Origin of the sequence: Scytonema sp. PCC 10023 (assembly GCF_963920835.1) — a bacterium.
In the GTDB taxonomy this organism is placed as follows: Bacteria; Cyanobacteriota; Cyanobacteriia; order Cyanobacteriales; family Nostocaceae; genus Kalymmatonema.
In genome coordinates, this window is record NZ_CAWUDP010000048.1 from 1 (window position 1) to 57,671 (window position 57,671).

At 43.4% G+C, this 57,671-nt stretch carries 52 protein-coding genes and 2 pseudogenes; 23 read left to right on the forward strand and 31 right to left on the reverse strand.

From position 1 onward, the window contains the following. The 3 genes from ACM0OZ_RS26290 to ACM0OZ_RS26300 all read left to right on the forward strand — a co-directional run. Positions 1-439 (forward strand): WD40 repeat domain-containing protein (locus tag ACM0OZ_RS26290; RefSeq protein ID WP_414585769.1); only part of this gene is annotated, 439 nt, incomplete at its 5' end. 510 nt (positions 440-949) lie between these two features. Continuing rightward, positions 950-1,135: a hypothetical protein gene (locus ACM0OZ_RS26295; RefSeq protein WP_414585770.1), complete on the forward strand. Its 186-nt coding sequence runs from the start codon at positions 950-952 to the stop codon at positions 1,133-1,135. An 87-nt stretch (positions 1,136-1,222) separates the two neighbouring features. Beyond that, the gene (locus tag ACM0OZ_RS26300) at positions 1,223-1,597 is read left to right on the forward strand and encodes a hypothetical protein (RefSeq protein ID WP_414585771.1); all 375 of its coding nucleotides are present in this window, start codon (positions 1,223-1,225) and stop codon (positions 1,595-1,597) included. Between the two features lie 214 nt (positions 1,598-1,811). On the opposite strand, the gene ACM0OZ_RS26305 is transcribed toward ACM0OZ_RS26300, so the two are convergent. Together ACM0OZ_RS26305 and ACM0OZ_RS26310 are read right to left on the reverse strand one after the other, a co-directional pair. Beyond that, positions 1,812-3,542, reverse strand: a complete 1,731-nt coding sequence (locus ACM0OZ_RS26305) for a metallophosphoesterase (RefSeq protein WP_414585772.1) — start codon at positions 3,540-3,542, stop codon at positions 1,812-1,814. A gap of 579 nt (positions 3,543-4,121) precedes the next feature. Then, positions 4,122-4,700, reverse strand: a complete 579-nt coding sequence (locus tag ACM0OZ_RS26310) for a Uma2 family endonuclease (RefSeq protein WP_414585773.1) — start codon at positions 4,698-4,700, stop codon at positions 4,122-4,124. A gap of 731 nt (positions 4,701-5,431) precedes the next feature. On the opposite strand from ACM0OZ_RS26310, the gene ACM0OZ_RS26315 reads away from it, so the two are divergent. Next, positions 5,432-6,793 (forward strand): NAD(P)/FAD-dependent oxidoreductase, encoded by a 1,362-nt coding sequence (locus tag ACM0OZ_RS26315; protein WP_414585774.1) that lies wholly within the window; start codon positions 5,432-5,434, stop codon positions 6,791-6,793. 503 nt (positions 6,794-7,296) lie between these two features. On the opposite strand, the gene ACM0OZ_RS26320 is transcribed toward ACM0OZ_RS26315, so the two are convergent. The 4 genes and pseudogenes from ACM0OZ_RS26320 to ACM0OZ_RS26335 all read right to left on the reverse strand — a co-directional run bounded on the left by ACM0OZ_RS26320 (position 7,297) and on the right by ACM0OZ_RS26335 (position 8,657). Then, entirely contained in the window at positions 7,297-7,443 is a 147-nt protein-coding gene (locus ACM0OZ_RS26320) for a helix-turn-helix domain-containing protein (RefSeq protein WP_414585836.1), read from the reverse strand. Between the two features lie 16 nt (positions 7,444-7,459). Further along, positions 7,460-7,939 (reverse strand): hypothetical protein, encoded by a 480-nt coding sequence (locus ACM0OZ_RS26325; protein WP_414585775.1) that lies wholly within the window; start codon positions 7,937-7,939, stop codon positions 7,460-7,462. Positions 7,940-8,036: 97 nt separating this feature from the next. Then, positions 8,037-8,291, reverse strand: a pseudogene (locus ACM0OZ_RS26330) (AraC family transcriptional regulator ligand-binding domain-containing protein); the annotation flags it as partial. A gap of 66 nt (positions 8,292-8,357) precedes the next feature. Then, complete coding sequence (locus ACM0OZ_RS26335; RefSeq protein ID WP_414585776.1) at positions 8,358-8,657, reverse strand: hypothetical protein; 300 nt, start codon at positions 8,655-8,657, stop codon at positions 8,358-8,360. A 158-nt stretch (positions 8,658-8,815) separates the two neighbouring features. On the opposite strand from ACM0OZ_RS26335, the gene ACM0OZ_RS26340 reads away from it, so the two are divergent. Continuing rightward, a complete protein-coding gene (locus ACM0OZ_RS26340) occupies positions 8,816-10,456 on the forward strand; it encodes an NB-ARC domain-containing protein (protein ID WP_414585777.1) in 1,641 nt (546 codons plus the stop codon). 186 nt (positions 10,457-10,642) lie between these two features. Here ACM0OZ_RS26340 and ACM0OZ_RS26345 read toward each other — a convergent pair whose 3' ends face one another. Genes ACM0OZ_RS26345 through ACM0OZ_RS26355 form a run of 3 tightly spaced genes read right to left on the reverse strand, consistent with a single transcriptional unit; the run spans position 10,643 to position 12,316 of the window. Continuing rightward, the gene (locus tag ACM0OZ_RS26345) at positions 10,643-11,050 is read right to left on the reverse strand and encodes a hypothetical protein (RefSeq protein WP_414585778.1); all 408 of its coding nucleotides are present in this window, start codon (positions 11,048-11,050) and stop codon (positions 10,643-10,645) included. A 13-nt stretch (positions 11,051-11,063) separates the two neighbouring features. Further along, complete coding sequence (locus ACM0OZ_RS26350; protein ID WP_414585779.1) at positions 11,064-11,411, reverse strand: hypothetical protein; 348 nt, start codon at positions 11,409-11,411, stop codon at positions 11,064-11,066. Beyond that, positions 11,408-12,316, reverse strand: a complete 909-nt coding sequence (locus ACM0OZ_RS26355) for an ATP-binding protein (protein WP_414585780.1) — start codon at positions 12,314-12,316, stop codon at positions 11,408-11,410. The genes ACM0OZ_RS26350 and ACM0OZ_RS26355 overlap by 4 nt, the downstream gene beginning before the upstream one ends. Before the next feature lie 579 nt (positions 12,317-12,895). Here ACM0OZ_RS26355 and ACM0OZ_RS26360 point away from each other — a divergent pair. The 7 genes from ACM0OZ_RS26360 to ACM0OZ_RS26390 all read left to right on the forward strand — a co-directional run bounded on the left by ACM0OZ_RS26360 (position 12,896) and on the right by ACM0OZ_RS26390 (position 21,399). Next, positions 12,896-13,063 (forward strand): hypothetical protein, encoded by a 168-nt coding sequence (locus ACM0OZ_RS26360; protein ID WP_414585781.1) that lies wholly within the window; start codon positions 12,896-12,898, stop codon positions 13,061-13,063. A 588-nt stretch (positions 13,064-13,651) separates the two neighbouring features. Next, positions 13,652-13,780: a hypothetical protein gene (locus ACM0OZ_RS26365; protein ID WP_414585782.1), complete on the forward strand. Its 129-nt coding sequence runs from the start codon at positions 13,652-13,654 to the stop codon at positions 13,778-13,780. A gap of 33 nt (positions 13,781-13,813) precedes the next feature. Further along, on the forward strand, positions 13,814-14,419 hold the full coding sequence (locus ACM0OZ_RS26370; RefSeq protein ID WP_414585783.1) for a Uma2 family endonuclease: 606 nt from the start codon (positions 13,814-13,816) through the stop codon (positions 14,417-14,419). Between the two features lie 296 nt (positions 14,420-14,715). Beyond that, the gene (locus tag ACM0OZ_RS26375; RefSeq protein ID WP_414585785.1) at positions 14,716-16,002 is read left to right on the forward strand and encodes an FAD-binding oxidoreductase; all 1,287 of its coding nucleotides are present in this window, start codon (positions 14,716-14,718) and stop codon (positions 16,000-16,002) included. Between the two features lie 59 nt (positions 16,003-16,061). Further along, on the forward strand, positions 16,062-17,435 hold the full coding sequence (locus ACM0OZ_RS26380) for a (Fe-S)-binding protein (RefSeq protein ID WP_414585786.1): 1,374 nt from the start codon (positions 16,062-16,064) through the stop codon (positions 17,433-17,435). 1,529 nt (positions 17,436-18,964) lie between these two features. After that, positions 18,965-19,924: a hypothetical protein gene (locus ACM0OZ_RS26385; RefSeq protein ID WP_414585787.1), complete on the forward strand. Its 960-nt coding sequence runs from the start codon at positions 18,965-18,967 to the stop codon at positions 19,922-19,924. 161 nt (positions 19,925-20,085) lie between these two features. Then, positions 20,086-21,399, forward strand: coding sequence for a hypothetical protein (locus tag ACM0OZ_RS26390; RefSeq protein ID WP_414585788.1), 1,314 nt, complete (start codon positions 20,086-20,088; stop codon positions 21,397-21,399). A gap of 19 nt (positions 21,400-21,418) precedes the next feature. On the opposite strand, the gene ACM0OZ_RS26395 is transcribed toward ACM0OZ_RS26390, so the two are convergent. Next, positions 21,419-22,546: a glycosyltransferase gene (locus ACM0OZ_RS26395; protein ID WP_414585789.1), complete on the reverse strand. Its 1,128-nt coding sequence runs from the start codon at positions 22,544-22,546 to the stop codon at positions 21,419-21,421. A 113-nt stretch (positions 22,547-22,659) separates the two neighbouring features. On the opposite strand from ACM0OZ_RS26395, the gene ACM0OZ_RS26400 reads away from it, so the two are divergent. Continuing rightward, positions 22,660-23,961, forward strand: a complete 1,302-nt coding sequence (locus ACM0OZ_RS26400; protein WP_414585790.1) for a cation:proton antiporter — start codon at positions 22,660-22,662, stop codon at positions 23,959-23,961. Positions 23,962-24,106: 145 nt separating this feature from the next. Here the strand turns inward: ACM0OZ_RS26400 and ACM0OZ_RS26405 are convergent, their stop codons facing one another. Next, positions 24,107-25,267 carry an RNA-guided endonuclease InsQ/TnpB family protein gene (locus ACM0OZ_RS26405; protein WP_414585791.1) on the reverse strand — a complete coding sequence of 387 codons (1,161 nt, stop codon included), beginning with the start codon at positions 25,265-25,267 and terminating at the stop codon, positions 24,107-24,109. An 87-nt stretch (positions 25,268-25,354) separates the two neighbouring features. On the opposite strand from ACM0OZ_RS26405, the gene ACM0OZ_RS26410 reads away from it, so the two are divergent. Then, positions 25,355-25,507 carry a hypothetical protein gene (locus tag ACM0OZ_RS26410; RefSeq protein WP_414585792.1) on the forward strand — a complete coding sequence of 51 codons (153 nt, stop codon included), beginning with the start codon at positions 25,355-25,357 and terminating at the stop codon, positions 25,505-25,507. A 343-nt stretch (positions 25,508-25,850) separates the two neighbouring features. Beyond that, a complete protein-coding gene (locus ACM0OZ_RS26415; protein WP_414585793.1) occupies positions 25,851-26,099 on the forward strand; it encodes a hypothetical protein in 249 nt (82 codons plus the stop codon). A gap of 108 nt (positions 26,100-26,207) precedes the next feature. Here the strand turns inward: ACM0OZ_RS26415 and ACM0OZ_RS26420 are convergent, their stop codons facing one another. Then, the gene (locus ACM0OZ_RS26420) at positions 26,208-27,077 is read right to left on the reverse strand and encodes a TauD/TfdA dioxygenase family protein (protein WP_414585794.1); all 870 of its coding nucleotides are present in this window, start codon (positions 27,075-27,077) and stop codon (positions 26,208-26,210) included. Between the two features lie 304 nt (positions 27,078-27,381). On the opposite strand from ACM0OZ_RS26420, the gene ACM0OZ_RS26425 reads away from it, so the two are divergent. Together ACM0OZ_RS26425 and ACM0OZ_RS26430 are read left to right on the forward strand one after the other, a co-directional pair. Beyond that, complete coding sequence (locus ACM0OZ_RS26425) at positions 27,382-28,191, forward strand: alpha/beta fold hydrolase (RefSeq protein ID WP_414585795.1); 810 nt, start codon at positions 27,382-27,384, stop codon at positions 28,189-28,191. A gap of 2 nt (positions 28,192-28,193) precedes the next feature. Further along, positions 28,194-28,340, forward strand: coding sequence for a hypothetical protein (locus tag ACM0OZ_RS26430; protein WP_414585796.1), 147 nt, complete (start codon positions 28,194-28,196; stop codon positions 28,338-28,340). 224 nt (positions 28,341-28,564) lie between these two features. On the opposite strand, the pseudogene iscB reads toward ACM0OZ_RS26430, so the two are convergent. Both iscB and ACM0OZ_RS26440 read right to left on the reverse strand, forming a co-directional pair. After that, a pseudogene (gene iscB / locus ACM0OZ_RS26435) lies at positions 28,565-29,840 on the reverse strand (RNA-guided endonuclease IscB). Between the two features lie 251 nt (positions 29,841-30,091). Then, complete coding sequence (locus ACM0OZ_RS26440; protein ID WP_414585797.1) at positions 30,092-32,701, reverse strand: heavy metal translocating P-type ATPase; 2,610 nt, start codon at positions 32,699-32,701, stop codon at positions 30,092-30,094. A 146-nt stretch (positions 32,702-32,847) separates the two neighbouring features. On the opposite strand from ACM0OZ_RS26440, the gene ACM0OZ_RS26445 reads away from it, so the two are divergent. Then, positions 32,848-33,252 (forward strand): ArsR/SmtB family transcription factor, encoded by a 405-nt coding sequence (locus ACM0OZ_RS26445; RefSeq protein ID WP_414585798.1) that lies wholly within the window; start codon positions 32,848-32,850, stop codon positions 33,250-33,252. Positions 33,253-33,367: 115 nt separating this feature from the next. Here the strand turns inward: ACM0OZ_RS26445 and ACM0OZ_RS26450 are convergent, their stop codons facing one another. The 10 genes from ACM0OZ_RS26450 to ACM0OZ_RS26495 all read right to left on the reverse strand — a co-directional run bounded on the left by ACM0OZ_RS26450 (position 33,368) and on the right by ACM0OZ_RS26495 (position 45,310). Next, complete coding sequence (locus tag ACM0OZ_RS26450; RefSeq protein ID WP_096570580.1) at positions 33,368-33,700, reverse strand: YnfA family protein; 333 nt, start codon at positions 33,698-33,700, stop codon at positions 33,368-33,370. Positions 33,701-33,839: 139 nt separating this feature from the next. Next, positions 33,840-34,205, reverse strand: a complete 366-nt coding sequence (locus ACM0OZ_RS26455; protein ID WP_414585799.1) for a hypothetical protein — start codon at positions 34,203-34,205, stop codon at positions 33,840-33,842. Positions 34,206-34,482: 277 nt separating this feature from the next. Beyond that, a complete protein-coding gene (locus ACM0OZ_RS26460; protein ID WP_414585800.1) occupies positions 34,483-35,574 on the reverse strand; it encodes a saccharopine dehydrogenase family protein in 1,092 nt (363 codons plus the stop codon). A 182-nt stretch (positions 35,575-35,756) separates the two neighbouring features. After that, a complete protein-coding gene (gene crtO, locus ACM0OZ_RS26465; protein ID WP_414585801.1) occupies positions 35,757-37,451 on the reverse strand; it encodes a beta-carotene ketolase CrtO in 1,695 nt (564 codons plus the stop codon). 415 nt (positions 37,452-37,866) lie between these two features. Then, on the reverse strand, positions 37,867-38,100 hold the full coding sequence (locus tag ACM0OZ_RS26470; RefSeq protein WP_414585802.1) for a Nif11-like leader peptide family natural product precursor: 234 nt from the start codon (positions 38,098-38,100) through the stop codon (positions 37,867-37,869). 209 nt (positions 38,101-38,309) lie between these two features. After that, positions 38,310-39,005 (reverse strand): MBL fold metallo-hydrolase, encoded by a 696-nt coding sequence (locus ACM0OZ_RS26475; protein WP_414585803.1) that lies wholly within the window; start codon positions 39,003-39,005, stop codon positions 38,310-38,312. Positions 39,006-39,157: 152 nt separating this feature from the next. After that, complete coding sequence (locus tag ACM0OZ_RS26480) at positions 39,158-40,663, reverse strand: FAD/NAD(P)-binding protein (protein ID WP_414585804.1); 1,506 nt, start codon at positions 40,661-40,663, stop codon at positions 39,158-39,160. A 440-nt stretch (positions 40,664-41,103) separates the two neighbouring features. Beyond that, a complete protein-coding gene (gene crtO, locus ACM0OZ_RS26485; RefSeq protein WP_414585805.1) occupies positions 41,104-42,798 on the reverse strand; it encodes a beta-carotene ketolase CrtO in 1,695 nt (564 codons plus the stop codon). 181 nt (positions 42,799-42,979) lie between these two features. After that, complete coding sequence (locus ACM0OZ_RS26490) at positions 42,980-43,729, reverse strand: DUF2993 domain-containing protein (protein ID WP_414585806.1); 750 nt, start codon at positions 43,727-43,729, stop codon at positions 42,980-42,982. A 228-nt stretch (positions 43,730-43,957) separates the two neighbouring features. Beyond that, positions 43,958-45,310: a cytochrome P450 gene (locus ACM0OZ_RS26495; RefSeq protein ID WP_414585807.1), complete on the reverse strand. Its 1,353-nt coding sequence runs from the start codon at positions 45,308-45,310 to the stop codon at positions 43,958-43,960. A 445-nt stretch (positions 45,311-45,755) separates the two neighbouring features. Between ACM0OZ_RS26495 and ACM0OZ_RS26500 the strand changes: the two genes are divergently transcribed. Together ACM0OZ_RS26500 and ACM0OZ_RS26505 are read left to right on the forward strand one after the other, a co-directional pair. Next, positions 45,756-47,975 (forward strand): phosphoketolase, encoded by a 2,220-nt coding sequence (locus tag ACM0OZ_RS26500; protein ID WP_414585808.1) that lies wholly within the window; start codon positions 45,756-45,758, stop codon positions 47,973-47,975. Between the two features lie 782 nt (positions 47,976-48,757). Further along, a complete protein-coding gene (locus ACM0OZ_RS26505) occupies positions 48,758-48,976 on the forward strand; it encodes a type II toxin-antitoxin system HicB family antitoxin (RefSeq protein ID WP_414585809.1) in 219 nt (72 codons plus the stop codon). 131 nt (positions 48,977-49,107) lie between these two features. Here the strand turns inward: ACM0OZ_RS26505 and ACM0OZ_RS26510 are convergent, their stop codons facing one another. After that, entirely contained in the window at positions 49,108-49,332 is a 225-nt protein-coding gene (locus tag ACM0OZ_RS26510) for a DUF4926 domain-containing protein (protein ID WP_414585810.1), read from the reverse strand. A 171-nt stretch (positions 49,333-49,503) separates the two neighbouring features. Between ACM0OZ_RS26510 and ACM0OZ_RS26515 the strand changes: the two genes are divergently transcribed. From ACM0OZ_RS26515 to ACM0OZ_RS26525, 3 genes are all read left to right on the forward strand, one after another. Next, a complete protein-coding gene (locus tag ACM0OZ_RS26515; protein ID WP_414585811.1) occupies positions 49,504-49,863 on the forward strand; it encodes a hypothetical protein in 360 nt (119 codons plus the stop codon). Between the two features lie 214 nt (positions 49,864-50,077). Next, complete coding sequence (locus ACM0OZ_RS26520) at positions 50,078-50,305, forward strand: DNA-binding protein (RefSeq protein ID WP_414585812.1); 228 nt, start codon at positions 50,078-50,080, stop codon at positions 50,303-50,305. 213 nt (positions 50,306-50,518) lie between these two features. Continuing rightward, positions 50,519-50,770: a hypothetical protein gene (locus ACM0OZ_RS26525; RefSeq protein WP_414585813.1), complete on the forward strand. Its 252-nt coding sequence runs from the start codon at positions 50,519-50,521 to the stop codon at positions 50,768-50,770. A gap of 292 nt (positions 50,771-51,062) precedes the next feature. On the opposite strand, the gene ACM0OZ_RS26530 is transcribed toward ACM0OZ_RS26525, so the two are convergent. The 6 genes from ACM0OZ_RS26530 to ACM0OZ_RS26555 all read right to left on the reverse strand — a co-directional run bounded on the left by ACM0OZ_RS26530 (position 51,063) and on the right by ACM0OZ_RS26555 (position 57,661). Next, complete coding sequence (locus ACM0OZ_RS26530) at positions 51,063-52,376, reverse strand: CO2 hydration protein (protein WP_414585814.1); 1,314 nt, start codon at positions 52,374-52,376, stop codon at positions 51,063-51,065. A gap of 188 nt (positions 52,377-52,564) precedes the next feature. Then, positions 52,565-54,067 (reverse strand): NADH-quinone oxidoreductase subunit M, encoded by a 1,503-nt coding sequence (locus tag ACM0OZ_RS26535; protein ID WP_414585815.1) that lies wholly within the window; start codon positions 54,065-54,067, stop codon positions 52,565-52,567. Between the two features lie 70 nt (positions 54,068-54,137). After that, positions 54,138-54,854, reverse strand: a complete 717-nt coding sequence (locus ACM0OZ_RS26540) for a carbonic anhydrase (protein ID WP_414585816.1) — start codon at positions 54,852-54,854, stop codon at positions 54,138-54,140. A 123-nt stretch (positions 54,855-54,977) separates the two neighbouring features. Further along, complete coding sequence (locus tag ACM0OZ_RS26545) at positions 54,978-56,840, reverse strand: NAD(P)H-quinone oxidoreductase subunit F (protein WP_414585818.1); 1,863 nt, start codon at positions 56,838-56,840, stop codon at positions 54,978-54,980. A 296-nt stretch (positions 56,841-57,136) separates the two neighbouring features. Continuing rightward, a complete protein-coding gene (locus tag ACM0OZ_RS26550) occupies positions 57,137-57,337 on the reverse strand; it encodes a hypothetical protein (protein ID WP_414585819.1) in 201 nt (66 codons plus the stop codon). A gap of 195 nt (positions 57,338-57,532) precedes the next feature. Beyond that, the gene (locus tag ACM0OZ_RS26555; protein WP_414585820.1) at positions 57,533-57,661 is read right to left on the reverse strand and encodes a hypothetical protein; all 129 of its coding nucleotides are present in this window, start codon (positions 57,659-57,661) and stop codon (positions 57,533-57,535) included. Positions 57,662-57,671 lie beyond the last annotated feature (10 nt).

Here is a 57,671-nt window from a genome sequence, read left to right on the forward strand (position 1 = left end):
TTTGGTTTGGCACGTAGCGTTCAGTCCGGATGGCAAGACGATTGCTTCTGCAAGTAGGGACAATACCGTGAAACTGTGGCGTGCTGATGGCACTTTCATCACAACCCTCAACGGGCATTCGTTTCCGGTTTGGCACGTAGCGTTCAGTCCGGATGGCAAGACGATTGCTTCTGCAAGTAGCGACAAAACCGTGAAACTGTGGCGTGCTGATGGCACTTTCATCACCACCCTCAAGGGGCATTCGGATTTGGTTAGGCACGTAGCGTTCAGTCCGGATGGCAAGACGATCGCTTCTGCTAGTTCGGACAAAACGGTGAAACTGTGGAATCTTAATCTGGAGGATTTACTTCATTTGAGTTGCCAATGGGTAGGCGACTATCTGAAAAACCCAGATAACGGCATGATACCGGATGATCCAGATCGCTCTATTTGTAATTAGTTGATTTTACCTAATGCCAGAAAGGATAACACACGGTGCGATGTTTGAAGAAGTTTTCTTAAAAGTTTTGGAGTCGGAACTTTGCCTCGTTCCCAGCCTCAGGCTGGGGATGCAGCCTTAGGAGGCTCTGCCTGCCAATTGAGCGGCAGAGCCGCTTCAAGGGCATTTCCAGGTGGAACCTGGAAACGAGATTTAACGAGATTTTAGAAGGGTTTTGCCTCGTTCCCAGCCTCAGGCTGGGGATGCAGCCTTAGGAGGCTCTGCCTACCAATTGAGTAGTGTAGGGTGGGCAGTGCCTACCAGAATCCGGATATAGTACACAGGATACGATAAGCACTGCCCACCTTACGTGTATTTCAAAAATCAAATATTAGTCCTATATCAAGTCCGGCAAATTACTTATCATAAAACTTATATGTAGTAAGGACTTCAGTCCTTGTTTTCGTGGAAGAGGACTAAAGTCCTCACTACAAACTTAGTAAGGTTATTTAATGAGACAATACATTCACAATGCAAGTCGATGCATTCATAATGCAAGTCGATGCATTAACAATGCAAGTCGATACATTAATAATGCAAGCTGATGCATTCACAATACAAGTCAATACATTAATAATGCAAGCCAATGTATCCACAATGCAAGCCGATACATTAATAATTCAAGTTAATCCATTGTTAATGCTTACTTTTTTTTAGCTTGCCCATTTTAAAAACTTTACCTTACTGTTAATTTTTTTATTGCAATGGGTACATTAAATGTACACTATACCACTGCATAGATTTATGAGTATCCAAGATAAAACACGTCGTTTACGCCCTCAAAACATTAGTCAAGATATTGACTCATTCCACGGTTTGCAAACCGTCAGCACTTACAACACAACTCGTGCTGATGCCTCCACTGCAAAGTTACAGGAAGTTTATCAGGCGATGTTGATTTCTCAACAAACTGAAACCGAAAAACTCGCTTTATACCGTGCTGCTTCTGATGCTGCGCGATTAGCAGAATGGGAATTTCATAACGCTGTATTAGCTATGAAAGAAGTCGTGCGCGGGCAATATGGCTCAGATAGCGATGAAGCTCAAGCGGTGGGACTGAAGAAAAAATCAGATCGCAAGCGTCCTTCCCGCAAAAAGTCAGTTGCTAGTGCAACTTAATCAACTTTGGTTGAATTTGGAAATCGGCGATGCCCCAGCTATATCACACAACAAACAAACAAATTCCTAACTTCTTCATGACGCTCAACAAACTGCTGTAAGTAAGTAGGCGAGAAAAAATCAAACTATGTAAAGAAAAGTAAAGCTTGAAAACTAGCTCGTAGTAAGCGCTTTAGCGCTAAAGCGCTTACTACATACCTTTTATAATAAGTTACTATCTTAGTTGTAGCAACTGAAACTCATCAAACTTCACAACCTTTGAATTCGGCTGACTTGTATCAAAACGATAACTGCTGACTGTACCCGTACCCGTGTCAAAGATGCTGAAAGCCGTAATGTCATTACTAGCAATATAAGGCATAGGTTTACCATCTTTACCTGGCAAAGGAGCTATTGTTGGTACAACTGGTTCTAATCCATTGGGATCACCAAGTGCAGCATAATCCTTTGTGTCCCTAGGCGGAACTGGTCGTTTATCACCACTCAAGAAAGCACCGTAAGTATTGCCAACATTAGATGTTTCAAGAAAGTGCATTCCCGACGGACTGCGAAAGCGGTTCCATAGATGCGAATGCCCATAAAGTACCATCTGTACATTAGCTGCTTCAAGTAAAGGTATCACATCACGGATCAGGTAGTCTGCTTCTTTAGGGTAGTTGTAACGCACTGCCTTAATTTTGCCATTCGCATCACGTTCAATATTCGGCACGGGATCAGTATAAGGAGGGACAATATTGTCGCCCAAAGAATGCGGCGGATAATGGAACATCACCACCTTATACTTTGCTTGTTTGAACTCAGAACTGTTGAGTTCTTGTGCTAACCAGTTATACTGCTTGCTTCCTTTAGCAATTGGCTCAAAAATAACTTGTCCGTAACCCCAATTCTCTGGATTTTGTAAATCTTTGTCTCTTTCGCGGTACTTTCCTCTCGCGTATGCATCCATGTTGGGAGTCCGCCACATATTCGCTGCGTACAAAACCACCAAACGGACATCACCAAAACTTACTGCATAGTAAGTTTCTCCACCTTCTTTACTTTCAGGTAATGTGAAAATTTCTTCGTAAGTATCAGTATTATAAGAATTCTCTTTCAGCGATTTTTCCCCATACAACTTTAAAGCCACAGCACGCGGGATGGCATCATTAAATTCATCGCCTAAACTCCCAGTCTTGCCAAAGCGTCCCATCACTTCATGATTACCAATGCTGGTAAACATGGGGGCGTGTTGAATGATTTCTCCACCCTTAAAATCTCTTTGGGACTTAGCATGACCTTGCAAACAAGGAAAGAAAGCACCGCCCCTATTATCATCAAACCATTCTGAGGCACGGTCTGCAATATTCACTGTATCTCCTGCTAACCACACCGCATCCACTTTGCCAACTGTTTCTACGACCTTTTGCAGATTTGCTGCTATCATCGGTTTCAACTGATGGTCAGAAGTCAGTAGAATTTTCAATGGTGTTCCAGGAGTTGGGGTAGGTGCTAAGGTAAAAGCATTGCTGCTCACACTCTCGCCATCTTCTCGAACACTCGTGACGCGATAAGCAACTCGTTTCCCTGGAGTTAAGCCAATAACTTCCGCCTCATGTCGCCAAATGTCACGCGCGACAGGTTGCTTGTAAACTTGCCCGTTTTGCGTTTGGTTTCCTACTTTTGATTCTTGGTCTTCCCGTGTACGACTGAGTTTGGTAGTATTTGCTGTGGCTGTTTGCTGGAAATTATCCCCATACGCAACGCTATGTTTGGAACCAGCAAACTCGGTAAACCATACAACTCGCACTGAAGACGCGGTAGGGAGTTGTAGAAAAGGATCTGTGAGCAATACGGGCGCGGATGCTAGAGTTTTTTGTCCAGAAAAGCAACCATATACTAGGGTAAGGCAAATAACTAGCACAAATAAAGCAGCCAGTATTTTGCGGCTTGTGAGATATCTCAGCATTGCGAGTCTTCCAGTGCGTCGGTGCATCTCAGTTGTATCTAAAAAAACACAAGGAGCTACAAGATAAAGTCGCACTGTTCCGGATTATAGTTTCAATACTAATCGCGTTTAGATACTTGTGGCAAAAACGCCGCAAGTTGAGCGCTCTTAAGATGCACATTTTATAAGCCTTATATAGCAAGGATTTCAGAAAGTGAAGAATGCAGGTGCTTCTTTCAAAAGTTGCGAGGGAGTTTAATACTTTTGAATGCGTGACTTTTGAATGCGTGACTTTCGACTTTCCCCTCGTGGGGCGCTCACCGGAATGCACCTATCCGTATTCGCTGCTCCCCGTTCCCTAAAGATGAGATATTAAGTTGGCGGTAGCCTCCGAAGTGACGATGCTAACTCTGTTGTGCGTTAGGCAGACGAATAGCTATATGCTGGCTTAAAAGCAGGTGATTTTTGTTACGCCTTCAACTCCCGCCAAATGGGCAAGTGGTCTCTACTACAGAGAACCAGCGATCGCTATCATAGCCAATACCAATCTTCTTTCCCTGATATTTTTTGGATAAATTAGGTTATGCAAACCAATATTTTTTAACCCCATACTATCTGTAAATCCAAAACAAAACCAGGTAATATATCTTCTCCAGATAAGCTTGTGGGCGATTCTAATACTTCTTTTGGTTGGCTTTGTCTATAAATTTCAACGCGGCGAGTTTTTCTGTCGATAAGCCAACCCAATTTTAGGCCTGCATTCATATATTCTTGCATTTTGGCTTGCGTTTCACTCAAACTATCGGATGGGGACATTAACTCTAAAACAAAATCTGGGGCGATAGGAGGAAACTTCTCGCGCTGTTCGGCACTGAGTGCGTTCCATCTTTCTAATTGTATCCAGGAAACATCGGGGGAGCGGTCGGGACCGTTGGGAAGTTTGAAACAGGTGGAGGAGTCGAAGACTTCACCCAGTTGTGTTTGTTCGTTCCACACGACAAATCGTGCAGTAAGTTTGGCGTTGCGTTTTCCTGTTTCTCCCCCCGTTGGTGGCATTACAATGAGTTCTCCAAAAGCATTACGTTCAAATTTGACTTCGGGATTATCCTGACACAGTTGGTAAAATTGGTCGTCGGTTAGTTTAACAACATTATTAAAGTTGATGGTAATCGCGGTCATGGCAATATGACATATAAGTAGGTCGGTACAAATAAAGTTAACTCGTTTTCTAGAAGCCGACGAGAAAGGCTTCCCCATGCTTGGTTTAGTCGCTGAGCAATTTCATCCTTGAATTTCACCTGTAATTTGCATAGCGCATTCAAGCTACAGCTATAAGCTTAGTTTTATAGTAAGCGATCGCCCTACCCTGAGTCCGTACTGCTTAAACTATCAGCCTATGCCCTCTTTGATGCTGTCAGTGTTGGATTTACAGTTGTGGGGTGGTCATCTTGCCATCTGACAACAAAGTTTAAATGCGCTTTCCTCCAATTCTTCTAGGTGAATTGGCCCTACAAAAATTTTATTTTTACATTTTATTTTTACTTTGAGACAGTTACGTGCATCAACGGCACTCAGTCTTCTTGGTTGAACTGACTAGAATACTGGCAATTTTTTCCCTTTTTATCCCTAAGCTGCATAAGTTGATGCCTGCTTACACTATCAAGAATACAGCAAGGTTAACTGATTCATGCTTAACTTCTGTACTTTATCAAGTCAGGGCACTCGCATACAATCAAATTTCTGTCAATACACAAGTCATAAGAAAAAAGTAATACGAATTACATTTTTCACGTGTTGTTCAATACCTTTACATTTCTAAATATGTAAAAAATGAGCAGAACTACTTTGACGAAATTGTTTAAAATTTGTTAAGAAGGATGACAAGCGGTCAATAAAAGGAAACAAATCTTATGGTAAACGCAGTAGAAAATAAGCCACCATCACACGTAGTCATTGTTGGTGGTGGATTTGGAGGATTATATGCCGCAAAAGCACTGAGTCGTGCTGATGTCCATGTGACTCTAATTGATAAACGAAATTTTCATCTATTTCAACCGCTTTTATACCAAGTCGCCACTGGCACGATATCTCCGGCTGATATTTCTTCACCGCTGCGTTCCGTACTCAGTAAGAGCAAGAATACAAAAGTGCTGCTGGGAGAAGTGAATGATATCGATCCACAGGCACAAAAAGTCTTTATGGGTGAGGAAGCAATACATTACGATTCTTTAATCCTCGCCACAGGTGCAAAGCATTCTTATTTTGGCAAGGACCAATGGGAAGAATTTGCCCCTGGTTTAAAAACTGTGGAAGATGCGATAGAAATGCGTCGCCGCATCTTTACAGCGTTTGAAGCAGCAGAAAAAGAAACTGATCCGGAAAAACGCCGTGCTTGGTTGACTTTTGTGATTGTCGGTGGTGGTCCTACTGGTGTGGAATTAGCAGGTGCGATCGCAGAATTAGCTTACCACACCATGAAAGAGGATTTCCGCAACATCGACACTTCCGAAACGCAGGTTTTACTCCTCGAAGGTTTGGATCGGGTTTTACCACCGTTTGCACCAGAGTTATCAACACAAGCACAAGCATCGCTGACAAAGTTGGGTGTCACAGTTCAGCCAAAAACACTGGTTACGAACATAGAAGGTGATGTTGTTACCCTCAAACAAGGTGATGAAGTAACGCAGATTGCAGCAAAGACAGTATTATGGGCGGCAGGTGTGAAAGCTTCGCCTCTAGGAAAGATGCTAGCAGAAAGCACAGGGGCTGAGTGCGATCGCGCTGGACGAGTTATTGTTGAACCCGACTTGAGTATTAAGGGACACTCCAACATTTTTGTCGTTGGAGACTTGGCGAATTTTGCCCATCAAAACGGCAAACCCTTACCAGGCGTTGCACCCGTAGCGATGCAGCAAGGACAATACGTTGCTTCACTGATTAAACAACAGCTTAAAGGTAAGACATTGCCACAATTCCGTTATGTTGATTCCGGTAGTTTAGCGGTAATTGGACAAAACTCTGCCGTTGTAGACTTAGGTTTTATGAAATTTTCAGGTTTCTTCGCCTGGCTGTTTTGGCTGTTTGTTCACATCTACTTCTTAATTGAGTTTGACAACAAGCTGGTAGTGATGATTCAGTGGGGCTGGAACTATTTCACCCGCAAACGTGGCGCAAGATTGATTACAGGTAAAGAACTACTGCAAAATGTAAAAGCTGAAGATAGCAACGGTTATTACACGTCAGCAAACAATAGACAGGCGATTAATGTATAACGGCTTATTTTACCTCACCCCTTCCCCTCTCCTTAGTAAGGCTATCCATTACCCGGATCTTTCTCAATATTTGTGAGAGTAAGCGCTCACCAACCATCAAACCCTAATATCTGGGTGGTACATTCTCAATAAAAATGCTCTTTGACTAAGAAGTATGAGTGGTCAATTGTCAAGCCCTGCTGACAAGTCAACCTTTATAAGCTTGGTATAGCAAGGGTTTCAAGAATGTTAAGAAAGATCCGGACAATGCATAGTTAGTAAGGAGAGGGGAAGGGGTGATGTTGGGCGGATACGATAAGTAAACAAACGGGTATTGTAAAACTTCACTTGCTGAATGGACATAAATAATCAGCCATTATATCATTCCTCAACCAAGAGCAAATACGGTTTCTTCAGAGAGGGATTAGACGGTACAACCTATCTACATGTGACGTACTCCCGACGCTGACTGCTACGCAGTACAGCGCGGAGCTTATAGCTCCCCAAGCCCCTCATTGGCTAACTCAAACATTTGATAATCGGTAATTTCGTGGAGTTTGCCCTGTCCATCGCTTGAAAGCACGGTGAAAAGCACTGGGTTCAGAGAAGCCTAGTAAAAATGCAACATCGTGAATTGGTGTATTCGGATTTTTCAAATGCCGCAGTGACAGTTGTTTACGAGTTTAGTCAACATAAGAAACGGCTGGAATCCCCATACACAGACGGGTGGGGAGGAAAGCCGTCAGCCATTTCTTGGGGCATGGGGCATCGGGCATGGGTTCTATGCCCCATTCGCGGTTGCCCTATGCCCAAATCCCCATACAGAGACGGGTGGGGTTTTTTAAGCAATTGCTGAAAAGATGTGCCCTCAACCTGTAATTCGCGCTGTAACTGACGGACGCTGATTGCTAAACTACGAGCGATCGCCTCAATTGAGGGCAGTTCTCCTTTCAATTGCTGAGCGATCGCCTGCACAACCTGTCGGGTATAATCGTCCTTTCGATTCATCGCATCAAGCATTGCTTCAGCATGTTGCTCAAACACCGAGAGCAGATTTGAATTGGCTGACAAGATTAACCAATTGAGACAATTTGCATCGAAGATAATGCGATTGGTGGGCATTACAGCTATTTTCAGGTAAATAGACCACATTTGCCGTAGGGACACAGCATTGCTGTGCCCTTACAGTGTGGTTCAAATACGTGAAAACTGCTGTAAGAAGTGCAACCCGGTTTGAAAGATGCGCTCATGTTCAGAAACATCATCAGGACGCGGGTACTGACGCGTGACGGAGTTCCTCTACTAAGTAATTTCTCAAGTCATCCACAAGATCGCAGTCACACAACACCATTCCCTCAGACACAGAGAAGTGAATATGAGCACCCTGGCTAAACAGACGGGTATATCGCGAGAGTTTTTCTAACACTTCCCTGAAGGTTTGGCAGTTGACTAGCACGTAACCAACAATGCCAAATGTTGCCAGATTAAACACCTCACCCAAGTGTAAGCCGAGGTTTTCATCACCTGTGCGTTTGACGGTTTCTTTCCATACAGCACTGTGTAGCGTTCCTGGAGTGAGCGCTAATTATGGTGGTGGTACGATTGTCCTTGGATCTACAGCAGTGATTTCGGAAAACCGCTTAAAGTCAACCGTATTAAAGGTCAATAGATGTGTCATTTCGTGAGAAATCATAGCAGCAACTAACCGCCTATCGTGTGCCTGTTTGCCCATAACTTGATACTTAGTTACCAAATTTTCCCATACAGTCAAAATTACTGGAGTATCGGGAAATAATCCGAAAAGCACCAACTTCAGTTTGTAGTTCAGTCTATATAGCAGTCCTATTTGATTAGTGAAATCATCATAAGGGTTGTCAATAGTCACTTTTGATTGTTGATTGTTGACTCTTGACTGCCGATAATTTCACAATTCATTCAGCATTGCTGTATCTAAAAAAGTGAGATGCATCCGATTTCAGAATGAATTCGACGGGGTAAATTAACGTGTCAATACCCCTTGACCTGAATCCTTACGGTACATCTATGTCCTCCAACTCCCCCTCTCAACACAAACGCTATCGGGGTGTCATCCTCACACCTGTGGGATGGCGCAAGCTGGAAAAGGCTAAGAAAGAAAGCGGTCAGCACTTTACCAAAGAGCAAATTCGCGATCGCACAGGTCTATCAATACAGACCATCTCTCGCATCCGCAAGCGCAAAGTCGCGGTTGACCAGGATTCACTAGAGTGCTATATCAAAGCCTTTGGTTTGGAGAAGCTATCCGACGAAGATTATACCCATGTCCGACAGGAAAACCAACAGCAAGATTGGGGGGACGCACCGAATGTATCTGTGTTTTATGATCGCTGTGAGGAAATGGCACAGCTACAGCAGTGGGTATTGGAAGAAAATTGCCGTTTAGTCGCACTGCTAGGAATGGGTGGAATTGGCAAAACTGCGCTAGCCGTGAAGTTCGGGCAGAAATTTAAAACTGAGTTTGAGGTAGTGGTGTGGCGATCGCTCCAAAATGCCCCTACCTTGGAGGAGTTATTGGGAAGCGTGTTGCAATCAATAATGCAGATGCTCCAAGAAGACCCAGTTGTGCCTAGTAGCCTGGATGGGAAACTGTCCAAGCTGATGAAGTACTTCCGAGATAAACGCTGTCTACTGATTTTAGACAATGCTGAGACAATCTTAAGCGCTGGTGGTGGGGCTGGACATTGTATGGAGGGTTATGAGGGATACGGTCAACTGTTCCAGCGCATTGGAGAGGTATCCCATCAGAGTTGCTTGCTCGTGACCAGTCGGGAAAAGCCCAAAGATATTGTAGCGCTTGAAGGAGAGGAGAAAAAAGTGCGAACGACTTGTCGTCGCGCTTGCGCTTCGCTGCAACTGGGAGGATTAAAACCAGAAGATGGGCGAAAGCTGTTCGAGCATAGAGGGCAATTTACGGGTACGGATGCAGAATGGATCAGACTGATCGAACACTACGGAGGCAACCCGTTCGCGCTGAAGATGGTAGCAGCAGGAATTCAACAGTTGTTTGACGGCTCTATTGCGGAGGTGTTGGAGTATATCGGACAAGGAGTACTAGTCTTTAATGATATCCGCGATCTGCTTGATCGCCAGTTTAGTCGCTTGTCGCCAGTAGAACAAGAGGTGATGTTGTGGTTGGCAATTAATCGGGAACCCGTATCTGTAAAGGAATTAAAACAAGATGTAGTGAGTGTCACCTCCAAGCAACAATTGCCGCAAGCTTTGTACTCGCTGTTGCGGCGATGTCTCATAGAGACCGCTCCGCGAACGCTGATTGAAAAAACAGGAAAGCAATTCTCACTGCAACCTGTAGTCAAGGAATACGTTACGGAGCGATTGGTTAAGCAAGTTTGTCAAGAAATAGTAAACTGTACAGACAGAGCAGAAAATTCCTCACCCCTCGCTCTCCTCCAAACTCATGCCCTGATGAAGACGAGTGCAAAGGACTACATTCGGGAAACACAACGACAACTAATTGTGCAACCCTTGCTTGAGCAACTGCTGATAGAGTTGGGCAGCCAGCAAAAGCTTGTGCAAATGTTGAAGGATGTACTGGAGCAGCAAAGACATCAAGCCTCAATACTGGCAGGGTATGCGGGAGGCAATGTCCTCAATTTGTTAGCGCATTTGAGTGCATTAAAACCCTGAAAGTAGATCGCCTTGATGAAGGGATGAACATCAGGGGGGTGACTGGATTAACAGCAGCGCAGATATCAGTACTCTTGGCTTTGGGGGCTGTGGAAGGTGTAGGGTAGGTTTTATTGTTGGCGATCGCTTTTTTTTGTCCAAAGTCCAATACTTTAACTTACACTAAAAAATTTACAGTCTCCTTGCTTAAAGTTTTAGACTTAGTTCAACACGCCCTTTTGCTTTTAGTTCATTAACAATGTCAGAGGGAATATTAGTTATTTGTTTCACTTCAGCTTTGACAGGTATCACAAAAATTTCACCATTTCTCTCAATGTAAGTCCGAATTTCCATGAAGTTCTGTTTTTCATCCAAAATGAGATGACTGCCAATAACTGTACCTCTGGCTTTCAAATCTTCTTGTATTCGTCTTACATCTTCTTTGATTCGCTCAAAATCCAACACTCCTTGTTGAACACAGACCAAGTTAGTAGTTTCTTGCAGTCCTTCTCTCAATCCTTCTTCAACTGCGTCTGCAAGTCGCTTGGAAAGATTTGTGATTTTGTCATAAATCTTATTATCAGGCTTGTCTTGAGAACTCTCTTGTCCATTCATAACAAATTATCTCCTAATTATTACTTGATTGTAGCTTCATGAGTTGTGTTTTCACTCTTTCTTGAAGTTGAGCTTTAATTTCATCAGGAACTTGTGACATAGGAATCCGTTCTTCTTTATAAAAACGTCTTACCTCATCATCATTAAAAATGTTTTGAACCCAAGCCGTTATTCCTTTAACAGCATAACGAGTTCCTTCTTTTGCCATATCAACTAAGGCATCTGCTGAAACATCAATTAGTTTGTCAGTAAAAGCAAGAAATTCATTTAGTACTCGATCAGCCCATGCCTGTAATTCTTTCCAAAAACGACCGACAGCGACTCCAGCAGCAAAGATAAGTATTATCCAAACAAAATTCATAACTGTGTTTCCTCCGTATTAATATTTTTCTCAGATTGATTCTCAGTAGTATCCACTGACATTGTTATTCCCTTGTGTTTTAGTTTTATCTCAGTGTAATTTACTATTTCTTCTTTTAATGAAGCTTCATCAATCCTATGCACCTTTTCAGTTAGCAATACTAAGCCTAATTTGATAGCGATATTTCTGATATCACCACCACAAAGGCCACCGCTAAGAGTTGCCAAATCCTCATAACTTACTTCTTTGGGTACGTTTTCCGATAGGTGAAACCTCCATAGTTGTTCTCTCATGGCTGAATCTGGACGTGTGAACTCTACATGGAAAAGAATTCTTCTCAAAAAAGCCTCATCATAGTTTTCAAAAAGATTTGTGGCAAACACAACAATCCCGTTGAATTTATCTAAGAGAGTGAGCAGAGTACTTTTGGCTGAGTTCACCCCATGATCGGCTGCTAATGATGGGTTGGAAATTCTTCCACTGAGGACTGCATCAGCTTCATCAAAGAATAGTAAACTTTTTGTTTCTTCTGCTGTTTTGAAAACAGAAACCAAGTTTTCAGATGTCCCTCCTACTAAAGCAGATTCAAGCTCGCCATAATTGGCTTTAATAATTGACACACCAAGTTTATGAGCAATGGCTTCAGCCGTTATACTTTTACCTGTACCCGGTAGGCCAAAAAAATTAATGCTCAAAGCGCTTCCTGTTTTCAAGACGCGATTAAACTCCCAATCAATCAAAAGCTTATCTTTGTTTTGTACGAAAGCAATCATCTGGTCAATTTGCTCAAGCGTACTTTTGGATAGCACCACCTCTTCCAGAGTCCACTTTGGCTGCTCTACTAAAGCCTGTGCTTTTTCCTGCTTGTTCGATTTATCTGTATCTTTGACAATTTTGTACTCCATGTTAATACCTTGTATTCTTTACACGCCACGTCACATTGGCACTGAGTTAGGTCGAGAGGGAGTATTCAAAGGTTGAGCCGAGATAAGGGCTAGTCTAAGTAGTTATGCAAAATATTCATCTGCTTCTCAGTAAAATAGAGTAAAACCTCTTAAAAGCAAGGTTTTGAGCTAAATCACAATTGATTTGTTCTTGCATGAATATTTATGCGTAAGTACTTAAATTAGTAATAGGGACAGGTTATCGTAACTTATGCAGTGGGAAAGTCGGCTCGTTCGTAAATTCAACAGCATCTATCCCGGATTTCTCACAAGCCGCAGTGATCGCCATTACCAAAACCTATATCCAGCTTAGATTTTGAGCATTTTAGGCGGAGTTGAAATTATGACAGTGTGTTAATGGGGTTATTTTGTCTCAAATCTAGCTGGTATAAGCAAATAAGAGCGATCGCACTTCTGTAATTGCTCCCTTTATTTAGCCTTAATCCGAGTATGCAACGTTTCCCCTATTTGCACCAGACCAGATATATCAGTTAAGGTATCAGTTAAGAATTTAGTGGAATGCTTGTGTCAGCAAAGAGTGTGCAACGAAGTACAATCGCGCCAAACGCAGTTTCCGGAGGCGATCGCACAGTTAACCCCATCGCCGAAAATTATAGCTTAGAGATACCAGCACGAAGCGATCGCCCACATCAACTCCATTATCAGAAGTGCGATCGCAGTGATCACCTGTTTGATCTGCTCCCCTGATTCAAAGCTAATTCCAGTCTGCAAAATTTCCCTATTTGCACCAGACCAGATATACCAGTTAAGGTATCAGTTAAGAATTTAGTGGAATGCTTGTGTCAGCAAAGAGTGTACAACGAAGTGCGTAGGCGTAGCCCGTCTTAGACATCGCTCAGTTAACCCCATCACTATAGTGCGTCGCAAGTATTTGGTTGAACCCTTGTCTGAGCAAGGAGTCTTCAACCGAAGTGCGATTGCGCCAAGCGCAGTTTCCGGAGGCGATGCTCCCAGAGGGAGCCGCCCAAAGGGCGATAAGCCGGAGGCTTGACTCACATGTTGCACCAAGAAAAATTGATGTAAATGAATAACTCAGTATTAAATTAAAACCCTTAATTTAGCGATAAAAGCTAACAAAAATCAGGTAGCCTTATTGCGTATCTTTTTACATTCCCTGGGTTTGTACCCAAAGGTGCAAGATTTGAGTTGACGCAAAGCGTATCGCACAGTTAACCCCATCACCAGAAATGCGTAGAAGCTCTGCTTCTTGTCGCCAGACATCGCTTCTTTGAGATAGTTGCTAAGAGTGCGTTCGCGTAGCGTGCCCGAAGGGCATTGGCGCAGAGCGCCCGCTGGAAGCGATGCTCCAGAGGAGCCGCCCTGCATGGCGATCGCGGTTTGTCAATGTTGGAGTTTGAGAAAGCAGTGGAACTGGCGCTTTCTCAGCGGTTAGATACTTTATGATGAAAACAACATACTTTCAGGAGATTGGCTTTCATGACTTATATCTCCCAAAAAACCCTGACTAAAGAAGATTTTCTCTCCCAATACCGAGATAATCCCCGCTATGAATTAGCAGACGGAGAAATAATTGACAGGTCACCCACTGGTCCTCACGAAACCGTGAGTGGCAAAGTTGCAACCCAAATTGGTATACACCTTGTTGCAGAACAACTCTCCTGGTTTATTCCTCGCACTTGCTTGATTTACCCCTTCGCGGATGCAGCCACAGTTCGTCGTCCTGACGTTGTGGTTGTTGATGAAACCGTTCTCGACCGTGAACCCCTTTGGGAGCGAGAACCCATAATTACGCTAGGACGCTCAATTAAACTGGTGGTTGAAGTTGTCAGTACCAACTGGGAAACCGACTATGCTCGCAAAGTTGAAGAGTATGCACTTTTAGGCATTCCTGAATATTGGATTGTAGATTATCGAGGATTAGGTGGAGTCGCATTTATTGGTAAACCCAAACAACCAACCTTCACTGTCTGTCAACTTGTTGAAGACACTTATATTCAACAACAATATCGATTAAATCAATTCATAAAATCACCACTTCTGCCCCGTCTTCAACTTCGCTTAGATGATATTCTCCCTCGTTGAGTGTATTAATATCTACATAGCTAAAGTTTATCCCTACAAGGTTTTGACTTTTAAAAGAACGACCTCTGAGATTTTAACAAGAGTTGTTTTGAGACATCGCTAAGCTGTAGACTGAGAATTTATGGTTGTTTACCGACTCTAGCGCAATATTGCTCTAATAGCGAGAACAATCTCAATAAGTAGCACTGACTCAATGAAATCACCAATGCTTTGTACAGCAGGGCTTTCACTAAAGCTAATAAAAATGTGCTTCTTTCATGAACCGTATTGATATATAGAGAGTCTAAAACAAACAGATGAAAGCGCTAGCCTCTTGTTTTGCATCTATTGTTGGCACAGAAAATACTGTCTGTTGGGAAAATATACCAGTCAGCCAGCAACAATCTATATTACAGGCGATCGCTTCCCCAACGCCTCCCAGTTGTATCGTCTATCCTCACACCACCGAACAGCTAGCCCAAGTCATTAAAGAAGCGCATCGCAACAACTGGCGCGTTTTACCATGCGGTAGTGGTAGTAAACTTAACTGGGGTGGGTTAGCCAAAGACGTTGATGTCGTAGTGAGTACAGAACGCCTCAACCAACTGATTGAACACGCCATAGGGGATTTGACGGTTACAGTCGAAGCTGGAATGAAGTTTTCTCCTCTCCAAGCAATGTTGGCAGACTCTAAGCAATTTCTCGCTCTTGACCCCCTAACACAACATACAGCAACAATTGGCGGTATTGTTGCTACCGCTGATACAGGTTCCCTACGGCAACGTTATGGTAGTGTACGGGATCAACTGCTAGGTATGACCTTTGTACGTGCCGATGGACAAATTGCCAAAGCTGGCGGGCGAGTGGTGAAAAATGTTGCTGGATACGACTTGATGAAGTTGTTTACTGGTTCTTATGGCACATTAGGGGTTTTAAGTCAAGTCACGTTTCGCGTTTATCCGTTACCTGAGGCATCCGGTACAGTGGTGCTAACTGGTGAAGCAAAGGCTATATCTCAAGCTGCTGATACGCTGCGAGGTTCTGCGTTAACACCAACCCAAGCTGATTTGCTATCAACTCAACTTGTGTCTAACGTAGAATTGGGTAAAGGATTGGGATTAATTGCTCGCTTCCAAAGTATTCCTGAAAGTGTCAAAGAACAATCAAACCGACTGTTGGAGGTAGGGGCGCAACTCGGTTTGCAAGGGACGATATATTCAGGGGCGGATGAAGCTGATTTATGGCGCATATTGCGAGAACAAATGCATTCTTCTCCCAATGATGCAATTACTTGCAAAATAGGAGTGTTACCTACTTCTGCTGTTGAGGTTTTGACTCAAGCCGATCTGGGTTGGATTCACATCGCTAGCGGTTTGGGGGTATTGCGTTTTGAGGGTGATAATAAGGTTGATAAGGTGTTGGGGATACGAAATCTTTGTCAAAGTCATGGTGGGTTTCTGACTATTTTGTCAGCACCAGTGAAGATTAAGCAATTGGATGTCTGGGGCTACACTGGTAATGCTGTGCAGTTAATGCGTCGGATAAAAGAACAGTTTGATAAGGAATATATTTTAAGTCCTGGTCGTTTTGTGGGTGGGATTTAAGAAACGAACCGCAGAGGCGCAGAGGACACAGAGAAACAGAGGGGAAAAGAAGAAATAATATGCAAGTTTCGGAAAGTTCTGAGAGTAAGAAGGCTAGTTTGAGTGATTTGACTGGGTTTGATGCGAATCATCCGCCTGAACCGAAGTTGATTGATAGTTGTGTTCATTGTGGGTTTTGTCTTTCGACTTGTCCGAGTTACAGGGTTCTTGGCAAGGAGATGGATTCTCCACGAGGGCGCATCTATCTCATGGATGGGATTAATGAGGGTGAGATTCCTCTAAATACGGCAACTGCACAACATTTTGATTCTTGTTTGGGGTGTCTTGCTTGTGTGACGACTTGTCCTTCTGGTGTGCAGTATGACAAGTTGATTTCTGCGACTCGTCACCAAGTTGAACGGAATTATCCACGCAGTTTGTCGGATACACTGCTTCGCAAACTCATATTTTCTTTTTTTCCGTATCCCAATCGTTTGAAAGTTTTGCTAGTTCCATTGTTTGTTTATCAAAAGTTGGGTTTGCAAAAACTCGTGCGTGGGACTGGGTTGCTTAAGAAAATATCTCCGCGCTTGGCGGCAATGGAATCTATTCTGCCAAAAATTACTCTAGAATCATTTCAAGATAATTTGCCGGATGTGATTCCGGCGCAGGGTGAAAAACGCTACCAAGTAGGGGTGATTTTGGGATGCGTGCAACGGTTGTTTTTCTCGCCTGTCAATGAAGCGACTGTGCGGGTTTTAACGGCAAATGGCTGTGAGGTTGTGATTCCCAAAACTCAAGGATGTTGTGCGGCGCTTCCTGAACACCAAGGACAAACCCAACAAGCCAAAGCTTTGGCAAGGCAGATGATTGATAGTTTTGCAAATACTGATGTCGATTTTGTAATTATCAATGCTGCTGGTTGCGGTCATACGTTAAAAGAGTATGGTCACATTTTAGAAGATGATCCCCAATATCGGGAAAAAGCTAAAGAATTCGCGGCGAAGGTTAGAGATGTGCAAGAGTTTTTGGCGACTGTTGGTTTAACAGCAAAATTGTCACCTCTTGCTGATAAACCCTTGACTTTGGTTTATCAAGATGCTTGTCATTTGTTGCATGGACAAAAAATTAGTGTGCAACCGCGTCAGGTATTGCGGCAAATTCCTGGTGTGAAGTTGCGCGAACCTATCGATGCGGCTATTTGTTGTGGTAGTGCAGGGGTTTACAATATGCTGCAACCAGAGGTCGCTGAGGAATTAGGTAGGCAAAAAGTGCAGAATTTGCTGAATACTGGGGCGCAGTTAATTGCTTCTGCTAATCCGGGTTGTACTTTGCAGATTAGTAAGCATTTGCGATCGCAAGGTAAGGAGATTTCCATCATGCACCCGATGGAGTTGTTGGATTATTCAATTCGGGGTGAGAAGTTGAACTGGGGATTGGGGATTGGGGATTAGGGATTAGGGACTGGGAGGATTGTGGACGGGGATTCAAACCCTGCCCAAATCCTGTAAGAACATCTTCCCAGTCCCCAGTACCCAGTCAATGCACGTACCCTCGACGCAGAGAAATTATCTGTGTGCATCTGTGTGCATCTGTGGTTTAATGTTCATCCAAATAAACTGCGTCCCTCATCGACTCTTGGCGGTTTCCCCCATACAGCGGTTTTCTGTAAGGTGGGCATTGCTCACGAATATCTCAAATGTCCACCAAATGAGCTTTTACGGGCAATGCCCACCCTACGATTTGTGGTCTAATCTTACGGAACCTTCTGCCAAGAGACGAGCGTACTTCTGCCTTCTTCAAAGAGTTTTTTGGTAAACTTTTTGCCTGACGACCAATTAGGATACAAGCCCCCAACTCCGTTATGGAAAAGGAAAAAAGATTTTTTGCGAGACGCATAGCGCGAGAAAAAAGCCGTCCTTGCTTGAAACCCCTGAATTTATTTATGGGGTTTCCCTTCAGCTCCCGCTGCCTTCAGCTCCGGCTGCCTTCTTCATGGAATATTAACTTGATAGAAAAAACGGTTTAACTTATTGATCAACTTAATAAGAAAGGCGATCGCTGGTTGTAGCGCACTGCCCTTGGGGCAATCACTGCTAATTTATCATTTGATAAAGACAACTTTAAATTTGTAGGGTGCGTTAGTACTACTTAGTAACGCTCAGCGAGGTGGTGTGTTTGTCTACTTCAAATTTACTTTATAAACTATCTAGAGTTATTAATTCTACAATCAAGGAATAATATCACAAAACTGATTCAACTTATGTACCCTGATTTTAAAATTTTATAGCTAGAAAAAAATCTTACAAGAATAAGCAAACAACAGTACTTTGGTGGTTGACTTTTCTACCAAGCGGTAGCACAATATAACATCTCTAGCCCTTTTAAAATTCTTATCAACGGTGCATCAATTTCGGTATAAATTATTTTGTTTGTGTTCCTACTCGATGACATCACAGAAAATTGGGGGAGAGGGTGCCTTAATAGTTAACACCCATGTGCAACTATTAGCTAATAAACATTTAACAACATCAACGGCTGAAATGACCTGGCTAGAGGTATGACTTCGTCAAAGGCAGTACCTTTCACATATCTTTATGTATGAAGGATAGTATCTCTATGGCTCCAGTAGTAGTACATATCACCACTTCTTCTCGGGATTTAAGTAGCTACGAAACAAGAATGTACGCACTAGGTAAACATTGCCTAAAGCACTTTCCATGAAACAAAAGTAAGTTATTACCTTTTAAATAAGTTAAAACTTTGATTCAAGCAGTGTAACATTGGCTACATTTTGCCTAAAAATAGGCAGGCATTGTTGTTTGCTGAAACGCCCCTTTGGTCAAAGTTTCGAGCAAGCACCTACCAAGCACCTACATTGATGTTCTGCTAGTACAGAAACCACTTCATTTCTGACTCGTCACATATGAGTGTTTATTAACTTCCTTAAGAACATCCGTTGCTACCCACTCGCCAATATTTTATGGATATCGTTGTTCGTTTGCTTGGCGCATTCGCTGTTTCCCTGACTACATATGCTGCTATGCCTTCTTTTGTAATAGCACAGGAGACTCCAACTGTTCCCCAGCCGGAAACGACGCAGAAGCCTACAACTGTTCCTCCGCCCGGAACAACGCAAAAAACTCCAACTGTTCCCCCGCCCGGTACAACACAAAAAACTCCAACTGTTCCCCCGCCCGGAACAACGCAAAAAACTCCAACTGTTCCTCCGCCCGGTACAACGCAAAAAACTCCAACTGTTCCCCCGCCCGGTACAACACAAAAAACTCCAACTGTTCCCCCGCCCGGAACAACGCAAAAAACTCCAACTGTTCCTCCGCCCGGTACAACGCAAAAAACTCCAACTGTTCCTCCGCCCGGTACAACACAAAACACTCCAACTGTTCCTCCGCCCGGAACAGCACAAAAGATATGCTCTTTTGATGCAGTAGAGAGTTTGCTACCTCCACCGACAGGTGAGCAAAGCGCTTCTGGGTTTTCCTATCTAGCACAACAAGGTTTTACACAGAAGCAAGACGGTTCCTGGGTCTGTTACGTGAGAGATAACCAGAAACAGGGGCTTTACTATACTCTTTTTAAAGTTCAACAAATTGATGGAAAGCTTATAGCCAGTTCGTTCTTGAATAACGGCACTTTGATTGAAGGGCAAGAAACTCGCACCTTGGATTTGTTCATGACGCTCATTGAAAATCATACGAAGACCAATCAGGGGAATCGTCAGAGTATACGCAGGTATCTAGAATCTTTCATTGCTTTAGTTAAGCAAGGGAAGATACCGTCTTCTGGTCGTGGGTATCTCTTCGACCAACCAAGCCGAGGGTTCATCTTGTACAACGCTGTTACAGGAGGAGACCTCAAGGGCACAGCAATCACGATTAACATCAACTCACCTCAAAATTTAGGTTCCTCCCCAGCCTTTTAAGCTGGATCCCTTTTGGGCAGGGTGTATGGAGGTATAAAAAAAATCAAAATTCAAAATTGAAAGTTCAAACAATAATTTTCAATCTTGAATTTGAAATTGATTTGTCTCCTACACCGCTAAACTCCTATGCCCTTACACCTTGTTTACTGGAGGTAAATCCCTTGAAGTCAGTTATTAAAAGAACCGCAATTGCACTACCATCCATTGTAGCAGTCTTCACGGCGTGCCAGCCTGCTTCTGCTCAGCTAAGCATTGGACGCTATGGTATTCAACCGGGACTAGAGCAAAACTATCTCCAGTATCAGATATCAGGGCGAGATTTAAGCCAAATGCGAGGCATTCCTGGATGTAGTGTAGGATTTGGTGCGGCTTGTAACAAGCCTGGAGCAGTCTTCCAGAAAATAGTTGAGTCCAATGGTGGACCAACCTACGAGCAGTTGTTGATGCGAGCGGCTGGTGGGGAGGAAAACTACAGGAATTTCGCTTCCATCTACGGAGACAATCCCAATCTTTCTCAGGTACCGTACGCCTCTTTCTGGCAGAACGACGACCCTAATATCGTGGACGGGTACCGATATCTTCTTGGACAGACAGTCAATCGGACTCCTCAAGAAGGTTTAGGGCAAGTTACCAAAAACTTCTACTGGGCACCTGAAACAGGTGGCAACTCGCTTGATCCTCGTAGTGGCTTGCTGGATTTGAAATACTCTTATGGACGTCTGTTGCTTGAGGAGGTGGGAAAAATTCCCAATGCTCAGCAGCAGATTCAAGCTCTGGGTTTAGAGCCGCAGCAAACCAAGTTTTACTTAGACAAACTTTCGACAGCGAAACGTGCGTTGAATGGGAATGAACAGTCTCTCAAAGACACCATTCTCAAAGACCTCTCCGTGCCATATCCACCAGATGGTGCTGAGTTCGGACGCCCAAATCTTGGTATTCCTCCAGCCGATTCGCTCGTTGGAGAAACTCTTCCTGGCGATGCGTTTGTTGGGACAACTCCAGTATCGTTGGAGCCTGAAGCAATCAGCCTTGATATTCCCTCTAGCCTTGCAGAAGTTGATTTTCCTGGCAACTTTGCAGAAGATGTGGTGTTGCAACAAGACTCAGGGAATTCTTTTCCTACCTGGCTGATTGGCGGTGGTGGTCTTGCTTTACTCCTACTTCTTCTTTCTCTTGGTGGTGGAGATAGTTCTTCAAGTCGGGGATCAGCTACAGTAACAGGGGGTATGCCTGTTACTGCTCCACCTTCCTCTGGTGGATCTGTTCCTCCTGTAGACAGTGGTGGTCCTCCTGGTGGAAATCAAATCATTGAAGTCCCGCCCGCTCCTCCTGTGACTCCTCCGCCTGGACAAGAAGTCAAGAAGGCACCTGAGCCCACAACAGTATCAGCCTTTGTGTTGCTAATCCTTCTGTTGTGGTTGCTTGGTTATGGACAGCGGCGCACCCAGATAGATAAATCTGGTGGAGTTTGCTGAACCAAAAATGATACTTCGGTCATTCACGCGGTTGTGGAACCCATAGCCGGGGAGCTTGAGGCTGAGCCACCAATTCACGCCATAAGCGCTCATAACTGTTAACCATCTGTTTGACAGTAAAGTGACGCTGTGCTACCTCTTGACCGCGTTCACCAAGACGGATACGCAGTGCTGGGTCGTCACGCAGACGGCGCAGTGCTGCAGTCAGTCCTTCTACATCGTCTTTATTTATTAGTAAGCCAGTTTCGCCATCGGTTACGGCTTCCGCAACGCTACCCACGCGAGTAGCAACCACAGGACGGGCTGCAAGCATCGCTTCAACGATCGCCAATGGAAAACCTTCTGAACGCGAAGGCATAGCAAAGATGTCAAATTGCGGTAGATAGGCGCGGGGGTTGTCCACCCATCCGGGGAGATCAAGGCGATCGCTCACTTTCAACTCATCTGCTAGCTTCTCCAGATCCGTGCGTTGTCCACCCTCACCCAGAATGACCACTTGCACTCCATCAAGTTGGGCTACAGCCCGTAGTAGGATATCGTGACCCTTCATTGCATCCAGTCTACCGACGCTACCAATCACTAACCCCTCCCCGCCTTCGGCACCCCTCCCCGCTAGCGGGGAGGGGATGGGGGTGGGGTTCTGTGTAATCTCCGGTACGCAGTTAGGTATAGAAATGACCGAGCCTCTACCCAGAGCGTAAAAGTCCTCCATCCGCCTTGCACTCGCCTCACCAACGGCAACATGGGCATCAACTCGCAGCGACAACGCCCTAGTACGCCAAAGCTTAACAGCGTCTGTGGTGCGTAGCGGTAGCTGGTCAACGCGCACCACACGAGCATTTGGTAACGTCAGCGCGGCAAAAAGACCCGTTGCACACTCCCAAGGCGTGCAGATGTTGATGTGTACCACGTCAGGACGGAGGCGATGCAGTACTTGCAGGTGTGCCGTTAGTGAGTAAATTCCTTTTGCAGGTAATACAACTCGGGATGCTTGCGGTCTATGCTGTGCAATTGCATCCACTACTACATTGGAAGTACCAACTACGGTAACGTCTATGTCTTTAGACACATTAGTGACTAGGTGTTTGAGGCTAATTTCCGCTCCTCCAATACCAGCAGAATCTGTATAGGTGACTACGCGCATCATCAGTCATAAGTAATGTAAAGTCTTTGAAACAAATCTACCGTAAGGGGATATAGACCTGAAAGTCATCGCAAGTAGACTCTTGTTGCACCCTTATATTAAAAAAAGCATTTGTTATGGTTGATATTTATATTATTGACCTATTTGTTATTGGTTTACTTCTACTGGTAGTTACCTTAGGTTCAGGCTGGATTTCGCGCTTACCTCTTTCCTTCGCCCTCATCTATCTAGTGGTTGGTATTATCCTAGGTCCCTATGGTTTCGAGCTAATTCAATTGCGCCGCGAGGGAGTATTTAACGCCGAGGTGTTGGAAAGGGTAACAGAATTTGTGGTGATTGTATCTGTGTATAGCTGCGGTTTAAAAATCGTGCGTCCGCTACAATTGGGGGCTTGGGATATAACGGCGCGGCTGATTGGTTTTTTGATGCCGATTTCAATTTTTGGGCTTGCTCTTGTGGGCAAATTCTTTTTAGGTATGGATTGGGGAGAGGCTATTTTATTAGGAGCAATTCTCGCACCTACTGATCCAGTATTAGCTTCAGAAGTTCAACTAACTGATACACACGACCAAGATGAGTTGCGCTTTGGTTTAACCTCAGAAGGCGGTTTAAATGATGCCCTTGCGTTTCCTTTTGTTTATTTTGGCATTCATTCGTTAAAAGATAAAAACTGGGACAACTGGTTTAAACAATGGGTTGCGGTTGATTTAATTTGGGCGATCGCTGCTGGCATAGTTATGGGAATTATCGTTGCCAAAGCTATCGTTTGGATTGATACAAAAATCCAAAAACGCCGTCATGCCGATGAATTAATGGAAGATTTTATTGCCATCAGCACGATTTTGCTAACTTATTCATTAACAGAATTTGTTAATGGTTATGGATTTCTTGGAGTATTTGTTGCAGGTTTAGTTGTTCAGCGCAGTTATAAAAATTCAGAAAAGGCACTGGCACAATTGGAATTTATAGAGCGAATTGAAAAGCTTTTAGAAGTTGGCACAATTTTACTATTGGGTTCAATTTTATTATATAAGCCCATGGTCACTTATGCTACCCAATCTTTATTGGTGGTAGTCTTGGTGTTCTTTGTCATCCGACCTGTGGGAGCTTGGATCAGCACAATTGGTAAATACCCTGTAGATTCGCCTCGTAAAAAATTACATTTGAGAACCCGTTGGTTATTCGGTTGGTTTGGCATTCGCGGTGTTGGCTCTCTATATTATCTTGCCTATGCCTTTGGTAACGGTTTAAAAGGCGAACTTGGTGAGCAAATTGGCTGGATTACTTACACCACTATTGTCGTTTCTGTGATTATGCATGGAATTAGTTCAACGCCATTAATGAATTGGTATGAGCGCAATATAGCCCCAAAACCCCGAGATGCTTCTCCTCCAGCTACAGTTAATGAATTTGAATGAAGCAGAAGGAATGAAGAGGATGAAGAACATAGCCGTTTATTAATACAGCACATTGCAAGTAAATAAAGTACAATCCTCTGATGTGAACTACCCACACTTCTCTTCGAGTAAGTGTGGGCTTCCGGCTTCATTGACAGATGCCCGTCTACCGCAGCGGTTTCTTGGTCTTACTCCGCCTCTGCTCGGCAATAACGGGGTTCCCTCCGCCATTGTTTTGCAATATCCGAACTCCTTCATTCCTTATATTCAGTGCTGCATTACCATCACGGTCGTGATGAGTCTTGCATCTGGGACAATCCCATTCACGAATATCCAGCGTTAACTCATCAAGAACGTGACCACAGCATGAGCAGGTTTTGGAACTGGGGAAGAATCTTCCTATCTCTACAAGTTGTCCATCCTTGGCTTTCAACTTGTAGTCCAGAAAATTAACAAACATCCCCCAACCTACATCGGATATTGACTTTGATAGCTTACGGTTTCGTACCAGTCCCTTGATGTGAAGGTTCTCCACAACAATAATTTGGCTTTCGTCTACCAGTTTCCTACTCAATTTATGTAGGAAGTCCTGACGGGAATTTGATACTCTTTCGTGAACCTTGGCTACGAGTTTTCTGTATTTGTTTCTTGAATTACTACCTTTAACTTTACGATCAAACTTTTTCTGCTTCCTAGCTAGATTCTTCTCATGACGCTTCAGGTGTTTCGGATTTGAATGTTTGGTAACTTCATTGCCATCATGAACAATAGCGAAGTCCTTCAATCCCAAATCAATGCCAAGCGTCTTGTTGCCAGGAGATTGACTTGCATCACCCTCTACTTCACACAAGATTGATGCAAAGTACTTATCTGTTGGAGTTTTGCTTATAGTGACAGTCTTAACCTTCCCCTCAATCCGTCTGTGAAAGACTGCTTTAATGACACCAATCTTAGGAACTTCCAAGCAACCATCCACAATCTTGACGTTTTGGGGATATTGAATTGACTGCTTGTGGTGCTTTGATTTGAATCTAGGGAACTTAGCACGTCCCTCAAAAAAGTTAGTATAAGCCTTGTTCAGATTGATTGCTACGCACTGCAAAACAGCCGAATAACAATCTTCTCTCAACCAAGGATGTTCTACTTTTAATTGAGGTAGATAAGCCTTGTAGATACTCAGCTTTAAGGATTTGCCAGTTTCTTCGTAGTGTTGAATGCAAGCATTAAGAGCATAATTCCAATACCACCTTGCACAACCAAACGATTTGGCTAGAGCTATTTCTTGTTCGGTTGTTGGGTATAGTCTGACCTTAACTGCTTTCAACACTTTTATCACCTCTTTTTCAGAATTAAATTAACATATTAATGTAGCCAATGTGTACCCTTAGTGAAAAACAAACAATTAAGATTAAGGATGTCAGAACGTCGGTTTAATAAATTGCAGTTATATGCAGTTCACGCTGACAAGACTATGACCCAGGTTGTAGAAGAGCTTATTGACTCATTACCTAGCATAGAGATAGACAAAAACGGTACTGTCCCCGTTCCCGCGTTAATCGACGATTAACATAGGTCAGAGGACGTACCGTTTTTGTCCCGCCATTCATCCCACACTGAATGGGTACATTACAGTGTGGGATGAATGGCGGAGCCAGCTAAAAGCCAGATATAAAGCCCCTTTGACTCCTGATTTCTGACTCCCTACTTGTGACTTTTGACTGCTAACTGCTGACTGAGGAATTGCTGCTGTAAGTTGGACAATCTTGCACACTGCCTAAAAATAGACCTCTTGCAAAAGTCGTCACTGGGGTAGTATGGGGTCTGAAAAACGCGATCGCTCACCCAGAAAGTTGCGATTGCCTTCGGCACCAGCGAAGCTGATCGCCCCGCCTGATTCATAAGAAAAACTCATGCACTACCAACAAGCCAAACATCTCAAGCCAGCAGATTTTAAACGGTTTTGGGGTGTCAAGCGAGAAACTTTTAAGCAGATGGTGGAAATAGTTCGCCAAAACGAGGGGCTTGAGACCTGTAGCAGAGGGCAAAAAATAGTTTCTTCCTTCTGCCGCTTCATTTCACCTGTAAAAACTGCGGTGCCTCATTACAAGTTAACGGGTTTAGAATCAACGTTGTTGACGGAAAAATCGCCCAAACTGTAAAATGGTATACAAAATCAAGATTTTTCATAGGGCATCAAAAGGAGGCACCGCAGTTTTTCAATCGTTGTGACCCAACCCCAGCGACGACTTTTGCAAGAGGTCTAGTACTTAGATATGAGTGTTGTCTACAACTCCTAAGCGTAAGGCGACGCGCCTATACTGCTTGGCATCGTAGGGAATACCTGTGTGCATAACTTGCGAGTTGTCCCAAAAAACAATATCGTTCGGTTGCCAAACATGAGCGTAAACTGGTGTGCGACCCAGAACAGTCTCAAACAGTTCTTGCCAGAACTGTTTTGCCGACTCTGGTTTCTCCTCCATACCAACAAGAATCGATGTGTCTGAACCAAGATATAATCCTTTGTGCCCAGTCACTTTGTGGGTTGATACGATTGGATGTATTTTCATAGGAACATCAGTCTCAGACTTCTTAAAAACTGGTGATAAATGATACATAGTCCTTGACTCTAATTGCCGCTGATGTTCTGGTTCAAGGTTGTTGTATGCTTCTATCATGTCGAGAAATTCAGTCGTGTGAGGTTGTCCATCGACTCCTTCTGGAGGTATTTCCACTCCATAAAGCATCACCACATACAGAGCATTCATATCCAGTCCTTCTGTTCGTGGAAGGTGGTCTTTGTCATGATGCCATTGCCAAGCAAACTTATCCACAATTTCCTGAGTATGTCCTTTGGGATTTCCTAAGATAGCTACACCTGGAGAAAGTAAGTTTGGATCGATTTCGGGATCATTGGGTTTAGGCTGCTGACTCCCAAGTATTGAATCACCAAAAGTCTGTTGGGCAAATTCCTTTAACTGTAATGCAGTAAGATGTTGCTGTCTGACGACAATAACACCATGTTTCCAAAGAGATTTTTTGAATTCCCATACCTGTTGATCTGTAAGTTGCATGAGATTGCAACCTTGCAGTACTTCGATACCAAGTCGTTGGTGTTGCTGGACTGTTTTGTATTGCATAGAGGAAATCCTCGCACTTTCTAGTGTCCCCTTTCGATATTCGCGTTACTTTTGCGCGATATACAATTTACAGCGGTTTTCATATAAATAGACCACAGTGAGCGAACCAGCCCCAAGCATCATCAGACGAGATTTTCTCATTAAAGATTTTCTCATTAATAATTTGGGTTAACACACTTATTAAGCGCTTCGTAAGTTCGAGATGAAAGCTGCATCTCTAGTTTACTAGATTTGTATTCTACTCAATTGAAAACTGCTGTAACTTAATGAAGATCAAATTAGAAGTGACAAATTTGAATTGAAGATGAGTCAACAAAAGCCAATCAAAATTAAAAGAGGTTTTGTCTCCTTAGAGTGCGGCCAGGTACATTACCGAACGGTAGGAAATGGTTCTACACTAGTGCTACTCCACAAAACTTACTTCTCGTCGCGTAGTTTTATTAGGTTAATGCCGCTACTAGCTAGTGAATTTAGGGTGATTGCACTAGATATTCCAGGACAAGGAGAATCTGACAATCCACCCATGCAGTGGAATATTTCGCAGTATGCTGGAGCTGTGTTGAACGTACTAGACACATTAGATATTGGCAAGTTTAACCTAGTGGGAAACAGCACTGGGGCAGCAATTGCTTGCGAAGCAGCAGTAATCTCTGCGTCCCGGATCAAAAAATTGGTACTGTTTGGAATGCCGCGTTGGAAAGACAAAGCAGCACGTGATGCTTTGCGACAATCGAAGTTTTTTTACGGACCCCCAGATGTCAAAGAAGATGGCAGCCATTATACAACTAACTGGCAGCGGATTAAACAACAGTGGTCAGGCTATCCTCCTGAATGTTTTGAAATATACTTCACTGAAGTAATGTCTCGCAAACATCGTACTTATGAGGGAATAGAAGCAGTTTTAAGGTACGACGAAGCCAGCCGCTTACCACTGATATCGGTTCCTACTTTATTGATGTGGGCTAAGGACGATACCATGTTTACGCCTTTTATTGAGGATACAGCCCGGTTAGTTCCGCACGCTACCACAAAGGTTCTCAATAGCAACGCTCTGATGTACCTAGGTGACCCAGAACTTTACGCTGCAACTTTACTTGAATACTTGCAGTCTTAAGATTGAAATCAGCAACGCCCGATTTTCTGGCGATTGGCAATGCCTGTGCCCCTTGGGCGATCGCCTCCTTAGACCTGCCCAGAGATGCCCATGACTTCATGGTTACGGGTTATTTTCGACAAGCTCGGTGCGCTCACCGTCGAAAATAACCCGCTCACTCGCGTGTATTCCAACTTTTGAGCCAAAACGTTGAATGGGTGGTAAAAAGTATTAATTTCTCGTGCTTATGAGTGGTATGTCGTAGCAAGTCTAATGTAGGTTCTGTTGATCCCGAGTTCTTTTGTTCTTCACCGAGCCATCTCGCCCCGGAAGCCCCTGTTTTCTAAATATGGGGAGGAAGGGGCGCTTGCGTTTTAATCGCCGTCCAGATATCTTAGAATGCATACGAGTAACCATCCTTTTGATGAATTGGTGTGCAAAATCTATGACTAATACCTGCAATACGACCTGTTTTGGTGGCAATATCAAAACTGCCAGTTTTACGACACAACAATCGACCAACGTACTCGCCCACCTTCTTTCCAGAAGTGACAACAGCTTTAACGATGTCGCCAGTTTTGAAGCCAAAGTGAACTTGTTTTCGTTCTCTGTGCCGAGTTGGGAAACCATATTTATCAGTGCCGCACATTTGGCGAGTTCCCCAACCAGTACACTTGATGCGTAATGGTTGTTGGGTTAGCAACTGAATTGTTTCTATATCTCCAACACAAGCCGCATCAATAAGCGTGTTGTTTGGGTAGCGAAAGTCTTGTTCGGTTGCCCACCGTTTGTCCACCCGTTCCCGTTGTCGTGGGTAAGATATTTTTTAAGGTACGAAACAACTTCCAACGAGTTGAGTTGATTGCTGCCGCGTCTTTTAATGGCTGTTTAGACTGTCGCTTAATTTTCTCTAATCTAAATGCATCTTTTTTAAGGAATTCATCAATAGGCTTTGTTCCTTTTTTAAGGTTGCATCGTTCGCAACTTAAAGTTAAGTTGCTGACACGATTACTGCCGCCTTTTGATTTTGAGTGAATATGCTCAATTTGAAGTGGTACGCCTTCTTTATCGCAGTAAGCGCACTTGCGACCCCATTTTTCAAGCAGATATTCTCGCACCTCATACCCAGCAAGTTCGCCCTGCTGATATTCAACACCGTCAACCTCTGGGTTTTGCATTTTGTGGGTGTCAAATTTGACTAACTCCATCGCTATTTGAGCAATAGGTGCATAGCGACAAAGTCGGTTTACCCAAGTCTCAACTGTGAGAACACGATGCATTAACGACGGGGGCAACCATCCCTCTTTACGCCTGCGATTGTCAAAACGTGGTTGACGATAACGAGTTTTGCGATTACGACGACTACGACGTAGTGAACGTCTTGATTCCAAGCAATCTTTGATCTGCCATCCTCTGTGTTCTAACTCCGCCGCCCAAATAACTTTGTTTTCATCCAAGATTGCAATACCCGTAGCTTTGCTCCCAGGGTCAAGCTTAATTGTTAATGGCTTGGGGTTGGAATTATCAACCACGTGCTTCAAAATGATTGCAAAGGGGTAAACTCGATACACGGCAGCTTTCTGTTTTGTCAGTAACTCTCTCGCTCGTGCAGCAGGTATTGGATTGAGAGGTTGTTTGTTTTGGTTAATAACGAAAACATAATTTTGCATTGCTGCAACTCCAAGTAGCGGGTAAAGTTTGCTTCTCCCAAGGGGAGACGCTGCGCGAACGACATTGTTTAGAGCCGGTACTGTCCGAACGACACTGGTTTATTCTCTATAAGCCTTGTTTAATCGTTCAGTTCTAGAGCGAGGGACTAGCAAGCATCCCAAGGTAGGAACTTTAACGCTTACTCTAAACGGAAGTCTGGTCAGGTGGAGTCAACCACCAAGCCCATGCCTAAAAAGCAGGGGCTTGGCACTCAACTAGAGAATCCTGACGGTAAAGTTTTGCTTCTAAATAACCGCATTCCATTTGCAGTTACAAGCAGAGAAGTTCCTGTATCTGCTAAGACGGCGACGGCTAACCCAACAAAGCCAAACGTTCCCAATAGGAGAAACAAACCCTTTGTTACCAGCGAAAAGACCACATTTTGTTGAATGACTGAAACAGTACGGCGGCTTAAATCCACCGCATAGGCGAGCCGTCTTAAATCACTTCCTACTAGCACGACATCTGCTGTCTCTAAAGCAATATCAATTCCACCAACCGCAAAACTAATATCTGCAGCAGCAAGCGCTGGAGCATCATTGATGCCATCCCCAACCATACCGACTACCCCTGTTCGACGCATCTGTTGAATCGCTTGGAGTTTATCTTCGGGTAGCAGTTCTGCCTGATACTCTGTGATTCCCACTTGTTGAGCAATCTGCTTAGCAACAGCAGCGCGATCGCCCGTCAGCATCACCAACTGTTTTAGCCCCAAAAGCTTGAGCTGTCGCATGGCTTCGCTTGCTTCTAACCGGAGTCCATCTGCCAGTGCAATAACTCCCGATACCCCGTGGGTTGTCCCTACCAGCACAGGGGTTTGACCGAACTGTTCAATTTCAGCCAACAGAGATTCAGCTTCTTGAGACAAAGGAATGTCAAAGTCTGTGAACAACCGTCGATTGCCAACGAAGTATAATAACTCATGAGGGTTATTTTGGCAAGAGGGCAGGCTTATTTGATGAGTTGTGGAAGCGTCCTGATTTATCTGTGGTGTAGCGAAGCCTGCTCTGTTCCTAAACCAAAATGCGTCACCAAAATTTGCCTGAATGCCTTTACCTGGTAACGCCGTAAAATCAACAGCTGTTTCTAACTCCAACCCAAGTTCATGAGCCTTCGCAACAACCGCCTTTGCCAGAGGATGTTCTGAGTGTTGCTCCAGCGAAGCCGCAATCACTAACACCTGGTTTGCGCTCACCTCCCCAAAATTATAAACATCAAGCACCACAGGCTCTCCTTGCGTCAACGTCCCGGTTTTATCAAAGGCAAGGCTAGTCATGTGTCCGGCTGTCTCCAGTGCGTTACCGCCTTTAAATAAAACTCCCTGGCGAGTTGCAGCACCAATAGCGCTGACAATTGAAACTGGCGTGGAAATCACCAAGGCACAAGGGCAGGCAATCACGAGCATCACCAAAGCCCGGTAAAGCCAAACATGAAAAGGTTGAGCAAACACTAAGGGTGGAATGAGGGTAATGGCGATCGCTATCAAAATGACAATCGGGGTGTAAACCTCTGCAAACCGATCCACCCACTGCTGTGTGGGAGCACGACTTTCTTGGGCTTGTTCCACCAGATGAATAATTTTGGCAACAGTTGTATCACTAGCAGTGTGGGTAACTTTGACTTCCAAAAACCCTGTTTGATTCAATGTCCCGCCATAGACAGTATCGCCAAGGGCTTTCTCTTGTGGAATTGATTCTCCCGTAATTGGAGATTGGTCAATCGTGCTTGTGCCAGAAACGACTACGCCATCCAACGCCACACGCTGTCCTGGTCGAATCGTCAAAGTTTCTCCAATTTGAATACTCTCAACGGCAACTGTGATCTCCTTATTCCCCCGCTTCACAGTAGCAGTCGGTGGAGTCAAATCCATCAGGGAGCGAATTGCATTGCGGGTGCGACCAAAGGTAAAAACTTGCAGCGTTGTGCCTAAAGAGAATAAAAACACAACCAGCACCGCTTCAAACCAATCTCCTAAAATCACTGCCCCAATCACCGAAATGGTCATTAGCAGATTCATATCAGCGCGGCGCAAGCGCAACTCAAACAACCCTGCCCGTGCAATTGGATACCCAGCAACGACTATGCCGATGCCATAAAAAGCTCGCGCTATCCAAACGGGTAGGGTTAAATGCTGAGCAAGTAAGCCCAAAAATAATCCTATCCCTGCAAGAAGAACGTTTTGTCCCTGGCGGTTGGTCAGCCAGAATTCCCAGTTTGTTACAGCAGGTTTCTGAGTTGGCTTGGGGATTCGATGCTCGTGCTTGTGGTCATGATGGTAGTAGCTAGCCGATATCTGCTCAACCGTATAACCCAGAGCTATAATCCGCTCATAAATAGTCGTTTCACTGATCTGTTGTGGGTCGTAAGACAGTTGCAATCGTTGCGTCGCAAAGTTGACCGATACTTCACTCACACCTGGGATTTGCTGCAACCCAACCTCAATTGTCTTAGCACAACTGCCACAATCCATCCCGTTAACTTTCAATTGTAGCTTTTTAGCACAAGCGACTTCAATGCTATTGTGATCGTGGTCGTGTTCGTGTTCGTGGCAACAAGAATGGGTATGGGTATGCTGGTGGGAGTTTGCTCCATGACTGTGCTCAACTGTGTAACCCAAAGCTTTGATGCGATCGAAAATCGCCTTCTCATTTAAAAGATCTGGGTTGTAGGAAACCCTAGCTTTTTCTGTTGTAAAGTTAACCAACGCTTCCGTCACACCAGGTAACTGCTGCAAGCTTGCTTCAATTGTCTTGGCGCAGCTTCCGCAGTCCATGCCACCAACTTGTAAGGTTTGGGTTTTGAGGGAAGGAGTTTGAGTCATGGCAGCTTTATAACAAAGGCGACAAGGATAACTGCCATTATTTTAATACAACAATTGAGCAACTATTCAACTGTTCAATCTTGAAAGTTTAGTTAATAATTTAGTTAATATTGATACTGATAACCATTGGCTAAAAGAAACTTGCTATGAATAAGCACAAGGAAAAGCAGGGCTTGGACTTACTCCAAAGTTCTGACGCACCAACCTGTGACACCCATCTGGTGCATCTAGATAATGTACGCTCAACTCAGGCGGAAATCTTGGCTACAGATAAAGCACAGCAGATGGCAGAAATCTTTGGAGTGCTGGCAGATACAAACCGTCTACGCCTCTTATCAGCTTTGGCTTCCCAGGAGTTGTGTGTTTGCGATCTAGCAGCATTAACGAAGATGACTGAATCAGCAGTTTGCCATCAACTGCGATTATTAAAAGTGATGCGTTTAGTCAGTTATCGTCGAGAAGGTCGAAACGTCTATTACAGCTTGGCTGACAGTCATATCATCAACCTGTATCGCTCTTTATTAGAACATTTGGACAAGTCAAATGTTTAATGTTTAATTGTTCTCGTTATTAAAGCTGCTGTCTGTTTGACAATCATTCAAGTCATAGAAACCAGCACTATTTTCACAAAAGTTTAGTGAATAATTGTTGCTAAAAATCTTTTTTCTATGCTCTGGGTGCATACATGATAATCAACACACCCAGTAACGCCAAACAGGCTCCTAGCATATCGTAACGGTCTGGAGCCACCCCATCTACCTTCCAACCCCAAAGCATTGCCATTACAATAAACACGCCGCCGTAGGCAGCATACGCTCTACCAAAGTGAGCTGTTTGGAGAGCCGCGACTATACCGTATAAAGCTAACCCAATACCTCCGATAATTCCCCACCAGACAGGCTTTCCTTCCTTTAACCATTGCCATACCAGATAGCCGCCGCCTATTTCAAATAAGCCAGCGCAGATGAAGTTCAGTAAGGACTTGAGTATTTCTTTCACTTGAAAATGTCCTAGTCCCTATAGAAAAGCTTCTGCGACGCTGCTGTATCACAGCTTCAGAAGCTCAAACAAATATTAATTTTCAGCTTTCATTCACTAAACACTCTTGGGGAGATAACTTCCTCATCTTCTCCTACTTCTACTTACCTGTGACTTTCTCAACCAGTTCTCCAGCTTTGTCAATCAAATTCGGCTGGGAATCCTTCACATTCCTTTCGTAAACCTTTTCCTCAGGGGTTGCAGCATCTTTTACTGCTTGTTCATAAGCCTGTTGTCTGTCTTCTTCACGAAGGCCAGCAGCTCTGTTATATTCGTAAGCACGGTCAATCTTTTCTTCCGGTGTGAGTTTCTCAGATGGAAATGTTGGTTTTTCAGTTGTAAATCCTAATGCATAGCTAGGCTGAACAAAAAAAAATAAACCCGACACGCTGATCAAAAGCATCAACCCTAAAACAACGATGCTTTGGCGTAATGCTTTATTTACAATTCCTAGAATTAGCTGCATTGCACTACCCTCTTTGTTATGATATTTTTCCAGCGTAAGTATAGATAAATACCTACGCAAAAATCAGAGTTTCAGAGGAATCCTACTTGTTTAGGTGTAACTCTGCCTTCTACCAGAGGATACATTAACAATTCAAAATTCAAAATTCAAAATTCAAAATATGCCTTACGGTTAGGCTACACGTTTGTGCAGACCTTCTGTAAGACGCTTAAAATTCAAAGTTAAGAAATATGTAGATACTCGTTTCACATGATTTTCGTGCAAAGTTTTAGTATTTTTACAACCAATTGTGATGAATCTTAATGCCTCGGCTTTGCATTGCTTGCTCAAACAAATCAGTTGGCAGTGCTTCTTCCACAGGTGACACACCAGGTTTTTTCAGCTTGCCATCTAGTAACAATTGAGCAATGCTACCCGTACCACAACCAGAAGCCACGGCGGTATTTTCATGTACTAAAGTAGAGCAAAAGACTGCTTCTCTATCATCTTTGTGACCTGTAATTTCTGAGCGAACAGCTACCCCAATACCACTGAAGCGATTCGTTACATCGGTCATAAAATGACTGACATATGCCAGAAATTCTATCATGGCACGACGCTGCATCAATTGTTTAGGAAAAACGTGAGCAGCTATCCAAGTCATGTGATTGTAAAAATCGGGAACTGAACCAAATTTGGTAATGACGCTTTTCACCGAGGGAAAAGCATGAGGCAGTGTGAAGGTTTCTGGCATATCAAACCAGTAAACTCCGGTGCGTCCATAGGGGGATGGAAAGTCAATATTTTCGCGCTGACTGTAAGGCTTTACCATCTGCCATTGACCATCTATTAAAGATTCAAAAGGCTTTTGCAACCCTAAAAAAGTTGTCCGCATGACAGTGACACCAGCCCCACCAGAACCAGACACCAAATAACTTAAATGAATCTTTTGGGCTGTGTCAAATTGCTCAACACCCTGGCGTACCATGCTGTTAGAAATGCCGGGGAAGATACCAGTGTTAACGATCGCTGTGACACCGGCAGATACGGCTGCATCATTGTACCCCAGAGCCTTACTAGTATAAGAACGGTGGTCACTGACATCGACGTAGTTGACGCCATGTTCAATACAGATTTTGAGAACATTGGCGTCTCGGTAGTGAAAAGGACCAGCACAGTGAACCACCAAGTTGACAGAGGCGATCGCCTTCCTCAATTTTTCCACGTCCGCCAAGTCCAACACCAAAAATTGCACTCGCGGATCATTCATTCCATGATCTGGGGTGCGTCCAGTGATTGTAACTTCTGCTTGTGTATGGGAGAGAATGTCCTGCGCAACACTACTGCCGATCCGCCCCCGCCCTCCAATAATTAAAACCCGCTCAGTCATGGCTCCAGCACTGACAACAGCATTTTTATTACATCAATTTTCAGTTATCCTTGTCATCGGTAACGAGTAAGACGTTTTCTTGCTCACATAGGAAGATGTGTAATCAGAATCAAGCTAGTAGTATGCGCCGCGATCGCACTCGTAGCGCACTGCTCTTTAGGCGATCGCTTACTACTAACTCATCATTCGCCACCAAATACCGATGCAACCGTAGATTTTATCGAATCTCCTGCATCTTTTAATGTCTGTTTCAATGGTTCCTGAGTATGCAAAAACATTTTCGCACAGTTGCGTCCTGGTAACCCAGAGATAGAACCACCTGGATGAGTTCCCGCACCAGTGAGATATAAATTCTCAATTGGAGTTTTATAATTAGCCAATTCTGGTAAAGGACGGAAGCAGAGCATTTGTTCTAAGGTCATGTCGATGTGGTAGTAGTTACCCTTGTAAGTCCCCAAGCGTTCTCCTAATTCAGCAGGACTTTCCACATGACGGGCAATAATCGAGTGTTTGAGATTGGGGGAATACTCTGCCAGTTTAGAAATCACCTTGTCGGCAACTTTGTTTTTCAGTTCATCCGTCCAGCCTGTCCCCTTCAACCCTGTACCTTCTGCACCTGCTATTTGATAAGGCGCAAAAAACTCTATCCATAAAGTATGCTTGCCTTGGGGTGCCATTGAGGGGTCAAGTCCTGTAGGCATCACCACGTACATTGACGGGTTTTCATCGGGAATTTTGCCCAAAGTAATCTCACTATGAGCTTGTTCCACATGGTTCATAGAATCTGCAATCAGAATAGAACCAATGAGATACTCATCTTTGTGTTGGTGATGTTCAAAGCGTAGCGGTTCGGATAAAGCACAATCTATCTTGAGAATTGTTTCGTTATTGTTGATGATGCGGCGGTCTAATCTGTCTCGCAAGTTTGCATCAGCGCTATCCACATCGCTTGTATCCATTAGTTGCAGGAATAACCGCTTCGCATCGAGACTTGAGATGACGCCTTTGTTAGCACGATATTCTTTGCCACCAGCAACCCGCACACCGACAGCTTTACCGTTATCCACCAACACTTTTTCAACTTTTTGGTCGGTGAGGATAACGCCACCAAGACTTGTCACACAATTTACTAAAGCTTCAGTAAGTGCGCCAGTACCGCCGCGTGGGCGTGCCATACCGGGGTTGTGGCGCAATGCCAACATCATTGCCCCAAAGGACATTGCTTTTTGGGAGGGAGGCGAACTCAGTTCCGCAGATAGTCGGGCGAGGGGTGCTTTGACAAATTCAGAATCAAAATACTCGTTGATATTGTCTATCGGACTGCTCAGCAGGGTGCGAACTAAATCTAGAGTCGTGTTGGGACCACCTAGAATTGAGAAGAAGTCTTGCAGATGTTTCAGCCCGTAGTTACCAGCAATGTCAACAATTGACTTTGGTGCTGCATTGAAAAAGGGTGTAACCGCTTTGATAAACCGTTCCCAAAACTCGATATATTCGGCGTATTTTTGGGCATCTCTCTGACTGTAACGGGCAATCTCCGCACAAGTTTTCTCAACGGACTTATGCGCTAAAAAATACTTACCATCAGGATGAGGACAAAAGGCGACCGGATCACAGGAAAGATATTCCAAGCCGTACTTGTGTAATTCTAATTCTTGTATAACTGGTCCAAGGAAAATAAATAGGTGGTTAATAGCGCAGGGGTTGAATTTAAACCCAGGCGCTTCTTGCGGCATGAGTTCTTCGGTTGTCGAACCGCCACCGGGAATTGAACGCGCTTCCAATAGTAAGACGCTGTACCCAGCTTTGAGTAGATAGGCGGCACAAACAAGTGCATTGTGACCAGCGCCAATAATCACAACATCATACGCTTCCATAACTGTAACTGCGGGAGTAGGGTATATTCCCAGATGTTAGAAAGTGGTTAAGAAGTATAAATCTTTCGTGGGTTATAATTAAATATTAAGCATTTATGTGATTTAGTTTTTGTTTGCCTTCAATCCGCAGGCGGATGCCAACCACTAATTACCCTGCGTCTTCGAGCAACCGTAATAACTGAGTTTACAGCCACTGATGAGGGCACGGCATACCGTGCCCCTACAATCGCCATATGAAACGAAATCAAACAAGCTGTCGTTCGCTACGAACTTGTGCAATCTAGTCCCGTGGCTACTGCACTCCAACTGTGGGTTTTATACCACCAGCCGTGACGACTCAACCCGTCTCGGTTTTCAGTCTGATTCGTGTTTCATCCTAACAATTGTCTGTACGTTCAATTTTTCAGTTCAGGAATTACCTAGGATAAATGTGGGTTCTAGGTGCTATCCCTGGATTGACAATTGCTGCCAACTCTTCTTGAGACAATTTGCTGATCTCAGTCTCCAGTTCTTCGACTGTGAAGTCATAGCCACGCTCTTTAGCAATCTTGATGAAAGCTTCTGGGTTAGTTGCAGCTTTGAGTCTTTGCTGTAATGCCTGATCTTGTTTGACGGCTTTAAAAAGTTGGGCTGCGTTGTTCTGTGTCATAAACAGTCTCTCTCGTATTTTAAATATCGGATTTGAAAGCGTAGTAATTTAACTCTTGTAGTTGAGTCAAATGCAGTAAAGGAGGCATTAACTAAGGTTATACACTCCGCTATTGAACCAGAGAGAAAAATGTATTATTGATTTTGAAAAAGAAATATAAATTTACGCTCATGGTAGGTAGCGCGTGAAAGCATAAATAATGCCTGTATTTATGTAGACAAGATACGACCGCAATTTTGATTAGCAGGAACCGCTTCCATCATCTTTTTAGGAAAAGCTAAGTTGAGATTCCCCATCAATTCAATAAAGCTATTGCGATCGCGTCCAGCCAATCTCGGGTTGCAACGTTTTTCTTCGCCAATTGTTGAAACAGTACAACCTTGATAGTCATGACCTGGATAAACCAGAGTTTCATCGGGTAGAGTAAATAGCCGCTGCGTCACAGAGTCATATAAGGTTCCAGCATCCCCGCTTTGAAAATCAGTTCTGCCACAACCTCGGATAAACAACGCATCACCCGTCAGAACTCGCTCCTTGTTGATAAGATAAGCCAGATGAGCATTTGTATGACCAGGAGTGGCGATCGCCGAAATCACAACTGATCCCAACTGCAAGATTTCTCCATCTGCAATATAGCGGTCTGCACAAGGCACTTCTGCCCCAAAAGGAACGACTGTCTCACACCCAGTTGTATCTCGCAGCTTACCTGTACTGGTAACGTGGTCAGCATGGACGTGAGTTTCTAGGCAATAACGTAAAGTAAGTTCTAATTGTTGAAGAATCTGACAATCCCGCTCAAATTGTTCTAAAACTGGATCAACAAGGACAGCAGTCTTCGTTTTGATATCGGCAATAAGGTAAGTATAAGTACTTGATTCCTTGTCAAATAACTGGCGAAATAGCATAACACTTCCCTAACTTGTGAAATATAGGTGTTCTCATCCGGATAAAGTACAAGATTATCTACGTGTATCTGCGTAGATATGCGGTTCCTTAATTCTTTGATGTATACCAATTGAAAACCGCTATAGTAGAAAATTGTGGTAAAAGTTTCAATTTACGAAGAAGGCTTTCTTGCAAAACCCACTCCTACCGATGGATTACCAGAAAAGCGTCCTCTTTCATTAACTGACACCTGGTCTAAAGAGCGAATTTCTACAGCAGATTGAGACAATAACTCCTGTGCCAACAGCATTGCCTGCTCTCGAATCTCCGGGACTGCGATCGTCTCCAAAAGGTCGCCTTGACGTGTGGAACCGAGTGTGTACAAAAACTTTGAACCTACGCCATTTGCGTCCAAGAGCGCTCCATTGGCAGCTGTATTAAGTCCCATTCTTAAGGGATTGCAGCAAACAAGACCCTTAGACAGTAAGCTGTTGACTAACGGATGTGCCAACTTTTCATAATTGGAGGCAGGACCAGTACAGTTAATGACGCGGTTCACCCGTAATACAAGGTCTTCTGTGGTGTGGCGTTTGCGAACGGTGACATCGACACCATGATTATCCTCGTGGTAAGCCTGGATACGACCTGCGTGTATGACGAGTTGACCGCAAGAAAGTAGCTTGTTTACGACCTCTGCGACCTCTGGCGCAATTCGATGACGATGGATATCCCAGTAGGCTCGAACGTGACGTAAGAAGCGCTGCTTTTCGCTCAGAGGAAGAGTTTGCCACAAGCTTTGAGTGACTGGGCGCAGACAGTTAATGACAGCCCGCCAGTCTAGACCACAAGCAGCTGCCGATTCTACTTCTTGGCGGACGAGGTGCATCAATGCTTGAGCTGTTTTAGGAGCTTGGTCAATAGCAACAAAGGGAGCTATGGAAGGAATTGTCTTGTGAGCAAGAGGTAATAACCCATGTCGCGAGACAATGTAAATCTTACCTTTATGACCTTGTCGGAATAGGGTGATAGTTAAATCAACCATCGTCAGCCCTGAACCAATCAGCAAAACTGAGTCGTCGGAGTCGAGGTCTGTCAACGCTTGAGCAGAATATGCATTGCCTTTATAGCGGCTGCTCTTGTAGAAAGAACGGTCTTGAATTGGTGGCTCGGCTGGTGGAAAATTGCCTAAAGCTAGAACAATGCGATCTGCCTGTATACTTTCACCGTTGCTTAAGGACACAGTTGCACCTACATTTCCCGGCTCAATGCCAATAGCTTCATCAGTAATTCGTTCTAGATGCACATAATCGGGCGCAGTGGTTTCTGCTTCATCCAAGATAGCCTGAACATAAGCACCATAAATCTTGCGAGGAACAAAAGAGTTTGCCGTAGCCTCTGAAGTGACAAAACCTCCGATTGTTTCATTTTGTCTTTGAACCCAATGCAGGAAGTGATCAGGGTTATTGGGAAAAGCACTGATTTGCTCAGCAGGAACATTGAGAAGATGATAAGGAGAATAAGTGCCGTAGGCTACTCCTCGTCCTAATAAAGAATTGCGCTCAATTAACTTGATATTGAGAGGAAAAGTTGCTGCTTGTAACAAATGAGCAGCGACCATTGAACCGCTGAAGCCACCACCAATAATAGCAATAGTTGTATAAGGATTTTCTTTAGGCATAAAAACCCACTTTTCTCTAGATTATGCTTTATAAAAAATAGAGATGCGGCTGCCCAATGTCTTGAAGCTTGGGGGCATCTCAATTTTATATTAATCAAATAATCGACAATTTTAAATTGAGAAATTACGCATTAAATATCTTGAAAATCTGACAAATTAAATACTCATACATCCATCGAAATTATTATGAATTAAATTCCGATAACTTTATCGGAATTATTATAAATAAAACCCCGACAACTTTATCGGAATACTTAAAATTATGGTGAAAGCATTATAGCGATTTGCATTTTGCATTGAGGTGCAGTACGCTTTTGACCTCTCCCTACAAGTGAGGAGGAGAAAATACAGCCCCCTCTCTGCTTAGCGGAGAGGGGGTAGGGGGGTGAGGTTCCTCTTATTGAATTTTTTGTTCAGTCAGTGATATTTAAGCCTAATGCCTAATTAATCTTAAACACGGACCCAACTGTTGACTTAATCGAATCCCGTGCATCCTTGAGTGTCTGTGCTATGGGGTGTTTACTCTGCAAAAAGACTCGCGCACAGTTGCGTCCGGGCATTCCTGAAATGGAACCGCCTGGATGAGTTCCCGCACCTGTGAGGAACAAATTCTCAATTGGGGTTTTGTAGTTCGCTATCTCTGGTAGGGGACGGAAAAACACCATCTGATCCAAGGTCATGTCAATATGGTAGTAATTTCCTTTGTACGCGCCCAATCTTTCTCCCAGTTCCGCCGGACTTTCCACGCGACGGGCAATCAGTGCGTTTTTCAGATTCGGTGCGTAGTCTGCTAATTTATCAACCACCCTGTCTGCAACTTTATTTTTCAGTTCATCTGTCCAACCTGTACCCTTCAAACCCGTGCCTTCTGCGCCTGCAATTTGATACGGGGCGAAAAACTCAATCCACACGGTGTGCTTGCCTGGTGGTGCCATCGACGGATCTAACATTGTCGGCACGACCACATACATCGAGGGGTCGGAATCTGGAATCTCTCCTAAGGTACACTTACTATGTGCCTGTTCTACATGAGCAATAGAATCTGCAATCAAAACAGACCCAATGAGATATTCATCCTTGTGTTCGTGATGTTCAAAGCGCGGCGGTTCGTTTAAAGCCAAATCAATCTTGAGAATGGTTTCGTTGTTGTTAACGATGCGGCGTTCTAATCTTTCTCGCAAATTTGGATCGGCTGCATCCACATCGCTATCATCCATCAATTGCAAAAATACCCGTTTGGCATCAATGTTTGAGATGACCCCATCTTTTGCACGATATTCCGTACCATTTGCCACCCGCACACCAACGGCACGACCATTGTCAATCAAAACTTTCTCGACATGCTGATCTGTCAGGATAACGCCGCCTTTACTTGTCACTAAGTTTACCAAGGCTTGCACCAATGCACCAGTACCACCACGCGGTCTTGCCATCCCTGGATCATGACGCATCGCCATCATAATTGCACCAATGGCAATGGTTTTTTGCGAAGGTGGCGCACCCAGTTCGGCTGCAAGTCTTGCCAAAGGCGCTTTGAGAAATTCTGAATCAAACCACTCGTTAAGAATATCTTCAGCGCTGGTCAACATGTTGCGAATAAAGTCCAGCGTCTTGTTAGGAGAACCAATGACTGAAAATAAATCTTTCAGCTTTGCGATGTCGTAGTTGCCAAGAATATCTAAAACTGACTTTGGCGGCGCGTTAAACATGGGAATCATTGCACCTATTGCCCTCTGCCAGTAATCTGTATATTCTGCGTATTTTTTGGCATCCCGATCGCTATAACGGGCAATTTCTGCACAAGTTTTTTCTAACGACTTATGACCTAAGAAATACTTCCCGTCAGGGTGAGGACAGAAAACAACTGGATCGCACTCCAAATATTCTAAGCCGTACTTTTCGAGTTCTAATTCTTGTACGACTGGTCCTAAGTGAATAAACTCGTGGTCAATGGCACACAAGTTAAACTTAAATCCAGGAGCTTCTTTTGGCAAACATTCCTCTGTTGTAGCTGCACCACCAGGAACAGAACGCTTTTCTAGGAGTAAGACGCTATAGCCAGCTTTCAGCAAATAAGCAGCACAAACTAGCCCATTGTGTCCTGCTCCAATAATTACAACATCATACGTTTGCATAGTTTAAGTTTCGGGAAGTACATATACTCCCAATCTTAGAAAGATGTTGACAGATATACATCATTCGGCAGTCATAAAAATTAACCTTTAGGTAGGATTTTTTGATTCTGTTACTATTCGTAACAGATAATTGCTAATAAGGATAGGTGAGTGATTAGTAAGACTTTTTAACAACTAACAACTAAAAATTACCCTCAGTAGCAGGTATTTGTGTCAGACGAGCGTCTACCAAAAGTGTCATACTGCTCTTTTGGACTTCCATATTTTTGACACGTAATACTACATCATCAAACTCAAAATATGGTAAGTTTACCAGTTCTTTGACCTTCTGCATTAAGGCAACAACGACTTCTAGTGAAATGCCTTCTCCCTGAGTCAAGTTAAAGTTTTCTAGGATTATGGGTTTGTGTTCAGTGCGTGGACAAACCTGTGCAGTAAAACCTACTGTGCGAACCTTGCCTTTCTCTGTTAACAAAACCTTTCCCGTAAATGCCATCTTACCATTATCTATTAGGTGAATTTGTATCTCTTGTGGCTGTAAACCGACAATTTCACCATCTACATTCAACTCAAAGTTTGGCATCTTGCTACGAACAAACTCTGAGGTCAAGGCATGGTTAATGTCTGCTTCTGTAAGTACAACACGAGCACTGGTATTTACTGGCTGGTTCAGTTCTATTTGACCAAAAAGAACACTCAATGGATTAATGGCAACGCTATCTGTTTGCAGTTTTATGTCCTGCACGCGGATACCTCGCATCACCAGTCCCCGACCTGCAACAGAAACTCCATCCGCTTGTCCCTGAAACATTTTCAGTAGGTCGGTTTGTACATCTACGTCTATTTTTTCTGCTCCATCTAGCTCTTCAGATAATCTGCTTTGGGCTACCTGTGAAACAATCTGCTCGTCTAGCCGATGCTCTTCTGGCATAAGTTAATTATCTCCTTCGCGTCCTGTTACTGCTTAATTTTGACGCCCAAAACTCAGGAGAGTATCTACATCAAGATATAAAAGAAGGAAGATATTAAAAATCCTGTGATTGGATAATAAACGAACCCACACGAGGCAACAAAGAACATAGACGAAGAAGAGGAAAATACTATCTGTGTTAATCTGTGTGCATCTGTGGTTCCTTAATCTTTATATCTTGAGCAATAGCTACAAATACACAAAATTATTCGCCTTCTTCATCTCTTTAGTAACAACCATCCGCACACCCCCAGAGGGAACAATCGTAATGCCACGACGTACTGGACGCACTGGACGCTTATCAACAAGCTCTAGTTGAAAACGAGACAAAATAGTTGCTACTACTAATTTCAGTTCATACATAGAAAATGCTGCACCGATACAACCACGATAACCTCCCCCAAAAGGCAAATATTCATAAGGTGAAAATTTTTGGTTGAGAAATCTTTCTGGTTTAAACTTTTCTGGTTCAGGGTAAGTTTCTGCACGTCGATGCGCTAAATGAATGCTGGGAACTAAAACTGTCCCCGATGTAAATTTCTGACCCGCAATTTCTACTGTATCTTTTACCATTCGCGGCGTACAAATTAGAGCGATGGGGTGAATTCGCAGTGTTTCCTGACAGACAGCGCCTAGATATGGTAATTGAGTAATAGTTTCAGGATTGGGTGTATCTCCCAAAGTATTCAATTCCTGCATCAGCTTATCTTTTACCAAAGGGTGTGAGTGAATTAAATAAAACACCCACGCTAAGACAGCAGCTGTTGTTTCATATCCCAAAAGCAACAGAGAAACTAATTGGTCGCGTAACTCTTTATCTGTCATCTGCTCTTCGTTTTCGTCACGCGCTGACATCAACAAACTTAGAATATCTGTACGCGAAGCATCATTAGACAAACGCCGTTCGTCAATCTCTGCATAAATCAGTTTATCGATTTCTTCTCGCCTTTTAAGGTAGTTTCCCCAAGGACTCCATGCACCTAAATCTTTTTGTAAAGGCGGAAAGAAAAACAAGGTAGAATACCCAGGTTTCGTGACATCTTCTAACAAAGAACTCAGCAGTTCTTTTACTTTTTGGTAACGCGCACCGGGACTCATACCAAACACCACTTGCAAAATAATTTGCAAAGTGATATCTGGCATAACTTGCTGCATAGAAATAGTCTTACCTTGCGTCCAAGTTCGCGTGACTTCTTCAGTGATTTGGCAAATAGCTTGACCGTAATCCTTCATGCGATCGCCATGAAAAGGTGGCATCAATAACTGCCGTTGGCGATTGTGCGATCGCCCTTCTTGCAATACAATCGAATTTGAGCCAAACAAAGGCTCAAAAACATGAGTTGCCTTTTTAAAATCCAACTCTTTCGCTGGAACCGCAAAACACTCAGCGATCGCTTCCGGACTGCTAAAAAACACCACTGGCGGCGAGTTTATCCCCAATACCCGCACTGTAAACGGGTCGCCATACTTCGCAGCACAATCCTCTAAAAATCTCGTTGGATTAATAATTAATTGTAACGTCTGTGTTAACGGCAGCATCATAATAAAAATGTAGATTTCTTCGTATTCTTTACTTTATGTTTTTTGCGCGTTCTTTTTTATATAACTTTCCCTACTCAAAATTTTATAAGTAAGGCATATGCCCTATCTACAAATGCTCGGTTATTCCGCGTTGAAAACTATACCAAAATCTTGTGGCCTAAAAACTTAACCAGGGGTAGATTTCAAAATTCGAGATTTCATTATCTGACGACTTTTAACAACAAGAGTGAAAATAGCCGTTCCAAAAAGTGCTTTGGCTTGAACTCTTAAAAAAAAGTATAAAAACGTACTTTTAAAGCTCAGTAAGTTGAAAACGGTATTTCAGCTAATTATCTTTGCATTACTAAACAGTAATAAACTGTAATAACCTGAAGGTTGTAAAATTTTTGTTAAATTGAGCGAGCATCTATAGTGTCTCCTCAATAGTTGAAATAAGGTACTCAGCATGACAGCAATCACCCCAAAGGCAACTGCAGCATCTCCCGATTTTTGCGAAGGAATTCAATACTTTGGTGAAGCAATCCCAGGTTTTGAAACTTATGGTGGAAAACCTGCCATAGAATCGGGGGGGAGTGCCAACCCCACAGATCCAGCAGCCGCATTCCAAACCTTACTTGCTGCCGACGCTTTGCGCTACCTGACATTGCAAATCACCGGATCTAAAGCCTCTGGACACCCAGGCGGTTTTGCCTCTCAAGCGGAAGCTTATGCAGCGCTTGTCATGCTCGGTTACAAGAACATTATCACCGAAGTGGGACACCATGCCCCTGGATTTTATAGTGCCATGTTCTTGGATCGTTCGCTAGAGGACATGGGAATTTTTACAGTGCAACAATTGCGCGATCGCTTCCGGGAAAAGCACGGACTTTTGGGACACCTTTCCGGCTACATTCCCGGTATTCTTGCACCTGCAGGTCCTTTGGGACAAGGGCAACACTTTGCAATGGCAGCTGCACTGTTGCACAAAGACAAGTTATTCCCCTTTACCGTTGGCGACGGTGGACTGGGTGAACCGTATATCATAAGTGCGATCGCACACTTCCACACTGCGTTTCCAGGAGCGACCAACTTCTTGCCAGTGTTGGTGTGGAACGGTTACAGCCAGGAACACCATAGCATGGTTTCGCTCAAAACGAATGAACAGATGAAGGCATACTGGCAAGGTAATGGTTTTGAAGAAGTCGTGTTAGTCGATGCCAAAGACTTTGACGACCAAAACCAGCCAGGCGATTATGTTGATAGTACCGCCTTTTCATTTGAGCAGCGGCTAGCTTTCACCAAAGCAGTGCTAACTGGTGTGGATAAAGCTGCTAAATCTGCACTTGGCGGCAAGCTGACTGTCTTCATCATAAAACAACTTAAAGGTGCAGGAGTTCACGCAAGAGGTGCAAAATCGCATAACCTTTATCCTAAAGATACGCTTGATGCTCCGCATATTGTAAATGCGTTGAAAGAACGTGCCTTACCTCCAGAAGCTTGGCAACTGGTACGGACAAATGCTGAACGCGCAGGCGGTGGTCCCGCAGCGAAGACAGTTGTGACAGAATTTGAATTACCATTGCCAGAATTAGGCGAATTGCCTTTAGAAGAATATGCAGTAGGAGGAGATCCAAAAGTTTCCACCACATCTATGGGAAGATTAGTGGGAATAGTTGGACAAAAAGATAAGAATTTCCTGGTGACTAACGCCGATGGTAACGAAGCATCAGGAATTGCTAATATCAACCAAGCACTCAAAATTATTCACCCCACCACAGACGACTTATACAACCAAGCACCAGGCGGACAAGTTTACGAACCATTGAGTGAAGATGCTTGTGCTGGTTTAGCTGCTGGTTTATCGTTGATGGGTGCGAGAACTTTGTGGTGTTCCTACGAATCTTTTGCCATCAACGGTTTACCAATATGGCAAACAGTCACGCAAGCAATGGCAGAATTGCGGCGTCAAACTCCCTCGACTATTACTTTATTCACTGCTGGCGCATTAGAGCAAGGGCGTAACGGTTGGACTCATCAACGTCCGGAAATTGAAGCTTATTTTGCTTCCTTGATGCGGAATGGAAATGTATTCCCATTGTTTCCACCCGATGCTAACAGTATTCAAGTTTGTTATGACTGGGCGCTGACAACAAAGAATAAGGGAATTGTGATTACTGCGAGTAAGTCGCCATTGCCAATTAGAACAACATTTGAACAAACTCGTGAAGGCTTACGCGATGGCGCAGTAGTGTTGCAAGATGTCGATTCTAATCAAGGGGGGAGTAAGAAAGTTGTATTTGCCGTAATTGGCGATATGACGTTAATGCCAGTATTTGAAGCTGCTGCTTTTCTAGAAACTGAAGGTATAGCCGTCAAGATTGTTTCTGTTATCAACCCCCGGCGTTTGTATCGTCCTCATGATACCGCTTGGGATACTTGTTCTGAACCCGATGGCGGTTTCTTGGATGATGAGAAATTTGCCGGATTGTTTGCTGGTGATGCACTCATTGGTGTAACTGGTGGCGCTGCGGCGATGCTAGAACCCATCATGTTGCGGAGTACGGCGAAGCGGGATACCTTTGCGTGGAAGCGCGGGGAAACGACGGCGAGTGCTGGGGAGTTGATGGCGTTTAATGGTTTGACGGCGCAGGCGTTGGCGAAGCGGGGGATGGAGTTGCTGCATTAAGCTAGATTTGACATTCTGCCCCTGTTTCAGTATAAACTGAAACAGGGGATTTTTAATGTATGTATATTTGTTATTGGTTAGGCGCTTCTCATATTTCAACGTTTCTATTAATAAAATTCAGAAATTAAGTACGTCATGAAATTAACTTATTCTGATTTTGTTAATATCATTGCCTGGTTCGTCAGCTTCATTTTCGGTACTATTTCAGCTACATTTGTTCAAAATTATATTAAACAAATAAAAATAATTGCTTGGGCAATCGTTGGAGAATTACATATTATATATAACGAATGAAGTAAATATTAAGTAGGGTGTGTTACGGCTATGTAAGAATTTGAGTGTTTGAGACAGTAAGAATTAGCCGTAACGCACCGCAACTGGTGGTGCAGTACTTTTGGCTTAAACGCACCCTACAATTTAAGGCTTACTTTATAAATCATCTCTAAGTGTCGCAATAAATCATATTAACTAGAGTCAGAAATTTTTAGGCTTTTATGTTTTAAAACCTGCCTACGCAGGTTTTGTTCGTATAGCCGAAATTTTAGTCGTTAGGCACTCATAAGACCTCTTGCAAAAATGCTTGAATTGTCATGTTGATCGGAGCGAAACATCTGGCGAGATTCTTCGCTACACTGCGTTTCGTTCAGAATGACATTCACGATTTTTTTACTTCTGTAAGAGGTCTATAGAAATGGGTTGAGGAAGTGCGATAAATTATGGCGTTTGATATACTTAACAATAATCCAGTCATATTCACTCAAATTCTACAACATTAATTGATCATGAAATTCAAAGTAATTTTTACATTTGATCCTGAATATGAAGGTTACGTCGCTGAGGTTCCCGAACTTCTAGGTTGTGCCAGCCAAGGTAAAACTCTGGATGAGGCGATTGAAAATATCAAAGATGCTATTAAAGGTTATCTTCACGTCCAAGCTAAACATAGCAATCCTTACGTTCCTAAGGATTCGCAAACCTTTATCGGGGAAGTTGTAGTATAAATGGGACGTTTATCAAATCTTTTCGGTAAATTTGTATGTTGCGCGATTTTAGTCGTTAGGCACAAAGAGAGATTGGTTAAAGAAGTGCGATCGCACTTCTTTTGTATCAGACTTAATTGTAGGAAATACCATCAATTTCTCAACCGTGCATGAGCAATTTCTCTACTACCAATGGGACGAACTTGTGCAGCAAAGAGTGAAACAATTGCCACAGTTTCCCCATCCAAGGTGACAAATTCTACCTCATATCCTTCGCCATCTTGATGTACCAAAACAACTGTACCTATATCACCCTGTTCTAAACTGTACTCTGAAATATCAGTTGTTAGAATAACCCTATCAAGTTCTGCAATCATTTTTCTGACCTTTTCAGTCGATAGGCTGTCACAAACTTAGGAATATTGTCCCCTGTTTCAATAAACCAAACAGATTGAATTTAAATTTATTGTAGCCACCTCTGTCATGTCTGCTTACCTTGACCGTCTGCAAGCTATGATGTACTAAAGATTTTACACAAGGATGGAGCCATGACAGATACTCAAGGAATGGTTCGCTTAAACCTAGATTTGTCACCTGAACTTAACCAGATATTGGAAGAACTTGCCAGCAAGATTGGTGGAAGCAAAAGCGATGTTGTGCGTCAGGCAATAACGCTCATGCAAATTATGATAACAGCTAAAGAGCAGACTAAAAAATTAGGAATTACCGAAGCAGATGAACTTATTGTAACTGAAATAATTACGCCATTGGAAGCTGAACCAAAAGCTCATCCGCTTGAAACATTTATGGAAAAGTTTGGTGCTTGGGAAGACGAACGCACAAGCGAGGAAATTATCCAAGATATATATGATAGTCGTACGAGTTCCAACTCTGAATATATTTTGTGACTTATACCAAGTTGCGTTCAAAGAGAGAATTTTCTGAATTAACCGCAGAGAACGCAGAGAACACAGAGAAGAAAAAGAGAAAGTTACCTGTATGAATGCAATTTGGTATTATTTACTTGATACAGATACGTGCATTTATTGGCTTAGAGATGTTAATCTTATTTTCATTCAAATATAATGTATTAAAATATATTAGCAAAAATACGAGTAAAAAATGACTATAAAAGATAAAAATCAGCGTGTACAAATCAGTTTGGATTTGTCACCAGAACTATATGAAACTTTGAATAATGTGGCTCAACAGCTTGATGGAGATATGGCTGAGGTTCTGCTGAAAGGTATAGTTTTGATGCAGGTAGCAGTAGAAGCAAAGCAGAACGGGAAGCATTTGTGGATTACTGACGAAAATAAAACTTTAGAAACTGAAATTGTTGGCATTTAGCTGCATGACAGATTTAAAAGATTTATCCAATTTAATTGCTAAACAAGTAAACCTTAAGTAGGGTGCGTTAGGCTAAAGCCGTAACGCACCGCCATATAACATGGTGCGTTAGGCACTTTTTACATATTTTTGGTGACAAATAATATTGGTATATGTGCCTAACACACCCTACAAAAATTTTATTTTTTACTTTATAAATGACTCTTTAGCGAAATGACAGATTTAAAAGATTTATCCAATTTAATTGCTAAACAAGGTAAAAATCCGCTGATTTTATCATCACTCAATTTTCAGTCTCAAGAAGATGCAGCACTTGAACGAAAGCTGCGAGAACTCAAGTCTAAACAGGAACTCAGAAAAGATTGGATTTTGTTTCTTGTCAGAGATATCGTAGTTTTTTCTGCCGCCGTTGTTTTCATCTTGGGTGTCAGTGGTTACTCTCTATTCACTTCGATTCACAGATAGTACATCTGAAGATGAAAAAGCGCTGGCTTGAAGGCAAACTTCCTCCAAGCCAGACACTCAGAGCTTTTCAAATTTTTGGGCGAGTCTAATGACTCATGAAGACACTCACAAGAAAGTATGCAATTTAACGTGAGTTCTCAGGACCTCTCCCACCCAACCTCCCTCTCCTTGTAGGAGAGGGAGGAGCTACGTAAAAATGGGATTTTTAAGCCTCTCCCCTTATAGGGGAGAGGTTTGGAGAGGGGTCAAATCAGGATACATCGAACTCACGTCAATTTAGATGTGTTTTCGCTTATCTATAATCCTGGCTTTGAATATCCCGCAAACGAGCAGCATTACGAATACCATATTCGGGACGTGTGAAACGGTTTAATTGAGTCTCAAAAAACTCCCGATTTGCTTGTAAATGCTCAGGATCTGGATCATCTAAAGGATGTAAAAGTGCTGTTCGTAATGCTTGAATAACCGCAGAAGTAACACAGTACATTGACCGTTGGAAACTAATTCCCAACTGAATCAACATATCTTCTTCTCCTCGGCAATGTTGCTTGTAGTATTCAACAAGATATGGTGGTAAAAAGTGCAACATATCTTGCATCAGCAGTGTTGGTGGAATGCCAGCGGTACCTACTGGAAAGACATCTGCATAAAGAATTCCGTAGTGGAAGTCTTTTTGGTCTGTAGGTATTTGCCGTGCTTGAGCATTATAAGATTTTGTACCCCGGAAGGGAGCGGTACGGTAAAAAACAGCTTCCACGTAGGGTAATGCAGCTTCGTGAAGCCATACGAATCCTTTAGATTTGGGAACGATTTCGTAGCATTCGCCACGGATATAAACATTATGGTAAATGGGACGATTTGCAACTGCAAGAATTCCATTCACCAAGAAATTCATTGCGTCTGGGACACTGGCAATTTTCCCTTCATCATACAAGTCTGACATTTCAAAGAATACGGGAGCCATGATTTCCCAGAACAAACCCAGATTAGCATAGTAAGACATCTGGCGGCACTGTTCTATAAACATATCTGGGAACAGTTTGTAGAGTGCCAACATGAATGGGTTGCCTTGGAAGTAAGCTTTGATTGCCCTGTCAGCGTTGGCTTTATATTCTTCGGTGTCCAAGTAAGGGTCAAATTGTCCACCCATACCTCTGTGCCAAAGCATTGCCCGCATACAAGCTTCGGCAAATTCCATATTAATGCGATCGTGGAATAAGTGATGCAATAACTTGGGCATTTTGAAGGTTTCACCCTTTTCCATAAATGCCAATAGTTCTGGATGCGCAGTTGCTTCACCGCGCCAAACTCTCAACTCAGCATCATCGCCTGCATAATGATTGTGCAGTTCTAAATACTCTTTAGGCAAGAAGTATTTGAAGAAGGGAAATGGATTTAAAAATACGCGTTCGGCAATATATAATAAGTCGCGCCAGTAGAAGTCCATCGGCACTGCATAAGCTTTGTAAATACCGATGATTTGCATTAAGTTTTCTGGGGTATCGGGCAACATTGCACCGCCTGCTTCTAACCGATGAATGACTTCTGCAAATTCATGGGTAGAAGGAGGTAATTTAGTTGAAGATTTCTCTGGAGTTTGTACCATTTGGATTTCCTCAAATTTAGCTATAGCAATCCTATTTCGTTTGTGTGAAAGTGCCTGCGCGTAAGCGCATAAATTGGTCTTCTTCAGATCCCCGACTTCTTAAAGAAGTCGGGGATCTTATCTTTTCAGATTATGAGTTTTTGGTTGTTAGTGGTTAGTTCTGAAAAAGAAGGGTTTTTAAGGCAAGTTCATTGATTGAGAGCGACTTGAGCAGTTACGCCTTTCTCAACAGGAGGAATAGTCGCAACCATTGCTGTAGATGTTGGTTCACTCCAACGCACTAACCAAGTGGGTTGTATTCCTAAGAACAAGATGAGAACTGCCAAGACAACGGCTGGCATTTTCTCAGACCACAGAACTTTGGGATAATAAGCTAAGTTGTTGTCAAGTTTGCCAAAACAGGTACGGTTAAGGAGGATGACAAAGTAGACTGCGGTTAAGCCACTCGCAACTACACACAATAGTGTTGGTATGGGAAAGACCGAGAAACTACCTTGAAACACTATAAACTCAGCAATGAATCCTACCATGCCTGGAATGCCAGCGCTTGCCATACCACCTAAAACTAGTAGGGCGCTGATCAGGGGTAGTCCGCGTATGGGACTCATTAAGCCGTTGAGTTTATCCAACTCACGGGTTCCTACCTTTGCTTCGACAACTCCCACCAGATGGAAGAGGATGGCGAGGATGATGCCATGACTCACCATTTGGGAAATGGCACCGATGAGTGCTAAGGAAGTGCTGGCGGCAGCTGCTAGCAATATATAGCCCATGTGACCGATGGAACTGTATGCTACCATGCGCTTGATGTCTTTTTGGGCAATTGCTGTAAGCGCCCCGTATATCGCACTGACTGCCCCCCAAATTGCCAAAGTCGGCGCAAGAATACTCCAAGCTTGGGGAAACAGCGCCATTCCAAATCGCAAAATGCCATAAGTTCCTAGCTTTGCTAGCACTCCGCCGAGAAGAATAGCAACGGGGGCTGAAGCTTCAACGTAAGCATCGGGTAACCAAGTATGCAAGGGAATTAGAGGAATTTTGATACCAAAACCTAGCACTATTCCTGCAAGTAGAATGATTTGCAGTGCTGTTGATAAGGTTTGGGTGGAGAGTGCATCGTAATTAAAGCTGGTTGAACCAGTAAGCCACACTGTACCTAAGAATGCCGCCAGAATTAATGCTCCTGAAACAGCAGTATAAATCAGGAACTTCATGCCAGCATAAGCCCGCTTTTCACCACCCCAAATAGAAATCAGCAGATAGAAGGGTATCAATTCTAGTTCGTAGAACAGGAAGAAGAGCAACAAATTCTGTGCTGCGATCGCACCTGCTACCCCTCCACTGACGAATAAGATGAGGGCATAGAAAAGCCGGGGTCGTTCGGTTTGTTGACTGCTGCTGTAAATAGCAATCCAAGTCAGCAAACTGTTTAAAATGAGCATCAGTATGGAAAGTCCATCAGCCCCCAATTGATAGCTCAAGCCCAGGGTATCATTCCAAGGTAAATATTCCTGTAACTGCATTCCTGAATTGGAGATATCAAATTTCAGGAATAGGAAAATATTCCAAAGAAGAGCTAATCCAGCAACAGTTAAGGCTGTCAAACGAACATTAATTGCAGGAATAGCACGAGGCAATAAACTAATAACAGCGGCACCTAAAATAGGTAGCCAAATTAAGGTACTGAGCATAGAGTGATTCGACTCAAAAGAAAACTTGTTAGTGAGTTGTTATTAGGCGCAAATTTCTGACTAGTTAGTCCTAACTAACCATAGTGATTTTGCCAGTATCCAAATCGTAAAAAGCACCTACAATTGTCAATTTGTTGGTATCAATTAACTGAGAGAGAACTGTTGACGATTTCAACTTTTCCACTTGCACCAAAATATTTGCTTTAGTAGCGTTTTCTAGCTTGTCACCTGGTATGTTTTTTGACCTTTCTACACCTAGTTTAATGGCATCAAGCAAATTGCCAATTTGACCGGGAACTTGAGCACCTTTTATCGTGGCATCTACCGCACCACATCTTCTATGACCAAGCACCATAATGACCTTTGACCCCAATACCAAACTGCCAAATTCCAGGCTGCCAATCTCCTCTGGAGTGGCGATATTACCAGCTACACGACACACAAATAAATCTCCAAATCCTTGATCCAAAACAATTTCAGCAGGAACCCGTGAATCTGCACATCCGAGAATAGATGCAAACGGCTTCTGACCTTTTGCGACTTCAACAAGACGTGTAGGAGTTTGGTTAGGGTTGCGACGTTTTCTTGCGACAAAGCGTTGATTTCCCTCGATTAACGATTGCAGAGCCTGATCGGGAGTGATGTCTTTTTGTTGTGCTACGGCTGGTTCAGAAACCATTAACTTGGAGCCAATTCCTGCTGTTAATACCCCTGTTCCTATTGCTCCTGCACCAAATTTGAACAAATTTCTTCTGGAAAGATTTCCCTTCTGTGTTTTTTTATTCATCGTCTTTTTCTGATACTTCTACTTGCTGATTGTTAATTATTTGTTATTAATGATTGGTTGAAAATTGAGTTTTTTGTAAGGGCGCAAGGCTTTGCGCCCTTACTCGACAAAGGAATCCCAAAACTAAAACACCAAATCTAAAAACTGAACTCCCCAGTATTGCCAACTCACAAGCATTCCTAAAACTCCTACTCCCAATAGCACAGTGAATGCATAAAACTGGGTTTGTCCTGAGGTGCTGTATTTCAAACCTTCCCCACTCAAGATGGAAATTAAGCCAACTAAGTTAACAATTCCATCAAATATTAAGCGGTCAATCATGTCGGCAAGTTTTGAAATCAGGTCAACACCCAAAACTATGCTCACCCGATACAGTTTTGGTGTGTAGAAGTCGTATGCTACCAAGTCTTGCAAAGCTTTGATGGGCAAGCGAACAGGTTTGGAAATGACATTGCCCAGATAAATGACACCACTGATGCTGCACCCAAAAACACTTGACCAAATCAGTAGTAGTGCGACATCTTTGTTGAGAGTTGCCCAAGATGGTAACAGTGATAAGCTTTGCAACACCAAGGGTAAATGGAGAGCAAAAGCAAGCAAAATAATCATTGGTAGAGCCATTTGCCAACTCACTTCGGGTGAGCGATCGCTCATTTGCTTGGGTTTACCGCCAAAAATTGAACTGAATTCCCTAGTTAAACTGAAAGCTGTTAAAGCGTTCACCGCTATCACCACTCCCACTAACCAAGGTTGGGTTTCCCACAGCCCTGAAGCTAATTTCAGTAATGCCCAAAAGCCGCCCAAAGGTGGAAACCCAATTAACGCCAGAGTCCCTACTATATAAGCTAAGCCTGATACTGGACGGCGTGACCACAGTCCTCCCAGTTGGGTGACATCTTGGGTGATGCTGTTCCAGATAACTGCACCAGTACTCATGACTAAGAGTGCTGCGGCTAAGGCGTGAGTCAGTACCAATAACAGTGCTGCTTCGTCTTGTTGCGTTCCTACGGCGATAAACACCATACCCATGTAGGCACTCACAGAATAGGATAAGCAACGTTTGATGTCAATTTGGGCGATCGCAATTAAAGAAGCACCCACTGCTGTCACTGCACCAATAGCCACCATTGCAGAAGTTGCTACAGGCGACAAGCTGAAAACCGGTTGCAGCTTAATCAGCACCCAAGCACCAGTGGCAACGACCACTGAGTTCCGTAAAATCGTACTGGGAACAGGTCCTTCCATCGCCTCATCCAACCACAGATGCAAGGGGAATTGGGCACACTTACCCATCGGACCTGCAATTAATGCTAGACAAACCAAAGCTATTAAGGTAGGGTTGACGTTGGCAGTAGCCGCCCACTCGGCGAGTTCCGTATAATTCCAAGTGCCTGCTACAGACCATATTGCCAGCACTCCCATCAGCAGAAATAAATCTCCCACCCGCTTGGTTAAGAAAGCATCTCTAGCACCCGTGACAACCAAGGGCTGACTGAACCAAAGTCCCACCAATAAGTAAGTACCTAAAGTTAGGATTTCCAAAATGACATAGCTGAAAAACAAAGAGTTGCATAATACAAGGGCACATAGCCCAGCTTCAAACAATCCCAACAGGGAATAGAAGCGTCCCCAGCCCCAGTCCATCTCCATGTAGCCGACAGCGTAAATTTGTGCTAGCAAATTCAAGCCAGCAATCACAACCATCGCGCTGACACTTAATGAGGAGATTTCTAAATCAATAGAGAGGTTTAAACCAGCCGTATTCAGCCAAGGTATAGATATCTCTAATGGCAGTTGATTCCAAGTCGCTGGTAATGCTAAAGCAGCATGAACAAACGCAAAAAATGTCATTACCAAGTTGACATAACCTGCCGGTCTTGGTCCGGTGCGTCGAATGATTCCTGGAGACCAAGGCACGGCTAAAAGCCCGCCAATTAAGGCATAGCAAGGTACTAACCAAACGCTTTCAAGCAGGAAATGAGCCATGAACTGTCCTCTGAATTTGCAGCATAACGGAATGCGGTTGTCAACTAACAACCGTTGCTTCAAATCACGCAGATATGCGAATTGAAAAATTAATTTTTATTTAAGCTTCTTAGATCATAGATTACCGTTTATCACAACAAAAGGGAATAAGTAAGCTAAATAATTAATAGATGTTTACTCTAATAAATTCTTATACTTTTGAAAACTAATAGTAACTATTGTTTTCTATCTATAGTAGTTCGATAGAAAAAAGCAGAGACGCAACTTGTTGCGTCTTTGGATGCTTTTCGCTTGAATTAGTAGATTTTTTCTACGACTGCTTGCCCATTTTCTGGTAAACTGTACGCAACTACTAATGACTGGTGTGACAACTGACTGATAGGGGCAGGTTTCATTTCGCCCCGAAAGTCCAGCAGTTGCACAAGGAGAAGGTAGGCAATTGCCAAAAGTATGGAAATTGCACCTGTAATAATTGCAACTATTTTTCCACGATTCATCGAAAATTATGGGTCTCTTGCCCCGTGCTTTTAGCACGGCTTTACATTTGAATGCTGGTTTTTAAATGGATATAATCCCAGGAACCAGCAAAACCCGTAGTTAGTCCCCTCGCCCACCTAATCCAAGATAGCTTGGTGAGACCAGTGCTGAAGGAGGGTCTCCCGACCTAGGCAACTGGCGCACCCGTAAGGGCATTACCCAACGCCCTTACCAATCAAGCTTAGAGATAAATCCTCCCTTATGGGAAGCATCCGGAAGTCTGTACCAGAATTAGGCTCCCAGGGGCTATTCACCTCTTGCGTTGTCCGAATTGGTTCGGTCAATCCTCCTCCA

Coding starts and splice junctions, on each gene's coding strand:
- ACM0OZ_RS26420 (WP_414585794.1), bottom strand. CDS start 27,077: ATGCAATACAAAACAGTCCAGCAACACCAACGACTTGGTATCGAAGTA.
- ACM0OZ_RS26510 (WP_414585810.1), bottom strand. CDS start 49,332: ATGATTGCAGAACTTGATAGGGTTATTCTAACAACTGATATTTCAGAG.
- ACM0OZ_RS26370 (WP_414585783.1), top strand. CDS start 13,814: ATGACTTATATCTCCCAAAAAACCCTGACTAAAGAAGATTTTCTCTCC.
- ACM0OZ_RS26470 (WP_414585802.1), bottom strand. CDS start 38,100: ATGACACAGAACAACGCAGCCCAACTTTTTAAAGCCGTCAAACAAGAT.
- ACM0OZ_RS26460 (WP_414585800.1), bottom strand. CDS start 35,574: ATGACTGAGCGGGTTTTAATTATTGGAGGGCGGGGGCGGATCGGCAGT.
- ACM0OZ_RS26540 (WP_414585816.1), bottom strand. CDS start 54,854: ATGAATAAAAAAACACAGAAGGGAAATCTTTCCAGAAGAAATTTGTTC.
- ACM0OZ_RS26400 (WP_414585790.1), top strand. CDS start 22,660: ATGGTTGATATTTATATTATTGACCTATTTGTTATTGGTTTACTTCTA.
- ACM0OZ_RS26500 (WP_414585808.1), top strand. CDS start 45,756: ATGACAGCAATCACCCCAAAGGCAACTGCAGCATCTCCCGATTTTTGC.
- ACM0OZ_RS26415 (WP_414585793.1), top strand. CDS start 25,851: ATGCACTACCAACAAGCCAAACATCTCAAGCCAGCAGATTTTAAACGG.
- ACM0OZ_RS26310 (WP_414585773.1), bottom strand. CDS start 4,700: ATGACCGCGATTACCATCAACTTTAATAATGTTGTTAAACTAACCGAC.
- ACM0OZ_RS26350 (WP_414585779.1), bottom strand. CDS start 11,411: ATGAATTTTGTTTGGATAATACTTATCTTTGCTGCTGGAGTCGCTGTC.
- ACM0OZ_RS26480 (WP_414585804.1), bottom strand. CDS start 40,663: ATGCCTAAAGAAAATCCTTATACAACTATTGCTATTATTGGTGGTGGC.
- ACM0OZ_RS26535 (WP_414585815.1), bottom strand. CDS start 54,067: ATGCTCAGTACCTTAATTTGGCTACCTATTTTAGGTGCCGCTGTTATT.
- ACM0OZ_RS26495 (WP_414585807.1), bottom strand. CDS start 45,310: ATGATGCTGCCGTTAACACAGACGTTACAATTAATTATTAATCCAACG.
- ACM0OZ_RS26300 (WP_414585771.1), top strand. CDS start 1,223: ATGAGTATCCAAGATAAAACACGTCGTTTACGCCCTCAAAACATTAGT.
- ACM0OZ_RS26295 (WP_414585770.1), top strand. CDS start 950: ATGCAAGTCGATGCATTCATAATGCAAGTCGATGCATTAACAATGCAA.
- ACM0OZ_RS26515 (WP_414585811.1), top strand. CDS start 49,504: ATGACAGATACTCAAGGAATGGTTCGCTTAAACCTAGATTTGTCACCT.
- ACM0OZ_RS26395 (WP_414585789.1), bottom strand. CDS start 22,546: ATGATGCGCGTAGTCACCTATACAGATTCTGCTGGTATTGGAGGAGCG.
- ACM0OZ_RS26525 (WP_414585813.1), top strand. CDS start 50,519: ATGACAGATTTAAAAGATTTATCCAATTTAATTGCTAAACAAGGTAAA.
- ACM0OZ_RS26410 (WP_414585792.1), top strand. CDS start 25,355: ATGTCAGAACGTCGGTTTAATAAATTGCAGTTATATGCAGTTCACGCT.
- crtO (WP_414585801.1), bottom strand. CDS start 37,451: ATGGAAGCGTATGATGTTGTGATTATTGGCGCTGGTCACAATGCACTT.
- ACM0OZ_RS26455 (WP_414585799.1), bottom strand. CDS start 34,205: ATGCAGCTAATTCTAGGAATTGTAAATAAAGCATTACGCCAAAGCATC.
- ACM0OZ_RS26475 (WP_414585803.1), bottom strand. CDS start 39,005: ATGCTATTTCGCCAGTTATTTGACAAGGAATCAAGTACTTATACTTAC.
- ACM0OZ_RS26445 (WP_414585798.1), top strand. CDS start 32,848: ATGAATAAGCACAAGGAAAAGCAGGGCTTGGACTTACTCCAAAGTTCT.
- crtO (WP_414585805.1), bottom strand. CDS start 42,798: ATGCAAACGTATGATGTTGTAATTATTGGAGCAGGACACAATGGGCTA.
- ACM0OZ_RS26345 (WP_414585778.1), bottom strand. CDS start 11,050: ATGAATGGACAAGAGAGTTCTCAAGACAAGCCTGATAATAAGATTTAT.
- ACM0OZ_RS26315 (WP_414585774.1), top strand. CDS start 5,432: ATGGTAAACGCAGTAGAAAATAAGCCACCATCACACGTAGTCATTGTT.
- ACM0OZ_RS26305 (WP_414585772.1), bottom strand. CDS start 3,542: ATGCTGAGATATCTCACAAGCCGCAAAATACTGGCTGCTTTATTTGTG.
- ACM0OZ_RS26380 (WP_414585786.1), top strand. CDS start 16,062: ATGCAAGTTTCGGAAAGTTCTGAGAGTAAGAAGGCTAGTTTGAGTGAT.
- ACM0OZ_RS26505 (WP_414585809.1), top strand. CDS start 48,758: ATGAAATTCAAAGTAATTTTTACATTTGATCCTGAATATGAAGGTTAC.
- ACM0OZ_RS26545 (WP_414585818.1), bottom strand. CDS start 56,840: ATGGCTCATTTCCTGCTTGAAAGCGTTTGGTTAGTACCTTGCTATGCC.
- ACM0OZ_RS26440 (WP_414585797.1), bottom strand. CDS start 32,701: ATGACTCAAACTCCTTCCCTCAAAACCCAAACCTTACAAGTTGGTGGC.
- ACM0OZ_RS26385 (WP_414585787.1), top strand. CDS start 18,965: ATGGATATCGTTGTTCGTTTGCTTGGCGCATTCGCTGTTTCCCTGACT.
- ACM0OZ_RS26375 (WP_414585785.1), top strand. CDS start 14,716: ATGAAAGCGCTAGCCTCTTGTTTTGCATCTATTGTTGGCACAGAAAAT.
- ACM0OZ_RS26530 (WP_414585814.1), bottom strand. CDS start 52,376: ATGGTACAAACTCCAGAGAAATCTTCAACTAAATTACCTCCTTCTACC.
- ACM0OZ_RS26520 (WP_414585812.1), top strand. CDS start 50,078: ATGACTATAAAAGATAAAAATCAGCGTGTACAAATCAGTTTGGATTTG.
- ACM0OZ_RS26425 (WP_414585795.1), top strand. CDS start 27,382: ATGAGTCAACAAAAGCCAATCAAAATTAAAAGAGGTTTTGTCTCCTTA.
- ACM0OZ_RS26550 (WP_414585819.1), bottom strand. CDS start 57,337: ATGAATCGTGGAAAAATAGTTGCAATTATTACAGGTGCAATTTCCATA.
- ACM0OZ_RS26490 (WP_414585806.1), bottom strand. CDS start 43,729: ATGCCAGAAGAGCATCGGCTAGACGAGCAGATTGTTTCACAGGTAGCC.
- ACM0OZ_RS26340 (WP_414585777.1), top strand. CDS start 8,816: ATGTCCTCCAACTCCCCCTCTCAACACAAACGCTATCGGGGTGTCATC.
- ACM0OZ_RS26355 (WP_414585780.1), bottom strand. CDS start 12,316: ATGGAGTACAAAATTGTCAAAGATACAGATAAATCGAACAAGCAGGAA.